At 69.9% G+C, this 57,671-nt stretch carries 48 protein-coding genes and 2 riboswitches (1 of these 50 running past the window's edge); of the genes, 28 read left to right on the forward strand and 20 right to left on the reverse strand.

Annotated features, from left to right (window positions below; all coding sequences use genetic code 11):
* Positions 1-155: 155 nt before the first annotated feature.
* The 4 genes from Ssi02_RS37275 to Ssi02_RS37290 form a co-directional block, all read right to left on the reverse strand.
* Positions 156-695, reverse strand: a complete 540-nt coding sequence (locus Ssi02_RS37275) for a hypothetical protein (RefSeq protein WP_204033151.1) — start codon at positions 693-695, stop codon at positions 156-158.
* Positions 696-698: 3 nt separating this feature from the next.
* Positions 699-1,865, reverse strand: coding sequence for a hypothetical protein (locus Ssi02_RS37280; RefSeq protein WP_204033161.1), 1,167 nt, complete (start codon positions 1,863-1,865; stop codon positions 699-701).
* Positions 1,866-1,997: 132 nt separating this feature from the next.
* A complete protein-coding gene (locus Ssi02_RS37285; protein ID WP_204033176.1) occupies positions 1,998-2,567 on the reverse strand; it encodes a FixH family protein in 570 nt (189 codons plus the stop codon).
* The gene (locus tag Ssi02_RS37290) at positions 2,564-4,243 is read right to left on the reverse strand and encodes a DUF8832 domain-containing protein (RefSeq protein WP_204033181.1); all 1,680 of its coding nucleotides are present in this window, start codon (positions 4,241-4,243) and stop codon (positions 2,564-2,566) included. The genes Ssi02_RS37285 and Ssi02_RS37290 overlap by 4 nt, the downstream gene beginning before the upstream one ends.
* Positions 4,244-4,498: 255 nt before the next feature.
* Between Ssi02_RS37290 and Ssi02_RS37295 the strand changes: the two genes are divergently transcribed.
* The 5 genes from Ssi02_RS37295 (at position 4,499) to thyX (ending at position 13,410) form a co-directional block, all read left to right on the forward strand.
* On the forward strand, positions 4,499-5,695 hold the full coding sequence (locus Ssi02_RS37295; RefSeq protein ID WP_204033187.1) for a sensor histidine kinase: 1,197 nt from the start codon (positions 4,499-4,501) through the stop codon (positions 5,693-5,695).
* 224 nt (positions 5,696-5,919) lie between these two features.
* Entirely contained in the window at positions 5,920-6,585 is a 666-nt protein-coding gene (locus Ssi02_RS37300) for a response regulator (RefSeq protein ID WP_204033192.1), read from the forward strand.
* A 285-nt stretch (positions 6,586-6,870) separates the two neighbouring features.
* Positions 6,871-9,009, forward strand: coding sequence for an anthranilate synthase component I (locus Ssi02_RS37305; RefSeq protein WP_204033198.1), 2,139 nt, complete (start codon positions 6,871-6,873; stop codon positions 9,007-9,009).
* Between the two features lie 1,566 nt (positions 9,010-10,575).
* Positions 10,576-11,664, forward strand: a complete 1,089-nt coding sequence (locus tag Ssi02_RS37310) for an amidohydrolase family protein (RefSeq protein ID WP_204033209.1) — start codon at positions 10,576-10,578, stop codon at positions 11,662-11,664.
* Between the two features lie 114 nt (positions 11,665-11,778).
* Positions 11,779-13,410 (forward strand): FAD-dependent thymidylate synthase, encoded by a 1,632-nt coding sequence (gene thyX, locus Ssi02_RS37315; RefSeq protein WP_204033218.1) that lies wholly within the window; start codon positions 11,779-11,781, stop codon positions 13,408-13,410.
* A gap of 37 nt (positions 13,411-13,447) precedes the next feature.
* Here thyX and Ssi02_RS37320 read toward each other — a convergent pair whose 3' ends face one another.
* From Ssi02_RS37320 to Ssi02_RS37330, 3 genes are all read right to left on the reverse strand, one after another.
* Complete coding sequence (locus tag Ssi02_RS37320) at positions 13,448-13,735, reverse strand: ubiquitin family protein (protein ID WP_204033224.1); 288 nt, start codon at positions 13,733-13,735, stop codon at positions 13,448-13,450.
* A gap of 27 nt (positions 13,736-13,762) precedes the next feature.
* Positions 13,763-14,896, reverse strand: a complete 1,134-nt coding sequence (locus Ssi02_RS37325) for a WD40/YVTN/BNR-like repeat-containing protein (RefSeq protein ID WP_204033229.1) — start codon at positions 14,894-14,896, stop codon at positions 13,763-13,765.
* A 233-nt stretch (positions 14,897-15,129) separates the two neighbouring features.
* Positions 15,130-16,245 carry a globin domain-containing protein gene (locus Ssi02_RS37330; RefSeq protein ID WP_204033234.1) on the reverse strand — a complete coding sequence of 372 codons (1,116 nt, stop codon included), beginning with the start codon at positions 16,243-16,245 and terminating at the stop codon, positions 15,130-15,132.
* A gap of 808 nt (positions 16,246-17,053) precedes the next feature.
* Between Ssi02_RS37330 and Ssi02_RS37335 the strand changes: the two genes are divergently transcribed.
* Complete coding sequence (locus tag Ssi02_RS37335; protein WP_204033239.1) at positions 17,054-17,743, forward strand: gamma-glutamyl-gamma-aminobutyrate hydrolase family protein; 690 nt, start codon at positions 17,054-17,056, stop codon at positions 17,741-17,743.
* A gap of 131 nt (positions 17,744-17,874) precedes the next feature.
* Here the strand turns inward: Ssi02_RS37335 and Ssi02_RS37340 are convergent, their stop codons facing one another.
* From Ssi02_RS37340 to thiC, 3 genes are all read right to left on the reverse strand, one after another.
* Complete coding sequence (locus Ssi02_RS37340; protein WP_204033245.1) at positions 17,875-18,306, reverse strand: GNAT family N-acetyltransferase; 432 nt, start codon at positions 18,304-18,306, stop codon at positions 17,875-17,877.
* 50 nt (positions 18,307-18,356) lie between these two features.
* Complete coding sequence (locus Ssi02_RS37345; protein ID WP_204033250.1) at positions 18,357-18,956, reverse strand: class I SAM-dependent methyltransferase; 600 nt, start codon at positions 18,954-18,956, stop codon at positions 18,357-18,359.
* Between the two features lie 361 nt (positions 18,957-19,317).
* Positions 19,318-21,030: a phosphomethylpyrimidine synthase ThiC gene (gene thiC / locus Ssi02_RS37350; RefSeq protein ID WP_204033256.1), complete on the reverse strand. Its 1,713-nt coding sequence runs from the start codon at positions 21,028-21,030 to the stop codon at positions 19,318-19,320.
* Positions 21,023-21,139: riboswitch (TPP riboswitch) on the reverse strand. It overlaps the preceding gene by 8 nt.
* 206 nt (positions 21,140-21,345) lie before the next feature.
* On the opposite strand from thiC, the gene clsA reads away from it, so the two are divergent.
* The 12 genes from clsA to Ssi02_RS37410 all read left to right on the forward strand — a co-directional run bounded on the left by clsA (position 21,346) and on the right by Ssi02_RS37410 (position 34,745).
* A complete protein-coding gene (gene clsA, locus Ssi02_RS37355; protein WP_373870263.1) occupies positions 21,346-22,107 on the forward strand; it encodes a cardiolipin synthase ClsA in 762 nt (253 codons plus the stop codon).
* A 4-nt stretch (positions 22,108-22,111) separates the two neighbouring features.
* Positions 22,112-24,610, forward strand: a complete 2,499-nt coding sequence (locus Ssi02_RS37360) for a mannose-1-phosphate guanyltransferase (RefSeq protein WP_204033268.1) — start codon at positions 22,112-22,114, stop codon at positions 24,608-24,610.
* A gap of 294 nt (positions 24,611-24,904) precedes the next feature.
* The gene (locus Ssi02_RS37365; RefSeq protein ID WP_204033274.1) at positions 24,905-25,414 is read left to right on the forward strand and encodes an FHA domain-containing protein; all 510 of its coding nucleotides are present in this window, start codon (positions 24,905-24,907) and stop codon (positions 25,412-25,414) included.
* The gene (gene ftsR / locus Ssi02_RS37370; protein ID WP_204033280.1) at positions 25,411-26,103 is read left to right on the forward strand and encodes a transcriptional regulator FtsR; all 693 of its coding nucleotides are present in this window, start codon (positions 25,411-25,413) and stop codon (positions 26,101-26,103) included. The genes Ssi02_RS37365 and ftsR overlap by 4 nt, the downstream gene beginning before the upstream one ends.
* 132 nt (positions 26,104-26,235) lie before the next feature.
* Positions 26,236-26,706 carry a bifunctional nuclease family protein gene (locus Ssi02_RS37375; RefSeq protein ID WP_204033292.1) on the forward strand — a complete coding sequence of 157 codons (471 nt, stop codon included), beginning with the start codon at positions 26,236-26,238 and terminating at the stop codon, positions 26,704-26,706.
* Between the two features lie 147 nt (positions 26,707-26,853).
* A complete protein-coding gene (locus Ssi02_RS37380; protein ID WP_204033297.1) occupies positions 26,854-27,474 on the forward strand; it encodes a MerR family transcriptional regulator in 621 nt (206 codons plus the stop codon).
* Between the two features lie 129 nt (positions 27,475-27,603).
* Positions 27,604-27,708: riboswitch (glycine riboswitch) on the forward strand.
* 216 nt (positions 27,709-27,924) lie between these two features.
* Entirely contained in the window at positions 27,925-30,768 is a 2,844-nt protein-coding gene (gene gcvP, locus Ssi02_RS37385) for an aminomethyl-transferring glycine dehydrogenase (RefSeq protein WP_204033303.1), read from the forward strand.
* 327 nt (positions 30,769-31,095) lie between these two features.
* On the forward strand, positions 31,096-31,974 hold the full coding sequence (locus tag Ssi02_RS37390; protein ID WP_204033308.1) for a tetratricopeptide repeat protein: 879 nt from the start codon (positions 31,096-31,098) through the stop codon (positions 31,972-31,974).
* Between the two features lie 563 nt (positions 31,975-32,537).
* Entirely contained in the window at positions 32,538-32,933 is a 396-nt protein-coding gene (locus tag Ssi02_RS37395) for an alpha-amylase inhibitor (protein ID WP_204033309.1), read from the forward strand.
* A 285-nt stretch (positions 32,934-33,218) separates the two neighbouring features.
* Positions 33,219-33,551 (forward strand): ArsR/SmtB family transcription factor, encoded by a 333-nt coding sequence (locus Ssi02_RS37400; RefSeq protein ID WP_204033312.1) that lies wholly within the window; start codon positions 33,219-33,221, stop codon positions 33,549-33,551.
* On the forward strand, positions 33,548-33,928 hold the full coding sequence (locus tag Ssi02_RS37405; RefSeq protein ID WP_204033317.1) for a VOC family protein: 381 nt from the start codon (positions 33,548-33,550) through the stop codon (positions 33,926-33,928). The genes Ssi02_RS37400 and Ssi02_RS37405 overlap by 4 nt, the downstream gene beginning before the upstream one ends.
* A gap of 181 nt (positions 33,929-34,109) precedes the next feature.
* Positions 34,110-34,745 carry an alpha/beta hydrolase family protein gene (locus tag Ssi02_RS37410; protein ID WP_204033330.1) on the forward strand — a complete coding sequence of 212 codons (636 nt, stop codon included), beginning with the start codon at positions 34,110-34,112 and terminating at the stop codon, positions 34,743-34,745.
* Here Ssi02_RS37410 and Ssi02_RS39170 read toward each other — a convergent pair.
* Together Ssi02_RS39170 and Ssi02_RS37415 are read right to left on the reverse strand one after the other, a co-directional pair.
* Positions 34,702-34,899, reverse strand: coding sequence for a DUF5999 family protein (locus tag Ssi02_RS39170; protein ID WP_239130381.1), 198 nt, complete (start codon positions 34,897-34,899; stop codon positions 34,702-34,704). The genes Ssi02_RS37410 and Ssi02_RS39170 overlap by 44 nt on opposite strands.
* Before the next feature lie 270 nt (positions 34,900-35,169).
* Positions 35,170-35,757 carry a TetR/AcrR family transcriptional regulator C-terminal domain-containing protein gene (locus tag Ssi02_RS37415; protein ID WP_204033342.1) on the reverse strand — a complete coding sequence of 196 codons (588 nt, stop codon included), beginning with the start codon at positions 35,755-35,757 and terminating at the stop codon, positions 35,170-35,172.
* Positions 35,758-36,153: 396 nt separating this feature from the next.
* On the opposite strand from Ssi02_RS37415, the gene Ssi02_RS37420 reads away from it, so the two are divergent.
* Positions 36,154-36,558 carry a hypothetical protein gene (locus Ssi02_RS37420; RefSeq protein WP_204033347.1) on the forward strand — a complete coding sequence of 135 codons (405 nt, stop codon included), beginning with the start codon at positions 36,154-36,156 and terminating at the stop codon, positions 36,556-36,558.
* Positions 36,559-36,812: 254 nt separating this feature from the next.
* Here Ssi02_RS37420 and Ssi02_RS37425 read toward each other — a convergent pair whose 3' ends face one another.
* The 3 genes from Ssi02_RS37425 to Ssi02_RS37435 form a co-directional block, all read right to left on the reverse strand.
* Positions 36,813-38,198: an RNA polymerase sigma factor gene (locus tag Ssi02_RS37425; RefSeq protein WP_204033351.1), complete on the reverse strand. Its 1,386-nt coding sequence runs from the start codon at positions 38,196-38,198 to the stop codon at positions 36,813-36,815.
* A 353-nt stretch (positions 38,199-38,551) separates the two neighbouring features.
* Complete coding sequence (locus tag Ssi02_RS37430; RefSeq protein WP_204033356.1) at positions 38,552-38,962, reverse strand: hypothetical protein; 411 nt, start codon at positions 38,960-38,962, stop codon at positions 38,552-38,554.
* Between the two features lie 136 nt (positions 38,963-39,098).
* A complete protein-coding gene (locus Ssi02_RS37435) occupies positions 39,099-40,331 on the reverse strand; it encodes an AMP-binding protein (protein ID WP_204033451.1) in 1,233 nt (410 codons plus the stop codon).
* Positions 40,332-40,672: 341 nt separating this feature from the next.
* Here Ssi02_RS37435 and menD point away from each other — a divergent pair, with 341 nt between their 5' ends.
* The 3 genes from menD (at position 40,673) to Ssi02_RS37450 (ending at position 43,882) form a co-directional block, all read left to right on the forward strand.
* The gene (gene menD, locus Ssi02_RS37440; RefSeq protein ID WP_204033361.1) at positions 40,673-42,331 is read left to right on the forward strand and encodes a 2-succinyl-5-enolpyruvyl-6-hydroxy-3-cyclohexene-1-carboxylic-acid synthase; all 1,659 of its coding nucleotides are present in this window, start codon (positions 40,673-40,675) and stop codon (positions 42,329-42,331) included.
* Between the two features lie 177 nt (positions 42,332-42,508).
* A complete protein-coding gene (locus tag Ssi02_RS37445; protein WP_204033366.1) occupies positions 42,509-43,165 on the forward strand; it encodes an IMPACT family protein in 657 nt (218 codons plus the stop codon).
* A gap of 78 nt (positions 43,166-43,243) precedes the next feature.
* On the forward strand, positions 43,244-43,882 hold the full coding sequence (locus tag Ssi02_RS37450; RefSeq protein WP_204033371.1) for a DedA family protein: 639 nt from the start codon (positions 43,244-43,246) through the stop codon (positions 43,880-43,882).
* 74 nt (positions 43,883-43,956) lie between these two features.
* Here the strand turns inward: Ssi02_RS37450 and Ssi02_RS37455 are convergent, their stop codons facing one another.
* Positions 43,957-45,228: an isochorismate synthase gene (locus Ssi02_RS37455; protein ID WP_204033376.1), complete on the reverse strand. Its 1,272-nt coding sequence runs from the start codon at positions 45,226-45,228 to the stop codon at positions 43,957-43,959.
* 228 nt (positions 45,229-45,456) lie between these two features.
* On the opposite strand from Ssi02_RS37455, the gene Ssi02_RS37460 reads away from it, so the two are divergent.
* A complete protein-coding gene (locus Ssi02_RS37460) occupies positions 45,457-46,464 on the forward strand; it encodes an SGNH/GDSL hydrolase family protein (RefSeq protein ID WP_239130371.1) in 1,008 nt (335 codons plus the stop codon).
* A 227-nt stretch (positions 46,465-46,691) separates the two neighbouring features.
* Here the strand turns inward: Ssi02_RS37460 and Ssi02_RS37465 are convergent, their stop codons facing one another.
* Positions 46,692-47,981: a glycosyltransferase family 4 protein gene (locus Ssi02_RS37465; protein WP_239130374.1), complete on the reverse strand. Its 1,290-nt coding sequence runs from the start codon at positions 47,979-47,981 to the stop codon at positions 46,692-46,694.
* A gap of 260 nt (positions 47,982-48,241) precedes the next feature.
* On the reverse strand, positions 48,242-48,979 hold the full coding sequence (locus Ssi02_RS37470; RefSeq protein WP_204033388.1) for an alpha/beta fold hydrolase: 738 nt from the start codon (positions 48,977-48,979) through the stop codon (positions 48,242-48,244).
* 144 nt (positions 48,980-49,123) lie between these two features.
* Here Ssi02_RS37470 and Ssi02_RS37475 point away from each other — a divergent pair, with 144 nt between their 5' ends.
* Entirely contained in the window at positions 49,124-50,101 is a 978-nt protein-coding gene (locus tag Ssi02_RS37475; RefSeq protein ID WP_204033394.1) for a helix-turn-helix transcriptional regulator, read from the forward strand.
* A gap of 360 nt (positions 50,102-50,461) precedes the next feature.
* Here Ssi02_RS37475 and Ssi02_RS37480 read toward each other — a convergent pair whose 3' ends face one another.
* On the reverse strand, positions 50,462-50,782 hold the full coding sequence (locus Ssi02_RS37480) for a sulfurtransferase TusA family protein (protein ID WP_239130376.1): 321 nt from the start codon (positions 50,780-50,782) through the stop codon (positions 50,462-50,464).
* A gap of 260 nt (positions 50,783-51,042) precedes the next feature.
* Between Ssi02_RS37480 and Ssi02_RS37485 the strand changes: the two genes are divergently transcribed.
* Positions 51,043-51,813, forward strand: coding sequence for a TetR/AcrR family transcriptional regulator (locus Ssi02_RS37485; protein ID WP_239130379.1), 771 nt, complete (start codon positions 51,043-51,045; stop codon positions 51,811-51,813).
* Positions 51,814-52,437: 624 nt separating this feature from the next.
* Entirely contained in the window at positions 52,438-54,066 is a 1,629-nt protein-coding gene (locus Ssi02_RS37490; protein WP_204033399.1) for a penicillin-binding transpeptidase domain-containing protein, read from the forward strand.
* Positions 54,067-54,246: 180 nt separating this feature from the next.
* On the opposite strand, the gene Ssi02_RS37495 is transcribed toward Ssi02_RS37490, so the two are convergent.
* Positions 54,247-54,531 carry a DUF3040 domain-containing protein gene (locus Ssi02_RS37495; RefSeq protein WP_204033404.1) on the reverse strand — a complete coding sequence of 95 codons (285 nt, stop codon included), beginning with the start codon at positions 54,529-54,531 and terminating at the stop codon, positions 54,247-54,249.
* Between the two features lie 287 nt (positions 54,532-54,818).
* Between Ssi02_RS37495 and Ssi02_RS37500 the strand changes: the two genes are divergently transcribed.
* Both Ssi02_RS37500 and Ssi02_RS37505 read left to right on the forward strand, forming a co-directional pair.
* Entirely contained in the window at positions 54,819-54,971 is a 153-nt protein-coding gene (locus Ssi02_RS37500; protein ID WP_204033409.1) for a hypothetical protein, read from the forward strand.
* A 181-nt stretch (positions 54,972-55,152) separates the two neighbouring features.
* Positions 55,153-57,671: the 5' portion of a S41 family peptidase gene (locus Ssi02_RS37505; RefSeq protein WP_204033423.1), read on the forward strand. Its footprint extends 751 nt past the window's final position; 2,519 of the gene's 3,270 nt are visible here — the first part of the coding sequence; the start codon lies at positions 55,153-55,155; its stop codon lies beyond the right edge, outside the window.

Here is a 57,671-nt window from a genome sequence, read left to right on the forward strand (position 1 = left end):
GGTGGAATACCCGGTGCGGGGCGTGGGCAGGCGTTCCGCCCGGGGCCGGGGCCGGGGCGGCGCTGGGCCTGGGGTCAGGTGTGGGCCGGGACTCGGGCGACTTTGGTCCTCGGCTCGGGCGTTCTACCGGGGGCCGGGCGGCTCCGGGCGTGGGGTCAGGCGGGGGCCGGGGCTCGGGCGGTGCCGGTGCGGCGCCAGGCCACGGCCAGGAGTGCGATCAGGCACCAGAGCGGGATGGTGCCGATGGCCCAGCTCAGCGCCAGCGGAGGGCCGGGCTGCTCCAGGACGGCGATGTTCTTGAGCACCCCCTCGCCCCGCCCCTGCGGGCCCTCGACGGCGAACGCGAAGCTCCACGTGCCCTGGGAGTCGAGGGACGTGGTGTCCATGCCCCACACCTCGCGCTTGCGCGGGTGCCTGGCCATGGGACGGGGCTCGTCCTCCCCTTCGGGGCCGGTCATGGCGATCGTGGCACGTTTGCCGTGGATGCCGCCGTCGGGGACGAAGGTGAAGTCCAGCGACCGCATGGCCCGGAGCGGCCAGACGCTGAAGCCGACGGTTATCGTGTACGGCCCGGCCTTGACCTTCTCGGTGTGCACGATGTCGACGGGCGGGTAGGCGTGGGCGGGCGCCGCGCTGAGCGCGGTGAGCAGCAGCGCGGCGATCAGCGCGGCGGCGGTTTGAAATGGTCGGCGCATCGGTCAGCGTCCTTCCGCGGAGGGGGCGGTCGTGGGCACCGCGTGGCGCAGGATCAGGCCGAAGCCCCTGCCGAGGTGCCCGGCGAGCGCACCGAGGACCACGCTCGAGGCGATAAGTACGATGTACGCGGCGTTGAAGAACGGCGCGCCCCACACCAGCGAACTCTGCACGATCCAGCCGACCGCGAGCAGCAGTCCGGCGAGCGCGCCCACGAGGGGCGCCGCCCGCTTGAGGGAGGCGGGGGCACGCGGCGCCCGGGAGAGGGCGGCGTGGACGACCAGGGCCACGGGGAGCAGGCTCATCGCCATCATCCCCGGCACCACCGGCCCCCCGTCACCTACGAAGTCGCGCAGCGGCAGACCGGTCACGTCGGCGTACCAGCGGGTGGCGGCGGGAGTGAACCACCACAGCACGGCCTGAACGCCCGCGTAGGCGAGACCATAGGCGAGCGTCAACCGGGCGCTCCGTACGAAGACGACGACGGTGACGGTGACCATCGCCAGCAGGAAGATCTCGCCGATGGTCGACCCGCGGATGCGGAAGGGGCCGAAGCTCAGCAGGTTGAGCCCTTGCAGCGACACCATCGTAAAGGCCGTCATGACGGGGGCGGCCACGACGACCCCGGCCTTGCCCCAGGTGTGCTTCCACGCCGTGGCGAAGACGACCACGACGCCGACCATGGTGAACGAGATCGACAGGAGCAGGCCGATGTGCGGGGGCGACTCGATGACGGCGTCGAAGCCGTAGAGGCTGTGCCACCACATGTCGGCCAGGCCGTACAGCAGGAAGCCCGCGGCGCCCGCCCCCGAGATCAGGTAGCCCACGGGGGCCTGGAAGGTCTTGCCGAACACCGCGATCGGCTGTCCGCCGGTGCTGGGGTCGACGGGCCGTCCCGCGCGGTGCGCCGCGGTCGTGCTGAGCACCACGGCCAGGCTGGCGAGCCCCGCCAGGGCGCTCCCGGCGTACAAGAACAGGTGGGGCAGCGTGAAGAACGTGTCGGGGCCGACGTCGACGTGCCACTGCACGTCCCAGCTGAGCGCGGTGAGCGAGAACACGACGCCGAGCATGACGACTGAGGCTGGAATCCAGCCTTTGGACGCGATGGCGGCGCGTGACGACGCCGAGGCGCGCCCACGCCCCGAGGCTGCTCCGGGCGCGGCGATGGTCATGAGATGTTCCCCTTTGTGGTGAGGACTCGCTGTGGAGTCGTTGTCGAGTGATCGGTTGGTGTTGTGTGGCCGGGTTCTGCTGTGGGACCGGCTTTTGCTGCGGGTTCGGCAGGGTTCATGCGGGGCTGCCTGTCATGTGACCAGCACCGGGAAGACGGCCTGGTCGGTGCCGGTGGGGCCGCGGAGCACCACGGTGATCTCCCAGGCGCCCGCCATGAAGAACCGCACGTTGTCCGCGCGGTAGAGCCCCGGCGCCCCCGCCACCGCGGTCGCGGGTGCGGCGGCGTGCCCCATGTGAGGCATGACCGGTTCGACACTGACGGTCGTCAGCGCCGCCGGCTTGCCCTGGCGGTCGGTCACGTGCACCGTGACCGGGCTGGTGCCCCTCTTCGGGCTGTGCAGGGTGAGTTTGATCTGGTAGGCGGCGGTGCCGTTGTGGAGTACGGCGGGGCCGCCGGCATCCCGGGGCCAGAAGATCCACAACGCCAGCCCGGCGAGGAGCGCGAGGGAGAGCACGGTCGAGAGGAACCTGCGCTTACCTGTGGACCGAGCCGAGGTGGTGCCGTCTGCCGGGACGCCGAGGGTTGTGGTGCTGCTGTCGGGTGCCGGGATGTTGTCTGCTGAGACGTCGTTTGCTGGGGTGCCGCTCGCCGGGGTGCGGCCGGGCGCCGAAGGGCCGTCCGCCGGGGTGGTGTCCGTCATGCTGGGGGATCCCCTCCCTCCGGTCGCCCGACGTCGAGGATCGCGGGCACCGTCACAATCGAGTAGTTCCGCTCCGCCTGCACCCAGAGCCGGTAGCGCCCCGGCTGCGGGAAGGTGTAGGTGAACCTCACCGTCGGCCCGAAGGCCGCCACGGTCTCATCGGGCTGACCGCCCACACCGTCCTTCCGTACGGCCCCCATGGCGTGCACATGCGCCCAGATCGGCGCGCTCTCGGTGGCCTTGCCCACCGGCTTCCCCTCGGGCAGCGGACCAACCACGATCATGTGCCCCTCCATGCCGAGCCACGGCTGGAGGTCGGCTGTGTCGCCGATCTTTGCGTTGATCGTCGTCGCCTGTCCTGCGACGACCTCCGTCGCGGAGGGCTCGACCGCCGCCTCCTTGGCGGCGCCGGCCTCGGCGGACACACCCTTCGCAGCGGACCCGCCGGACACTCCCTCGGTGCCGGGGGTGCCGGGGGTGCCGGGGGTGCCGTTGGAGCCGGCGATGCCGGTGGCTTCGCCGTACGCCCCGCCCGTGACGGACAGATCCACCGCCGTCCCGTCCACCTCACGCAGGCCGAGGCCCTTGGGTTCGGGGGCCGGTACGGCGTGAGCCAGGCCGGGCCCGACCTCGAAACCGGTGGCCGAGCGCAGCAGTTGCACCCCGCCGCCGCGCCGCGCGACCTCCGCTGTCACCGCGTAATGCCCGGCCTCGCCCGCCACCAGGCTCACCTGGTAGTGACCGCGTCCGATCCGCACCGGATGCAGGTGCCAGAGCCGTCCCGACGGCGACACCACGATCAGATGGATCAGCGCGCTGTCGTGCACGAGCAGGTCGTCGACCGGCCGCCCGGTGGCCCCGTCGGTCAGCAGCAGGTCGAACTCCACCCGCCGCCCCGCGCTCGCCTCCTCCGGCGGTCGCAGGTGCATGTTCACCGGTGGGCGCGAGAGGTCCTCCAAAGGGGGACGTTTGACGGAGTAGGGCGCCGTGACGTTGTCGATCGTCGGGTCCAGATCCGGGCCGGCCTGCGGCGGCAGCGGCGTGGTCGCCGACAGCAGCGCCCCGGTCACCCCCACCGCTGCGGCGGCGACCATCCCGCCCGCAGGGAACAGCGACAACCACCACCGACGTGCCCACACCACAAGCGCGAGCGCGACGAGAAGCAGTGCACCCGCGGCGGTGAAACCGACATAGGCCGCGAATTCCGGAGGCGTGACCACACGCGCCGGCACGATGAACGGGATGCGCGCCACCCGTTCCCCGTCGTCGACGGCGAGCTCCCACGGCCCCGGCCGATCCACCCGCAGGGTGACGCCGTGGTAGCCGGGGACGGCACCGAGGTCCAGCGTCCCCTCGGCGACGACCGAGCCCGCCGCGGGCAGCTCGCCCGCCGCGGTGCTCGCGCCCGTCGGGATCACCCGCAGTGCGAGCCGCCCGGCGGGAGTGCCCGCGTGGGTGATCACGTCGACCCTGAGCGGCCCGGGTACGGCGTCGGCCCGGCGGACCACCACCGTCAGCTCCCTGGCCCCCAGTGTCTGGGATATGTGCAGGTCCTGGCCCGCCGGTGCCCCGTCGGCCCACGCGGGCCGCCCTCCCGTCACCGCACCCGCGGTGAGGACCACCAGGACGATCAGGAGCACCGTGGACACCCGCAGAAGGAATCCGTAGGTCTTCATCGAGGGGCGACGCTATTCAAACGCCCCCAGGAAAGCGTCCTCAAATGGTGTGATTCCCCATCCCTCCCAGGAGGGACATTTGACCCTACGTTGGTGCAGGTAATCAGTTCTACTGATGTCTTTTGCCAGGTTGGCGGGATACCTTTCCGGGACACCCACTCCTGTTCAGCGCCCCTCCGGCGGCCGACCGTGCGGCCGCGGCCGTACCCCTAGGGGTAGGCGGGTTCGCGTGACAGGCCGACGTAGTGGAGCAGCGTGAACCAGGTGCGAGACCCCAGCCGTTCGTTAACCCGTCAGGCGATTCTGGTCGCCGCCGCGTGCGTCGTGGCGGATGTCGGCTCGTTCATCGTCGCAGGCCCGTCCCCCTCCGGCGGGCCGAGGCTGTGGGCGGCGCTCGTGATCCTCGTGGTCGCCGACGCCGCGCTGGCCGGCCCCGCGCGGCTGTCCGGTGTCGTTGCCGTCCTGCAGGGCACGGTCCACCTCTTCGCCGGCCACCTCATCGTCGACGGCGCGGGCGACCCGCGCTCCGCTACCACGGCAGGGCTGCTCGTCGCCGGCTACCGCGCCGGGGCGTGGCTGCGCTCCACCCACTCGTTCGTCGCCCTGGCCGCTCTCGTCGCGGGCGTCGTGGGCGGCACCCTGCTGACCGGACAGCACATCGGGCTGGGCGCCGTGGGATTCCTGGTCATCGGCAACGCCCTGCTGCCGTGGATGGTCGGGCGTTACACCACCGCCAGACGCGCCTTCCTCTCCAAACTGGAGCAGCAGGCCGAACAGCGGCGCATCGCCGAGGAGGCCGCGGTGCAGCGCGCCGTCGCCGAGGAACGCAGCGCCATCGCCCGCGACCTGCACGACGTGATCTCCCACCACGTGAGCGCCATCAGCGTGCACGCCGGCGCGGCCCGCCTTGGCCTCGGTACGGCGGAGCCCGGCACATCGCTCACCGGCGTGGCGCGTTCCCTCGCCGCCGTGGAGGAGGGCACCCGCGCCGCCATGGCCGACCTGCGCAAAATGCTCGACATCCTCAACGGCACCGGCACCGGCACCATGCGCCAGCCCGGCCTCCACAACATCGACGAACTCGTGGAAAAGGTCCGGACGGCGGGACTGGCGGTCGAACTGGCCATGCGCGGCATGCCGCGCCGCGTGCCCGGCTCACTCGACATCGCGCTCTACCGCATCGTCCAGGAGGCCCTCACCAACGCCCTCCGCCACGGGGACGGCGACTCCGTCAGCGTCGAACTCACCTACCAACCCGGCGATGTCGTCGTCACCGTCACCAACCCCATCCCCAAGGGCCTGCGCGTCCGGACCCCCCGCGACTCCCCGGCCCGCGGCCTGGCCGGGATCAGACAGCGCGTCGCCCTCTTCGGCGGCCGCATCACCTACGGCACCCAGGCCGACGGCCGCCACTGGCGCCTCCAGGTCGGCTTCCCCCTCGAAGCGACATGATCGCGACGGGTCCTTCGCCGGACCGCTTCATCGCGGTGGCCATGGTGGGCTTCAGCCCGGTGCCGTTCACGGTGTCCCGAGCCACGTATGGCCCTTACCACCCGGCCCGATCTTGAGCGCGTCGCCGAGGTCGCCGGCCGCCGTGCCTCCTAGAGCTTCGCGACACGGCATGATCGTTATGAGACCTTTCCTTTCCTCTGCCGCCTAGTCCCTGGGGAGACCGTGTGACACTGCGCGTGCTGCTAGCCGACGATCACGCGATGTTCCGTTCCGGCATGCGGGCCGTCCTCGACACTCAACCCGACCTCGAGTGCGTGGCCGAGGCCGCCGACGGCCGCGAGGCCGTGGCCGAGACCCGCAGGCTCCGCCCCGACGTGGCCATCCTCGACGTGCGCATGCCGAGGCTCGACGGCCTGGCCGCCACCGAGGCGATCCTGTCCGCGCCCGGCAACACCACCAGAGTTCTTGTACTGACGACCTACGACAGCGACGAATACGTCTACCGCGCCCTGCGGGCCGGCGCCAGCGGATTCCTGCTGAAGAGCCTGCCCCCCGAGGAGATGACCTCGGCCATCCGCGTCGCGGCGCGCGGCGACGCCCTGATCGACCCCTCGGTCACCAAGCGCCTGGTCGCCCGCTTCGCCACCTCGATCGAACCCGCCGCGGAACCCCCCGGTGTCGGACGGCTCACCGTCCGTGAGCGCGAGGTGCTCATGCTGCTCGCCGAAGCCCGGAGCAACGCCGAGATCGCCGGCGCCCTCCACGTCGGCGAGGAGACCGTGAAGACACACGTGTCCCGCATCCTCGCCAAACTCGGCCTCCGCGACCGCGTCCACGCCGTGGTCTACGCCCACCTCAACGGCCTCACCCGCCGTCACCACCCCCGCTGACCATGCGGGCAGGACATCACGACGGCTGTCGTGGCGCGGCGGAGCCCCGGAGGCACGCCGACCTGCGGGGGCGCGGCCGACGTGGCTTTGCCGTACTCGCGTTGCGTGATCATCGGGTTGGGGCTAGCCTTGGCGCCATGCGAACCCGTAGCAACTCAATGTGGTGGCGCCGCTTCTAGGCGGCGCGGGTTCTCGCATGTGAATCAGACGGCCGCCCTGGGAGGCGGCCTTCTCCATGCCCGCCCCCGGGGCATCATTATTTGCGAAGTGGGGCGAGATTCAAAGGTGGAGATCAGCGGATATACCACCGCCAGTGGGGTAGCGGTTGAAGTGTCGGCCGGTGATGTGCCCGAGTCGGTGCTTGAAGAGATCGTGAGCTCGCTCGGCCGGCGCCGGGGTGGGGTGTTGTCCTCGGGCATGGAATACCCCGGCCGCTACAGCCGGTGGCACCTCGCCTATGTCGACCCTTGCCTGGAGATCGTGGCCAGAGGGCGGCGCATCTCGGCCAGGGCGCTCAACGCGCGCGGGCGCATCGTGCTTCCCGCCGTCACCTCGTGCCTGCTGGCGGCGGGCAAACCCACCGAGGAGCCGTCCGGCGACCGGGTCGAGGTGCACGTCCCGGAGTCGGAGGACCTCCTTCCCGAGGAGATGCGCAGCCGCCGCCCCACGGTGTTCAGCGCCATCCGCGAGGTGATCGCGGCGTTCAAAGGCGACGACGAGCACCTCGGGCTGTATGGCGCGTTCGGTTATGACCTGGCGTTCCAGTTCGAGCCGATCCGGCAGGTGCTCACCCGCCCCGCCGACCAGCGCGACCTGGTGCTCCACCTGCCCGACCGGGTTCTCGTCGTCGACCGCAAACGCGAGACCAGCCGGGAATACCTCTATGAGTTCACCGTGGACGGCGTCACCACCGCCGGCCTGCCCCGCGACGGCGAGACCCTGCCCCTCGCGCCGCCGCCCGCCGAGATCCCGAGTGACCCCGTGCGGGGGCACTATGCCGAGGTCGTGGCCGCGGCGAAGGAGAAGTTCGTCCGCGGCGACCTGTTCGAGGTCGTGCCCGGCCAGGTGTTCCACGCGCCCTGCGCCGACCCGCCCGCCTTCTACCGGCACCTGCGCGCGAGCAACCCCGCGCCCTATGAGTTTCTCTTCAACCTGGGCGACGGCGAGCACCTCGTGGGCGCCTCCCCCGAGATGTATGTCAGGGTCGGCGGCGACCGCGTCGAGACGTGCCCCATCTCCGGCACCATCGCCCGCGGCGTCGACCCCGTCGAGGACGCCGAGAACATCCGCACCCTCCTGTCGAGCATCAAGGAGGAGTCGGAGCTCACGATGTGCACCGACGTCGACCGCAACGACAAGTCGCGCGTCTGCGTCCCCGGCAGCGTCAAGGTGATCGGCCGCCGCCAGATCGAGATGTACTCCAGGGTCATCCACACCGTCGACCACATCGAGGGCCGCCTGCGGCCCGAGTTCGACGCGCTCGACGCCTTCCTCACCCACATGTGGGCTGTCACCGTCACCGGCGCGCCCAAGACCTGGGCGATGCAGTTCATCGAGGAGCACGAGGCCACTACCCGGCGGTGGTACGGCGGAGCAGTCGGTTACATCGGCTTCGACGGCTCGATGAACACCGGCCTCACCCTGCGCACCGCCCAGATCAGGGGCGGCGTCGCCGCCGTGCGCGCCGGGGCCACGCTTCTGTTCGACTCCGACCCGCACGCCGAGGAGCGCGAGACCGAGCTCAAGGCCAGCGCCCTGCTCGGCGCCCTGGCCGCCGTCGGCCGCCCAGCCGCCGAGCCCGCCGAGCCCGCCGAGGCCGAGCAGCCCGGCGCGGGCATGTCGGTGCTCCTCGTCGACCACGAGGACTCCTTCGTCAACACCCTCGCCGACTACTTCCGGCGGCAAGGGGCGGAGGTCACGACCCTGCGCCACGGCTTCCCGCTGCGCATGCTCGACGAGCTCGCCCCCTCGCTGGTCGTGCTGTCACCCGGCCCGGGGTGGCCGTCCGACTTCGGCACCTCCGCGCTGCTGGACGCGGTCTATGAGCGGGGGCTGCCCGTCTTCGGGGTGTGCCTCGGCCTTCAGGCCATGGTCGAGCACGCGGGCGGCACTCTGAGCCTGCTGCCCTACCCCGAGCACGGCAAACGCGGCCAGGTCGGCCGTGAGGGGGAGAGTGCGCTGCTGTCCGGCCTGCCCGCCGAGTTCACCGCGGCCCGTTACCACTCGGTGCACGCCAAGCGGGAGGGTGTGATCGGGTTCGATTCCACCGCCTTCACGCCCGACGGGGCTGTGATGGCGATCGAGGACCCTGCCAACCGGCGCTTCGCCGTACAGTTCCACCCGGAGTCCATCCTCACCACCGAGGGCGGGGCGGGGGAGAAGATCATCGCCAATGTGCTGAAATTGGCCGCCCGTAACACCTGAGAGCGGACATTCGCCTTCTCGAAGGAAGGCTCAGGTAAAGGGCTTAAGTAAAGAGAGTAAAGACGCCGGACCGGTGGGGCTGAAGGGCCTAGAGTCTGCACGGCGTTGAGACACGGGGCCGGTGAGGTGATGTCCTCACCGGCCTCCGGTTGTCTTCGCGCGCCATTCACGCGGCACTCACGGCAACGGCGAGGGGGAGCGATGCGGCCACACGACGCGGGGCGCTTCGACGCGGCATCCGCCAGCGGACTGGTCGACGGGCTGATCACCGGCACCCGGCGCCCCTCCCGGGCACGCCGCGCCGTGCCTCCGATGGAGCCTCCGGGCGAGGGCCGTCTCGCCGGGGGAGACGGTGGGCCCCCTCGGCGGGTCGGCAGGGGGAAGGCCGATGACGTGCAGGTCCCGGAGGGGGCCGGCGGGGGGCCTGAGCCGGAGGGGGGCCCGCCTCGGCGGGCGGGCAAGGCGAAGAGCGGTGAGGTGCCGGAGCAGGCCGGCCCGCTTGCCCGGCGGCCGGGCAGGGCAAAGGCCGGTGAGGTGCCGGTTCAGGGCACGGGTGGCGGGTCTTTCGAGGAAGAGGATGCGTCCCCCCGGCAGGAGGCCAGGGCGAAGAGCGGTGATGAGCCGGCCCGGGGCTCAGGCGAGTGGTCCGGGGAAGACGATGCGTCGCCGCGGCGGGCGGCCGGGGGGAAGGCAGGTGGTCCTCGGCGTGGGTCCGGTCGCACGGTGGACGACGATTCCGTGTCCGACGGCGGGGTGACTTCCGATAAGGCCGTTCAGGGGAAACGTGGCGGGGTTCGTGGCTCCGGCGGCGACCGCACGGGCGAGGCGGGCCCCGGGTTGCTCCCGGGCGCGCGTCAAGACCCGGCGGGGGTGGCTCATGGAGGGGGGAGTGAGACCGGCCAAGGGGCTGAGCACGGCCCGGCTTTCGACGAGCTTCGTGGGGAGTCACGGCGGGGGAGCGACGCGGGGTGGGTGCGGAGAGGGCGGGCCGGCGCCGTTGGTTCGGGAGGGGCACAGGCGGCGGACTCGGGTTCGCCGGCACTCGTGCAGCCTGATCTGGGGCTTGAGACGGGGCACACCGTGACGGGCCACACCGCGACGGGCCACACCGCCAAGAGGCCCTCTCGGGGTGGCGTGGGCCGGGCAGAGGGCGGGCTTGCCGGTGGGAGCGGTGTGGGAGCGCACGCGGCGGACTCGGATGATCCCGGTGAGCCTTCGCGCGCGGACGGCCGGGCGTTGAGCGGGCCTGCCGCCAGGGGCACGGCCGCCGGTGGGATGGGGACGGCGAACCGCGAGTCCGGCGGCGGCCGCCGCGGGAGTGATGCCGGGCGGACGGGTTGGAGCCGCGTCGACACGGGTGGCCTGACGGGGGCGGTGAGCGACCTCGGCGGGGACACGGAGAGCGGCGGTGAGGAAGGCGGGGCGGGTTTAAGAGCCCGGGAGGGGCGGAGCGAGACGGGGCCGGGAAGGCGATCGCGGCAAGCGCGTGGAGGGTGGGACGAGGAGGACGGCGCCGGGTGGCCCGACGGGCTGCCTGATCAGGTGCGGGAGGCCCTGCTTGCCCCGATGATCGATCAACACTGCCGGGGGGTGGAGCGTGACGACCTCTCCAGGGCGCGGTTCGAGATCCTGATCGCGGAGTCCGGAGCGCCCGCCCCGCCGGGCACCACACACTTCGACAGCTCCGCCGGTGTGGCGGTGCGCCGATGGTGTGCGCCGCTGCTTGACCTTCCGGTGCATGCGGCGCCCGCCGTCTACCTGTCGCGACGCGCCGAGCTCGGGGCCGACGAGGTCAACTGGAGGCTGCTTCGAGCCGCGGGGGTGGCCGCGTTCCTGGTCGACACGGCGGACGCGGGGCCGGAGGTCCTGTCGACGGCGGAGATGGGGCGTCTCGGCGGGGCGGCGGCCGACGAGGTCGTGGGGCTGGAGGGCATCGAGCAGCGGGTCGCCGAGAGGGCCCGCACCGCGGTCGACTACATGGAGTCGCTGGCGGTGGCGCTGCACGAGCGTGCGGCCCGCGCCGTCGGCCTCACCTCGGCCATCGCGCACCGGCACGGCTTGCACTTCGACCCCGCCCGCCCGAGCCGGGGGTCGGTCATCGCTGCGGCCAACCGCCGTCTCGCCGACCCCAAGGAGATCCTCGGCGACCCGGTGCTGCTCAGGCACCTGCTGTGGGCCGCCGTCGACGTGGCCCGCGAGCGGGGGCTCCCGCTCCAGCTTCCGACGGGCCACGGGCGAGCCGGGATCGATCCTTACCGCGCCGATCCCACATTGATGGCGGGGTTCGTCAGGGTTGTGCAGCACCTCGGGGTGCCGGTCATCCTGCTGCACTGCCACCCGTTCCACCGGCAGGCCGCCCACCTGGCCGCCGTCTTCCCGCACGTCTACCTCGACCTCGGCATGGGCCTCGCCTCCTCGGCCTCCGCCACCGCCATCGGCGAAGTGCTCGACCTTGTGCCCTTCCACAAGCTGATGTTCGGCTCCGGCGGCTCGGCCCTCGCCGAGACCCTGCTGCTCGGCGCCCTCCACCATCGCCGCGGCCTCGCCCATGCCTTTGCCGCCCGCATCGGCCGGGGCGACTGGTCGCCCGCCGACGCCGCCCGCTTCGCCCACATGATCGGCTCCGGCAACGCCCGCCGCGTCTACCGGCTGTGATCGTCTGAGCGGAGACCCGGATCGCAGGTCATGGTGAGGACGCCTGAGCGGTGCGGTGACGAGGAGGTCTAGCATGTACGGCGGTCTGGGTAGCGATGACGACAGGGGGATCTCATGAGCGGTGAACCGCGTTTCCTCTCCGACGTGACCGTCGAGCTGGTGCGGCACAGCGCGAAGGACACCGACGTTCTGTGGGCGGCGAGGGTGTCCACGGCGGGGGAGCAGTCGATCGAGGAGGTCAACAAGGACGCTGAGAAGTCCAAGGGGTTGATCAACTACCTCATGCGGGACCGGCACGGCAGCCCGTTCGAGCACAACTCGATGACCTTCTTCATCAATGCGCCGATCTTCGTGTTCCGCGAATTCCACCGTCATCGAGTCGGCTGGTGTCTCGCCGGCGACTCCGAGATCACGCTGGTGAGTGAGAAAGGGCATATTCGCCGTCGAACCATCGCAGAGCTCTACCGGCTCTGGCATCACGGTGTCGAAGACGTCCTGCCCCGTGCGGGGGGAGGTGTCTCGTGGCACAAGGGTGCACAGAAGTGGACAGCGCAGGTTAGGCACAGCAAGCGCATTCACTATCTTGGGCTACATGACACAAAGGAGGCGGCAGCTCAGGCAGTAGCCGCTTTCAGGGAGGCAAACCCTTCGAAGCGAGTGCGAAAGCTCGACTCGGTCCGCCGCAACCATGTGCGATGCTTCGACGAGGTGACTCTCATGGCCTCTCGCGCCAGGATCGTGGACGTGATGGAGTCCGGGGTCAAGCAGTTGATCCGGCTTAGCACAGCGAGTGGTCGCACGCTGAGGTGTTCCGTTGATCATGCGGTCCTCACCCCGCATGGCTGGAGGAAGGCCGGAGAGCTCGTCGTCGGCGACGAACTCATGGTCGCAGGCACGGCACCACGTCCGTCCGAGGCGCTGGTTCCCCCCTCGCTTCGCCGGGGCATCGGTGTGTGGACCTCTATGCAGCGGCTCCGGCTCATCAAGCAGGTGGACACCTGCTATCTGTGCTCTGAGACATTCGATCGCGACGAGTTGACACTGGACCATGTGGTTCCTGTCGCATCGGACCTACTGAAGGCTCTCGATGAGCGCAATCTCAAGCCCGCATGTACGAAGTGTCACCGGACGAAGAGCAATTCGGAGCAGGCCCTGGCTAAGCGTGGTGGGAAGATCTCCATCGCGAAGCCCGACCCGATCGTCTCCGCCGAAGACGACGGTGAGGAGATGACCTACGACTTGTCGGTCGAGGGGCCTTGGCATAATTTCCTCGCAAATGGAATTGTCGTGCACAATTCATACAACGAGGAGAGTGGGCGTTATCGCGAGCTAAGTCCGGTTTTCTATGTGCCGGGGCATGAACGCAAGCTTGTGCAAGAGGGCAAGCCCGGGCGTTATGTGTTCGTGCCGGGGTCCGACGAGCAGCACAAGGTGGTCACCGAGGCGATGGAGTCCTCCTATCGCCAGGCATATGCCGCCTACCAGGAGATGCTGGAGGCCGGTGTCGCCCGTGAGGTGGCCCGGGCCGTGCTCCCCGTCGGATTGTTCTCGACGATGTATGCCACGTGCAACGCCCGCTCGCTGATGCACTTCCTGTCCCTGCGCACCAAGGACGAGCGGGCGCGTGTGCCGTCGTTCCCGCAGCGCGAGATCGAGATGGTGGCCGAGCGCATGGAGGCGATCTGGGCTGAGTTGATGCCGCTGACCCACGCCGCGTTCGTCGCCAACGGGCGGGTCGCGCCCTAGGAGACCGCGGGCTGAGCCGGTCCCGGGTGGGAGCGGCTCAGCCGATGGCGGGCAGCACGTAGACCTCCGCGCCCGGGGGGAGCACGCAGTCCAGGCCGCCGATGCGGCGGGCGTTCTCGCCGCAGACGAACATGCTGATGTGTCTGCGGATGCGGCCGTAGTCGTCGCGGAGACGTCCTTCGAGTTTGGGGTGGGTCCGGCGCAGAGTGTCCAGTGCGCCGCCGAGTGTGGGCTGGGTGGTGCTGTGGTCGGCCACCGCGAAGACCTTCACCTCGCTGGCGTCGCCGACCCAGTGCCGTAGCGTGCTCGGTAAGACGAAAGTCACGAGCATGACCGGTCGAGCCATCACTTCCTAAGACCCCATCCGCTGGTTGGTGCCGGACATGAACCCGGGCTCCCGCACCGAGGGGAGTATGGCGGAGCGCACGGTGAGCACGTCGGGGAGATGCCGGGCGATTCGGGTCCATGTCTCACCGTCGTCGCGCGAGCCGTACACCTCGCCGTCGCGGGTGCCGAAGAACAGCCCGGCGGGTGAGGCGGACATCGCGTCGCGCAGCACCGAGGCGTGGACGGGCGGCTCGGGCAGGCCGCGGGTGTAGGCGTGCCAGGTGTCGCCGGCGTCGTCGGTGCGGAACACCCGGTAACGGTGGTCGACCGGCACACGGTCCATATCCGACTCCAGGGGGAGCACGAAGACCGTGTCCGGCTTGGTGGGGTGCACGACGACGGGGAAGCCGAAGTCGGACGGCAGATCATCGCCGATCGAGGTCCAGGTGCCGCCGAAGTCGTCGCTCCGGTAGACCCCGAAGTGGTGCTGGAGGTAGAGCCGGTCCGGGTGGGCGGGGTGCTGGGCTACCTTGTGCACGCATTGCCCGAACTCCGGGAACTGCCCGCCTTCCGGGAGGAAGGGGGCGCGGATGCCGCGGTTGGCCGCCTCCCAGGTCTGTCCGCCGTCGTCGCTGCGATAGAAACCGGCAGCGGACACGGCGATGCCCAGTTTGGCGCTGTCCTTCGGGTGGGGGACGACGGTGTGGAGGCATAGGCCGCCTCCGCCGGGTTGCCATTGGGGGCGGTGCGGGTGATTCCACAGCCCTTGCACCAGGCTGTAGGTCTTGCCCCCGTCCTCCGAGCGGAACAGCGCTCCCGGCTCGGCGCCCGCCCAGACGACCCCCGGCTCGGTGGGGGATGGGGTGATCTGCCAAATCCGGGTCAGGGTCGCGCCGGTGTGGTCCGGGAAGGCGACGGGCGGTCTCTGTGCTTCGTTCCAGGTCTCACCGAGATCGTCGGACCACATAATGGATGGGCCGAAATGTCCGTATTCGATGGCGGCGAGGACCCGGGGGACGTGTCCCCGGGTGTCGATGGCGACCGCGTGCACGCCGACCGTGGAGAACCTGACAGGCTGCACGGCGAACGGACTCCCGTCGCTTGACCTCGCGAGGAACAGCCCCTTGCGTGTGCCGATCGCGAGGAGTGCTTCGCGCATGACAGCCTCCCTGGTGGTTGTTCGCTCCGCTGCGTGCGGATCAGGACCATCGTGTCACGCAGGGATGGGGAACAAGCTGGGTACATGCCATTTGCGCGGTGAAGGCGCCCCTTTTCTAGCTGCCTGACGGATAATCGTTCCTCCGACGGCGCTGCCATGGACCGAAAAAGGCGGGAGGGCGGGGAGTGGTCAGTCTGCCCCGCCCTCTTTCCAGGCCCCCTGGTTTCCTGGCTTCAGAGTTCCGCTGCCGTGTCCCGGTGGATTCGGCTGAGTGGCACGCCGGCTTCTTGGAGCCGGCGCACGGTCTCGTTGACCATGTCGGTGGGCCCGCAGAGGTAGACCTCATGATCGGCCCACGACGGGAATCGTGACATCACTTCCGGCAGCATTCCCCGTAATCCTTCAAAAAACGGCTGGTCGGAGACCACAGGGATCACTCGCAGCCACGGGTGTGCCGCTTCCATCCGCACGAGATCGGATAAGTCGTAAAGCTCACCTGAAGTTCGTGCACCGTAGAGCAAGTGCACATTGATCCGGCGGCCCGAGGTGATGATGTCTTCGACGATCGCCTTGAGCGGTGCGAGACCGGTGCCGCCCGCCACACACAGCACGTCGCGGACGTTGTCCCCCGGGGGAACCATCCCGCCGACGGCGGGCCCCAGCATCAGCGTGTCGCCGACGCGGGTGTGCCGCACCAGCGAGGTCGACACCCAGCCTCCGGTGAGGGCGCGTACATGAAGGCGGATCACGCCGTCCTCGCGGGGGGCGTTGGCGACCGAGTAGCTGCGCCACACCCTGGGCCACCGTGGTGTCTGCACGGTGATGTGCTGCCCTGCTGTATACGGTAAGTGCTGGTTGGGGCGCAATGTGAGGACGGCGATATCCTCGGCCCGGAGCTCGTGATCCACCACTTCGGCCAGCCACCACGCGGGTGAGAACTCGGAGTCCGCCTCCGCGGCCTTCGACATCAGGTCCGCCGCGACGGTGTAGGCCGCGACCCAGGCGGCCTCGACCTCCGCCGTCCACACCTCCGCGGCGAAACGCCGCGCCGTCGCCAGCAACGCGTTGCCGACGGCCGTGTAGTGAGCGGCCACCACGCCGTATTTCCGGTGGTCGCGTCCCAGTTGCCCGAGGTAGGACGCCAGCCCGTCCGGGCTGTCCAGGCTCCAGACAATGCGTGTCAGCGCGCCGAACAGCCTGTCGCGCTGTAGGTCCATGGCCGGCGGGAACATGCCCCTGAGGTGGGGATTCTCCGCGAATAACCGGCCGTAGAAGTAGGCTGCCGCTTTGTCCGCGACAGGCTCGATGACGGAGAAGCTCTCCTTGACGAGACGGGGATTCAACGACATTTAAACCAGAACCACCCTAAAGTGACCGGACCGATTAACCGGTCTAAAGATGCACCTCCCTGACACTCCGGGTTGTGAGCGCCCGGCGGCCCCGGCTCGACCGGTCGCTCGTTTTGAAGTGTTCCATCAGCGTGCGAAAGTCACAACCGTTTCATCGCAATGTGGTGCGAATCCATACCATCTGTAACTGAATCGCTATTCTCTGTGAGGTGTCGGGTAAATGTCTAGTGGGGAGAAGTGAGGAAAAATCACGTTTCTTTCGTGGGTGTATTTGTCAACGCTGAAATGCGTATATCTTGGGTGGTTTTCGGGGTGGCCTCGCTGTCGTCGTTCGCCAGGTGCGGGGTGAAGGCGGGGCTTTGCCGAGGTGTCCGGTGGGCTGTGGTGGCGCGGGGGATTCGATCGGGGCGCGGGTGGTCGTGCCGGGGTTGGGGGAGGGCGGGGCTTCCGGTGCGGTGTGGCGGGTCCGATCGGGCTGGTGGCCGGTGGGGCTTCGCCGTACCGTGCGGTGGGCTGTGATGGTGCGGGGGATTCGGTGGACCGCTGCTCGCGGGGGTGTGCGCCAGGAGGCTTCGCCGTACCGGCCGACGAGCTGTCATGTCGTGGGGGATTCGTCCCGGGGCGGAGAGCGCCCCAGGCCCGGGGTAGGAGACGGGCGACGGTGGAAAAAGGTGTGATTCTGATACCGCGGAAGCCCGACATAACCGAAATGGTGTAGGCCATGATGGGGCATGCCGCTGGAGATGGGGTGCTTCACTGCTCGGAACAGGGCGGTCGGGACCTCATGGATGCCCCCTGGAGATCACGTATGACCCGACCCTTGATCGGTATCACCGCCTATCTCGAAGCAGCCCGGTGGGGTTCCTGGGTCAGGGAGGCGACCTTGTCGCCGCCCGCCTACGCCAAGGCGGTGCAGAAGGCCGGTGGAGCCCCCGTGCTGCTGCCCCCGGTCGGCCCCGGCAGCATCAACACCTACGTCTCCAGCCTTTCCGGCCTGATCTTCGCGGACGGGACGGCGCTGGACCCCGAGGTGTACGGCGAAGCCGCCGAGACGAGGGTCGCCCCACCGCAGCCCCACCGCGACCGCTTCGAACTGGCCTTGGCACGTGCCGCCGTCAACGCCGACATCCCGCTGCTCGCCGTCGCCCGGGGCATGCATGTGCTCAACGTGGCGCAGGGCGGCACGCTGATCCCCTGGCTGCCCGACGTGGTGGACCACAACCGGCACGCCGAGGCCGGGCAGACCCATGTCATCCAGGTCAGCGTGTCGAGCACCCTCGGCAAGGCCATCGGTGACCACGTGGAGGTGGTCGCTCCGCATGAGCAGTCGGTACGGCGCCTCGGCAACGGGCTGCAGGCCGTGGCATGGGCGGACGACCAGATCGTCGAGGCGGTGGAGCTCCAGGGGCACCGGTTCGCCGTCGGCGTGCAGTGGCATCCGGAGCGGGGCGACGACAACCGCCTCATCGAGGCCTTGGTGGGGGCCGCTCGCCGCTGAGGCCGTGTCACGGACGGCCGGCCGTGACGCCCACCGAGGCACCGCAGGCCGTCCTTCGGCTGGCCTGCGGCGCTCATGCGCTTCGCGCCCTGGATCTTGGAGTGTGGGCCGGGCCGTGCGGGGTTCCCCTGCTAGGGGCGCCAGTTGCAGACGCCGCGGAAGAGGATCTTTGCTCCCAGCCGCTCGTAGAAGCGTTGGGCGGCGATGTTGTCCTGTTGGACTTCCCAGCGGATCACCGTGTCCGGGTTGAGGTCGGCGAGCGTGCGCATCAGGCGTTCGCCGACGCCGCGGCCTCGCATGTCCTCGGTGACGTAGAGGTCGTCCAAATGGATGTATTCACTGCCGAGCCAGAAGCTCACCGAGCGCACCCACGAAACGTATCCAATCGCGCGCCCGTCCTCCTCGGCCAGCAGGGAGCCGGCTTCGGGGCGGGCGAGGACGCCGGCCAGTTGCCCGGGGGTGACGGTCACATGGTCAAGCAGGTTCTGCTGGCCGGCGAGGCCGGTTATCAGTTTGTGCAGTGCCGGTGCGTCGTCCGGAGTGGCAAGACGAATGGTGACCACGGATTTGGGCTCCTTGTCGCATATGTCGGACGACAAGGAGCCTATTCGCGTCAGGCCGATCGGGTGCGAGCACGCCTCGCGTTGTAGACGAACGCCGGGGGCATGTTTCCCCACACCGTGCGTCCGGCCACGACCTCCTCGAAGGTGGTGGACAGCAGCCGCCGGAACCGTTTGGCGGGGGTGAGCTGCAGTGCGTGCACGTAGGCGAAGGTGGTGAACGCGCCGTCGGGGGCGAGGACAGTGGTCACGGCGGACATAAGCCGCAATTGCAGTGCCTGGGGGAACGCCGCCCACGGGAGGCCGCTGACGATCACGTCGGCCTTGGTGAGGCCGCGGTCGGCCAGCATCTTGGGGAGTTCGCAAGCGTCGCCCACGACCACGTCGACGCTGGGGAAACGCTCGGACAGCAGTTTCGCCATGGGGGCGTTGATCTCGACGGCCAGGTGGTGGCCGCGCCCGTTGAGCCTGCGCTGGATCTCGGCCGTGAACGGCCCCGTGCCCGGTCCGAGCTCGACGATCACGGGATCGCCGTTCTCCGGGAGGGGGGCGGTGACGGCCTGGGCGAGCTTGCGCGAGCTTGGCGCGATGGCGCCGACGATCGAGGGGGAGCGCAGAAACTGTCCCAGGAAGAGCGCCTTGTCGTTGGGCATGACCAGACTCTAAGGGGTTCTGGAGGGTTCCGAGGCGGTGTGCCCGCGCCCGCGGGGTCCGCTCACAGCGTGCTCACAGCATGGGGCCGATGTCCGGCGCGGGAAGGCGTACCCTGCCGTCCAGGTGGACGCCACCCTCCCGGCGCCGCGGCCCGCGAGGCGGGCACGCGGGCGCCGGGGGCACACTTCCGTCACCCGCGGACACGCCGTGCGGCCCGGCCGGGGGTGAAGTCCTTTCCCGGATGGCCTGCCGGCCCTCGGCGGGGGGCACACTTCTGTCACCGGCGGACACGGCCGGTCGTCCGGGGGCGGACCCTGCCCCCGGACGACCCGCCGATCCGCCTCCGGATCTGCGGCTGGATCAAGCCTCCGTCACCGGCAGGTAGACCCTCCCGCCCGACCGCGTGAACTCCTCGGACTTCTCCCGCATCCCCGCCTCCAACGCCTCGACGGTGTTGAGCCCGCGTTCCTCGGCGAAGCGCCTGACATCGTGGGAGATCTTCATGGAGCAGAACTTCGGCCCGCACATCGAGCAGAAATGCGCCGTCTTGGCCGGCGCCGCGGGCAGCGTTTCGTCGTGGAACGATCGGGCGGTGTCGGGGTCAAGGGAAAGCTCGAACTGGTCCTCCCACCGGAACTCGAACCTCGCCGCCGACAGCGCGTCGTCGCGGGCCTGGGCGCCGGGGTGGCCTTTGGCCAGGTCGGCGGCGTGCGCGGCGATCTTGTAGGTGATCACGCCGGTTTTGACGTCGTCGCGGTTCGGCAGGCCGAGGTGTTCCTTGGGGGTGACGTAGCACAACATGGCTGTGCCGTACCATCCGATCATGGCCGCGCCGATCGCGGAGGTGATGTGGTCGTAGCCGGGGGCGATGTCGGTCACGAGGGGGCCGAGGGTGTAGAACGGGGCGTCCGCGCAGAGTTCGCGTTGGAGGTCGACGTTCTCCTTCACCTTGTGCATCGGCACGTGGCCGGGCCCTTCGATCATGACCTGCACGTCGTGCTCCCAGGCGATCTTGGTGAGTTCGCCCATCGTGCGGAGTTCGGCGAACTGGGCCTCGTCGTTGGCGTCGGCGATGGAGCCGGGCCGCAGGCCGTCTCCCAGGGAGAAGGCCACGTCGTAGGCGGCGAGAATCTCGCAGATGTCGTCGAAGTGCTCGTAGAGGAAGCTTTCGCGGTGGTGGGCGAGGCACCAGGCGGCCATGATCGAACCGCCTCGCGAGACGATCCCGGTCGTGCGGCGCGCGGTGAGCGGCACGTAGGCGAGCCGCACGCCGGCGTGCACGGTGAAGTAGTCGACGCCCTGCTCGCACTGTTCGACGAGGGTGTCGCGGTAGACCTCCCACGACAGGTCCTCGGCCCGGCCGCCGGCCTTCTCCAGCGCCTGGTAGATCGGCACGGTGCCGATGGGCACGGGGGAGTTCCTGATGATCCACTCACGGGTGGTGTGGATGTCGCGGCCGGTGGACAGGTCCATCACGGTGTCGGCGCCCCAGCGGGTCGCCCACGTCATCTTGTCCACCTCCTCCTCGATCGAGGAGGTGACCGCGGAGTTGCCGATGTTGGCGTTGATCTTCACGAGGAAGTTGCGGCCGATGATCATCGGCTCGGACTCGGGGTGGTTGACGTTCGCCGGGATGATCGCCCGTCCGGCGGCGATCTCGGACCGGACGAACTCCGGTGTGACCCCCTCACGGAGGGCGACGAACTCCATCTCGCGAGTGATCTCGCCGCGCCTGGCGTAGGCGAGCTGGGTCACCGGGGCGGACGCCGCCCGCAGGGGGCGCCGCCTCTCGCCCTGGAAGGCGGCCTCGTCCGGGCTTTCCCGCCTGCCGTCGTCGGCGGGTGTGGGGGGCCGCCCGTCGTAGCGGGAGACGTCCCCGCGGCCGATGATCCACGGTTGGCGGAGCGCCGGAAGCCCCCGCCGGACGTCGGTCGCCACGTGGGGGTCGGTGTAGGGGCCGGAGGTGTCGTAGAGCTCCACCCGGTGGCCGTTGCTGAGCGTTATCTCACGCATGGGCACACGTAGCCCGTTCGGCCCGTCCAGGTAGATCTTGCCCGCACGCGCAGCGGTCATCGCGCAAACTCCCTTCGCCGGAATGACCCGGAGCAGGTTCTGGCGGTCGGCGGCCCTGATCTCAGCCGCCCTCTCAGCCCGGTCGTACCGGGCTCCCGCGTTGGACGATCGAAAACGCTAGCGCTTCGCTCCAGGATGCGCCAGAGGGGTAGATCTCCCGACATACGGTTCATTGGAGGGATAGTGAATCCAAAATCCCTCACATGGGGCAGGTGGTGACATGAGGGATCCCCGAGTCGCGACGCGTGGCGTCGGCATCAACACCGGCAACAGCACATGTATAGGGTCGGGATTCAGAAACACAGAGGGGGAAGAGTGGAATCCGCCGAGGATCGGATCTGGACGGTTCCCAACGCGCTGAGCTTTCTGCGCCTGCTCGGGGTGCCGGTGTTCCTGTGGCTCGTGCTCGGGCCTCAGGCCGACGGGTGGGCGATCCTGCTCCTGATGCTCGCGGGCTTCTCGGACTGGCTCGACGGCAAGCTGGCCCGCGCCTGGAATCAGACGAGCAAACTCGGCCGGCTGATCGACCCGCTGGCGGACCGGCTTTACATCCTCGCCACCCTCCTCGGGCTGGTGCTGCGCGAGGCCATCCCCTGGTGGCTCGCCTTCCTGGTGGTCGCCAGGGACATCGTGATGCTCCCGTTCCTGGCGGTTCTCCGGGAGTACGGCTACGGCCCCCCACCTGTCCATTTCCTCGGCAAGGCCGCCACGGCGAACCTGATGTACGCGTTCCCGCTGCTCTTCCTCGCCTCCCACCCGGGCTGGTATTCCGAGCCGGCTGCCGTCGCGGGCTGGGCTTTCGCGATCTGGGGCACGGGACTTTACTGGTGGGCCGGGCTGCTCTACATGTGGCAGGCCGTGTCACTGATCCGCGGCGTCAGAGCGGAGTCCCGCGGGAACCAAGGTCGGCAGCAGGTGCAGAGCCAGGACACCCAGCACCCAAGCATCCAGGGCCAAGACGTGCAGGGCCAGAGCCGCCAAGACCCCCAAGGCCACATCCCCCAGGACCCCCAAGGTCAGAACCCCCAGGACCAGCACACGCAAGATCGGCAAGGGCAGGGTTCCGAACGGAGGTGACGTCGTGAGGGCAGTCGTGATGGCCGGCGGCGAAGGCACCAGGCTGCGGCCGATGACGGCCAACCAGCCCAAGCCCCTCCTTCCCATCCTCAACCGGCCGATCATGGAGCACGTGCTCCGGCTGCTCAAACGTCACGGACTCACCGAGACCGTGGTCACCGTACAGTTCCTCGCCGCACTGATCCGCAACTATTTCGGCGACGGCGGCGAACTCGGCATGAGCCTGCACTACGCCACCGAGGAGGTGCCGCTCGGCACCGCGGGAAGCGTCAAGAACGCCGCTGCCATGCTGCGCGACGAGAGCTTCCTGGTGATCTCCGGCGACGCCCTCACCGACATCGACCTCACCGATATGGTGCGCTTCCACCGCGAGAACGACGCCCTGGTCACCATCGGCCTGAAGCGGGTGCCGAACCCGCTGGAGTTCGGCATCATCATCGTCGACGACCACGGCAAGGTGCAGCGTTTCCTGGAGAAGCCCACCTGGGGCCAGGTGTTCTCCGACACCGTCAACACCGGGATCTACGTGATGGAGCCCGAGGTGCTGGACGAGGTGGCGGTCGGGGAGCGCGTCGACTGGTCCGCCGACGTGTTCCCCCGCCTGCTGCGAAAGGGGGCGGCGCTCTTCGGATATGTCGCCGAGGGCTACTGGGAGGACGTCGGCACGCACGAAAGCTACCTGAAGGCGCAGGCAGACGCCCTGTCCGGCAGGTTGCGGCTGGACCTGTCCGGGTTCGAACTCTCACCGGGGGTCTGGGTCGCCGAGGGGGCCTCCGTCGACGCCGAGGCGGTGCTCAAGGGCCCGCTCTACATCGGCGACTACGCGAAGGTGGAGGCGGGGGCCGAGCTGCGGGAGTTCACGGTGCTCGGCAGCAACGTGGTCGTCCGCGAGGGGGCCTTCCTGCACCGCGCGATCGTGCACGACAACGTCTACGTCGGCCCGAGTGCCAACCTGCGCGGCTGCGTCGTCGGCAAGAACACCGACATCATGACGGGGGCACGCATCGAGGAGGGCGCGGTCGTCGGCGACGAGTGCGTCATCGAGTCCGAGGCGTACATCACCTCGGGCGTCAAGGTCTACCCGTTCAAGACCATCGAGGCAGGCGCCCTGGTCAACACCAGCGTGATCTGGGAGTCGCGCGGCCAGCGCGGGCTGTTCGGCCCGCGCGGGGTGTCCGGCCTGGTCAACGTGGAGATCACCCCGGAGCTGTGCGTGCGGCTCGCCAGCGCCTATGCCACCACTATGAAGAAGGGCAGCTCGGTGGTGACCTCCCGCGACTCCTCGCGGGCGGCCCGGGCGCTCAAACGCGCGGTGATCAGCGCACTCAACGCCAGCGCGATCAACGTGATCGACCTGGAGGCCGGCCCGCTGCCCGTCGCGCGTTTCCACACCTCCCGCGAGACCGCCGAGGGCGGCATCGCGCTGCGCACCACGCCGGGCGACCCGCAGAGCGTGGACATCGTCTTCATGGACGGCAGCGGCGCGGACCTCTCACCCGCCGCCCAGCGCAGACTGGAACGCGTCTACTCCCGCCAGGAGTTCCGCCGCGCCTTCCCCGGGGAGATCGCCGAGCTGCGCTTTCCCGCCAGGGCCGTGGAGGACTACGCCAGGGAGCTGCTGCGCTGCGTCGACATGACGGGGTTGCCGGAGGCCGAGCTGAAGGTCGTCGTCGACTGCGCGGGCGGCACGTCCTCGCTGGTCCTGCCGACCCTGCTCGGCCGGGTCGGGGTGGACGTGCTCACCGTCAACGCGCGCCTGTCCGACGCCCACCCGACGGAGACGCTCGCCGAGCGCCGCCGCGACCTGCAGCGACTGGCCGATCTTGTGGGATCGTCCAGGGCGGCCTTCGGCGTACGGTTCGACCCGGTGGGCGAGCGTGTGGCACTTGTCGACGAGACCGGCCGGCTGATCAGCGACGAGCGGGCCCTGCTCGTCGTGCTCGACCTGGTGGCGGCCGAGCGGGGCTCGGGCCGGGTGGCGCTGCCGGTGACGACGACGCGGGTGGCGGGCCAGGTGTGCGGCTTCCACGGGGTGCGCGTGCAGTGGACCTCCACCGCGATCGACGCGCTGACCTCGGCCGCGGCCTCGCCCGGCATGATCTTCGCCGCCGACGGGAGGGGCGGCTTCATCGTGCCGGAGTTCGGCCCGACGATGGACGGCATGGCGGTCTTCCTGCGGCTGCTCGGGCTGGTGGCGCGCACGCGCCTGTCGCTGAGCCAGATCGACGCGCGCATCCCCGAGGCAAGGCTGCTCAAGCGTACGGTTCCCACCCCGTGGGCCGCGAAGGGGGCCGTGATGCGCTCGGTGCTCGAGGCCGCGGAGGGGCTGGCGGTCGACACCACCGACGGGGTGAGAGTGGTCACCGAGGAGGGGTGGACGCTGGTGCTGCCCGATCCCGCCGAGGCCGTCACCCACCTGTGGGCCGAGGCGCAGGACGTCGACGGAGCCCAGGCGTTGCTGGAACACTGGGCCAGGGTCGTGGAGGGGGCCTCGGAGGGGTGAGCCGGGTCACCAAATGATCATCGGCGGCGCGGCGGCGTGGACCTCGATCCCGGCGGCGCGGTACCTTTGTCTACCGTCCGACCCCGTTCCACTCCGACCCCAGTCAGCACCGTGCCACCCCCCGGACCGCCCGCCTTGACCTTTGCGTCTCATCAGCGTAAGTTTCGGCATTCGCAGTCTTGAAGCGTCACCATGAGACAGTCTTGTACCACCATAAGTTGAGAAGCGAAGAGCGAGGCGCCCAGCCCCGGAGCACCAACACCGCCTCTTCGCGGTAGGAGGCCGAGCCGATCGATGCCGAGCGTCTACTGCACGCAGTGCGGTCATGCCAACCCCGAAGGCGCCCGTTTCTGTTCACGATGTGGATCTCCGTTGAATCGCGTGGAGTCGCTGGGTGACACCACCTCAACGATCTCCATCGCAGGCATCGAGGCATATGAGGCCGAGGCCGGGGGCGCGCTTGTCGCCGAGCGCCCCGTCGCCGATCAGGTGCCCCCCGGAGGGGGCATCCTGGTGGTGATGCGGGGCCCCAACGAAGGCAGCCGCTTCCAGCTGGTCCGCGACCTCACCACGGTGGGGCGCCATCCGGAGAGCGACATCTTCCTGGACGACATCACCGTCTCCCGGCGGCACGCCGAGTTCACCCGGGGGCCGGCGGGGCAGTTCACGGTGCGTGACGTCGGGAGCCTCAACGGCACCTATGTCAACCGGGAGCGCATTGAGGAGTCCGCCCTCTTCGGCGGAGACGAGGTTCAGGTCGGCAAGTTCCGGCTGGTGTTCCTCAGCGGTTCCGGCGGGCCATGAGCTCGCAGGCCGCGCGCTCGCACATGAGCATCGGGGAGGTTCTCGCCCTGCTCCAGGGCGAGTTCCCCGATGTCACGGTTTCCAAGATCCGCTTCCTTGAGGGGGAGGGGCTCATAGAGCCGGAGCGGAGCCCATCGGGTTTCCGTAGATTCACCCACGCCGACGTCGATCGGCTGCGTTACATCCTGACCGCTCAGCGTGACCAATATCTTCCCCTGCGCGTGATCAAGGACCATCTCGAAGCCCTCGGCGCCGACGGCAGGACCCGGCCGCACGGCCTGCGTGAGGCCGGCGCGTCCGGTGTGGCCCGGCCCGAGCCCGAGCGCCGCCTCAGCCGTGAGGAGTTCCTCGCCGCCGCCGATCTCCCCGAGGAGATGCTGGACGAGCTTGAGGAATACGGCTTGCTGCAGGCGGTGGCCAGGCGCTACGACGAGGAGGCGCTGGCGGTCGCGCGCAGTGTCGGGGCGCTGGCCCGGTTCGGTTTCCACCCGCGCCATCTACGCGCCGTCAGGGCGGCGGCCGAGCGTGAGGCGGGGCTCGTGGAGCAGGCCGTGGCGCCTCTCCTGCGGCGCAGGGGCCCCGGCGCGAAGGGGGAGGCCGAGGAGTCGGCACGCGAGATCGCCGGTCTTCTCCTCGATCTGCACGGCGCTCTGGTGCGCGCTGGTGTCCGCAGTGTGCTCGGACAGTGACCCGCTGGGGCATTCGAGGCGCTTCTGGTGTTACGTTGAAATGGGATGAGGGATGAGCGCACCCCCCCATTCCTACGCCACCTGTGCGCCAGCGAGTTGAGCGACCAGTGACAGAGTGAGACGGAGCAGCCCGTGTTGCAGATGGAGGTCGTGGGCGTTCGAGTGGAGATGCCCTCCAATCAGCCGATTGTCTTGCTCAAGGAGGCTAATGGGGATCGCTATCTCCCTATTTGGATAGGCATGACCGAGGCGACAGCCATCGCCATGGCCCAGTCCGAGGAGCCCCCTCCCCGGCCGCTGACCCATGATCTCTTCCGGGACGTGCTCAACGCCCTCGGTGTACGGCTGCGCAACGTCAACATCGTCGCGCTCCGGGACGGCATTTTCTTCGCAGACCTCGTCTTCTCCAACGGCGTGGAGGTAAGTGCCCGGCCTTCTGACTCCATAGCTCTCGCGCTGCGCACGGGGGCCCACATCTTCGCCAGCGAGGAGGTGGTGAGTGAGGCCGGAGTCACCGTCCCAGACGATCAGGAAGACGAGGTGGAGAAGTTCCGCGAGTTCCTCGACACGATCAGCCCCGACGACTTCGGGCGGGCGGGGTAGGTATTTCAGTGCATTTACGCTTCACGACGCGCCGAGCGGGATCGTTGACTGAGAATGGCCCCGGTCCTACGGTGCAAGTGAACCCTGTGGTTGTCATTCACGAACCCCCAGATCAGACCACAGGATGAGAGAAAGCCGGAGGTCCGCGTGGCGGTCAGCAGCGGCGAGGGTAAGACGGCCGGCCAGGACGATCAGGTGCGGCGTGAGACAGCGCTTCAGCGCGCCGGTGAACAGGGCCTGCTCTTCGACGGGCAGCCGTCGGCCCTGCCCACGGGCATCGGTTATCGCGGTCCAACGGCATGCGCCGCGGCCGGCATCACCTACCGTCAGCTCGACTACTGGGCGCGCACCGGTCTGGTGGAGCCCGGCATCCGGGCCGCGCACGGTTCGGGGTCGCAGCGGCTTTACAGTTTCCGTGACATCTTGGTGCTCAAGGTCGTCAAGCGGCTCCTGGACACAGGGGTCTCGCTTCAGCAGATTCGCACCGCGGTTCAGCACCTGCGTGACCGCGGCATAAGCGATCTGGCGCAGATCACGCTGATGAGCGACGGTGTGAGCGTCTACGAGTGCACCTCGGCCGACGAGGTGATCGACCTGCTCCAGGGCGGGCAGGGCGTGTTCGGCATAGCCCTCGGCAGAGTGTGGCGCGAGGTGGAGGGCTCCCTGGCGGAGTTGCCCGGAGAGCGGGCGGAGGCGGAGCCCGGCGACGCCGCAGAGCATCCGGGCGACGAGCTGGCCCAGCGTCGCCGCGCGCGCCGCTCGGGCTGATTCCGTGATCCGGCCGGGGGCACGGCCGAGAACGGGGTCGGAGGGATTTCTCCCTTCTGTGGAGTAATACCAACGGGGTGTCATATTCGTCAGGGATATGGCTGCTTGTAGAGTGGTGGGCGAAGCTGACGACCTTGTGCGGGAGAGTCTTCGGGGGCTGTGACAGGCCACCCGGGGCGCCGAAGGAGCAACCCTCCCCGGAATCTCTCAGGCAGCGGGTACCGCACAGGCGAGGCAACTCTGGAAAGTAGACGCGCCCGCCAGGTGTGTCTCACCGACGGTGCAAATCCTGAGGTCTGCTCATATATTGAGTCCCGTATATGAGCCGATTTGGGGATGAAGCTCTCAGGTCGCGATGCACTCGTTGCGGAGGACAGAGGGGGAGACCCGGACGCGCGACGCCCGCCGTACCTCTCCGCACCTGTCATGACGCCTCGGGAGGCATCGCCCATGACTGACCGATTCCCGCTCAACGATCTTTCCTCCCCGCCGTTCTCCGCCCGCCACATCGGTCCCGCTCCGAAGGAGCAGGCCCGCATGCTGGAGACGGTGGGGTTTGAGACAGTCGCCGACCTGGTCGCCGCCGCCGTGCCCGAGGCCATCAGAAGCAAGGACGGGCTGAGACTCGCCGACGCCGTCAGCGAGACGGAGGTCACCGCCGCCCTGCGCGCCCTGGCCGCCAAGAACCGCGTGCTGACCTCCATGATCGGGCTTGGCTACCACGACACGGTGACCCCGGCGGTGATCCGCCGCAACGTGCTGGAGAACCCCGGGTGGTATACCGCCTACACGCCCTACCAGCCCGAGATCTCCCAGGGCCGCCTCGAGGCTTTGATCAACTTCCAGACCGTGGTCGCCGACCTGGCCGGCCTCGACGTCGCGGGCGCCTCCCTGCTCGACGAGGGTACGGCTGCCGCCGAGGCCATGACCCTTGCCCGCCGGACCAGCCGGGTCAAGAACAACGTCTTCGTGGTGGACGCCGACACGCTGCCGCAGACCAAGGCCGTCCTGGCGACTCGCGCCGAACCCCTCGGCATTGAGCTGGTCGAACACGACCTGGCCGCCCCGCTCCCCGAGTGCTTCGGCGTGCTCGTGCAATATCCCGGCGCCTCCGGCCGCGTCGCCGGCTTCCGCGAGCTCGCCGAGGCCGCCAAGGCGGGCGGCGCCCTCGTGATCGCGGCGGCCGACCTGCTCGCCCTCACCCTGCTCACCTCGCCGGGCGAGCAGGGAGCAGACATCGTCGTCGGCTCCTCCCAGCGCTTCGGCGTCCCACTCGGCTTCGGCGGCCCGCACGCGGCGTTCATGGCCGTGCGCGAGGGCCTCCAGCGGCAGATGCCCGGCCGGCTCGTCGGGGTGTCGCAGGACGCCGACGGCAGGCTCGCCTACCGCCTGGCCCTCCAGACCCGTGAACAGCACATTCGCCGCGAGAAGGCCACCAGCAACATCTGCACCGCCCAGGTGCTGCTCGCCGTCGTCGCCGGGATGTACGCCGTCTACCACGGCCCTGAGGGCCTCGTCCGCATCGCCCGCCGCGTCCACCACAGGGCCGCGACGCTCGCCGCCGGGCTGCGCGCCCTCGGCGTGGAGATCGTGCACGACCGGTTCTTCGACACCGTCATGGCCCGGGTGCCCGGACGCGCCGCCGAGGTCGTCGAGGCCGCGCGCGTGCGCGGGGTCAACCTGCGTCCCGTCGACGGGGACCACGTGGGCGTCTCCTGCGACGAGACCACCACGCCCGAGACGCTGAGGCTCGTGTGGGAGGCGTTCGGCGGCACACCCGACGAGCCCGCCGAGGTCGCCGCCGCTTTGCCCGCCGAGCTCGCCCGCACCTCGGAGTTCCTCACCCACCCCGTCTTCCACAGCCACCGGTCCGAGACCGCCATGCTGCGCTACCTGCGCTCCCTGCAGGACAAGGACATCGCGCTCGACCGGTCCATGATCCCGCTCGGCTCCTGCACGATGAAGCTCAACGCCACCGTCGAGATGGAGCCGATCAGCTGGCCGGAGTTCGCCGGGCTGCACCCCTTCGCCCCCTCCGATCAGGCCGAGGGCTATCTGGAGCTGATCGGCGACCTTGAGCGCTGGCTGGCCGAGGTCACGGGCTACCAGGCCGTGTCGCTCCAGCCCAACGCCGGCTCGCAGGGCGAGTTCGCCGGGCTGCTGGCCATCCGCGCCTACCACCGGGCGCGGGGCGACCTTGAGCGCGACGTGTGCCTCATCCCGTCGTCCGCCCACGGCACCAACGCCGCGAGCGCCGCCATGGTGGGCATGCGCGTCGTCGTGGTCGCCTGCGACGACAGCGGCAACGTCGACCTCGCCGACCTCGACGCGAAGATCGACAAGCATCGCGACCGCCTCTCGGCGATCATGGTGACCTATCCGTCGACCCACGGCGTCTACGAGGAGACGATCACCGAGATCTGCGAGCGCGTCCACGAGGCGGGCGGCCAAGTCTACGTCGACGGCGCCAACCTCAACGCCCTCGTCGGCCTCGCCAAGCCCGGCGAGTTCGGGGCCGACGTCTCCCACCTGAACCTCCACAAGACCTTCTGCATCCCGCACGGCGGAGGCGGGCCCGGCGTCGGCCCCGTCGCCGTCCGCGGCCACCTGGCCCCCTATCTCCCCGGCCACCCCCTCATCGACGGCGGAGCCGTCGGCCCCGTCTCGGCCGCGCCGTACGGCTCAGCCGGCGTCCTGCCCATCTCCTGGGCATATGTCCGCCTGATGGGCGGGGACGGCCTCCGCGCCGCCACCGAACAGGCCATCCTGTCGGCCAACTACGTGGCCAAGCGGCTCGCCCCGCACTACCCGGTGCTCTACACCGGGCGCGGCGGGCTGATCGCCCACGAGTGCATCATCGACCTGCGCCGCATCACCAAGGAGACCGGGATCACCGTGGACGACGTGGCCAAGCGCCTCATCGACTACGGCTTCCACGCCCCGACCATGTCCTTCCCGGTCGCGGGCACCCTGATGATCGAGCCCACCGAGAGCGAGGACCTCGACGAACTGGACAGGTTCATCGAGGCCATGATCGCCATCCGGGGCGAGATCGACCGGGTCGCCTCCGGCGAGTCCGACCGCGAGGACAACCCCCTGCGGGGCGCCCCCCACACGGCCGCCTGCCTCATCGACGGCGACTGGTCCCACCCCTACACGCGGGCCGAGGCCGCCTACCCGGTGCCCTCGCTCCGCGACGGCAAGTACTGGCCGCCGGTGCGCCGCATCGACGGGGCTTACGGCGACCGCAACCTGGTCTGCTCCTGCCCGCCGCTGACGGACTACGAGGACTGACCTCCCCCTGTCCGGGCACAACCGGCCCGGACCCGGCTTGACCGGGTCCGGGCCTTGCTCGTTGTGCGCGGGCCTCGGCTCATGAATTCTTTGGATATGGCTTGTTTGTTTGCATCGGTGGAAACCGATGTTGTTTGGTCTCCCGGGTACCCCTATTCCGCCCCATCGCCGGTGGTAGCAGCGTGTCTCGCCCAGGTGGGAACGGAATCCCCGGTCCTGCGCCCGCGTCCGGCTCCGCCGTACCTTGATCGAGATGTGTTTGCGCATGTTGAGCGACGCGGGCCGGTCCAGTCGTTAAGCTCTGGGTGATCGTCTATGGAGGAGCCCATGACGCCCCCAGAGCTTGGCACCCTGCCCCACGGAGCCCTGGCCGAAGCGCCCGCACCGCCTGAGGACGGCGAGGCGGGCCCGCGCGAGGACGGGCCGCTCGCCACCGCGAGGGCCCTGGCCGAGAGCGGAGACCTCGCGGGGGCGGCGCACATCCTCAGCCGGTTGGTGGACGACGACACGGGTCCCGACCGCGCCCAGGCCGCCGTCGGCCTCGCCGTGGTCCTGGAGGAGAGCGGCGACCTTGGGGCCGCGCGGGCCGCCGCCCGCATCGCCCTCGCCACCGGCCACCCCGAGTTCGCCCCCCAGGCCGCCTGCCACCTCGCCCGCGGCTTCGAGCGCGACGAGCTGTTCGACCAGGCCAGGGCCGCCTGGCAGGCCGCCCTCGGCTCGGGCCACGCCTCCTACGTGCCCCTCGCCCACCTCGCCCTCGCCCGCCTCTCCGAGGACGAAGGCGACGGCGAGGCCGCCGAGCGCTCCCTGCGCGCCGCCATCTCCACCGGCGACCCCGAGATCGGCTCCCTGGCCGCCCAGCGCCTCGCCGAGCTCCTCCTTTCCGCGGGCGAGGCCGCCGAGGCCGCCGGCGTGCTGGTCCACGCCCTCTCCTCCCCGGAGACGGCCGAGTCCCCCCGGCTGCGCGTCCTCCTCGGCATAGCCCACCTCGAGCTCGCCTGCGCCGAGTTCACCACCGCCGTCGAGGAGGCCGACGAGACCGACACGGCGGCCACCGCCCTCGCCATCGAACTCCTCGCCCGCACCCTCCCCCTGCGCGGCCGCGACGAGGACGCCGAACACGTCTGGAACTACGGCCTAGGCCACGAACAGGTCGAACTCGCCCACGAGGTCGCCCTCCGCCGCGACCGGGGCGTAACGGTCTGATCCACGGCTCCTGTTGCCTGGGCCGTGGGCTGACCCTTGAGCCTTCTGCGGCGATTGCTGCGCACAGGATCTCGCTACATGGTGTGCGCGGGCGATGAGCCCACCGTGATCGGGGCTTTCGGCCTCTTGTGGTGCCGCGCGGACTTGACTCGGGTTTCGGGGCGACTGTCCGCTGTGCCGGGGCCGAGGGCCGATCTGATCGGGATTTGCCGCCCCGGGAAGGCGCGGCCGGGATCGGCGTCGTGCGGCATCCGCCCAGGTCGGGCCCGGCCGTCTCTCGTGCCATCCGCTCCGGCCCATGCCCCTTGCCGCGCCCCTGGTCGCCGAGCGGTTCCCGGAGATCACCTGGCAGGCTGAACGGCCCGCCGGTTTGGGAGTTCCACCAGGTACGGCGCCCCGCCGGGTTCGCAGGCCGGTACGGCGGCGCCTCAGGCGTGACACCTGAGGGTGACTCGGTGTGCCGGAAGGGCGGGGCGCGTGTGTCGTGTGGCTATGGTCGGGGGCCTCGTGGCGATCGGCCCGCCGGGTCGATCCGTACGGCACAGCCAGCTGAGGGGGCGTGAATGAGGAAGACTGCGGTGGTCCTCGCGACGGTGGCGGGGGTGGGGTTGTTCGGTGTCACCCCTGTGACGGCGACGGCCGGAGGGCTCGCGGAAGCCGGGACGGCGAGGGCGGCGGGGGTGTCCGGCACCGGCCCTATGACGGCGGCAGGAGCACAGAGCGCCCAGGCGGGGATAGTCGCCATGGGCCCCGCGCCGGGCTGTGTGCGTGGCTGGGTTAACCGGGGGTTGGTGACCCAGACGGGCCATGCCAGGAACGGGTGCCACCGCGACCTCCGGGTGAAGATCCTCTGGGCGTTCGGCGCGGACAGCCACTGCATGAGCATCAGGCACGACGAAACCGCCAAACACAAGATCCCGATCGAGCCGCGCCGCTTCGACGGTGTCGGCACCTGCTAGTACCGGACCCTCCGCGTGATCGAGGGCCGCCCCGGACGGCCCTCGATCACATGGAACACAGGTCACGCGGAACTCGGCGGACGGCCGCGGCGGAGGTGACCGGGGTAGGGGGCCGGCGTTCCGGCTATACGCCCAGCACGTCGCCTTGACGTTTCCCAGATGGCCGACGCCCGCCCGCTGTCTTGCCGGCGGGTTGCCCCGAGCGCGGGAGAGGCGGGACCACCCTAGATCGCCGGGCTGTGATCCGTTGACGGGCAAGTGGCTGCTTGCATAAGGTTTGGCCACGTGGGAGACGTTTTCAAGGCCCTGGCCGATCCTACGCGCCGCACGATCCTCGACGAGCTGACCGAGCGGAACGGGCAGACGCTCTTCGAGATCTGCGCTCGCCTGACGACCAATCGCGGGCTGTGCCTGTCGCGGCAGGCGATCTCGCAGCACCTTGAGGTCCTGGAGTCCGCGGGGCTCGTCGAGACCAGCCGCGAGGGCCGGTACAAGTTCCACTACATCAACACCGCGCCGCTCGAACCGATCGTCGAACGGTGGCTCAACAAGGCCGGGAAGGATTCCGGGGGCCCCGTCGGCGCCGGGGCCGATACCCGGCGAGAGGGACCGACATGAGAATCAACCTGGCCAGTGTCCTCGTCGACGACCAGGAGAAGGCGCTGCGGTTCTACACCGAGGTGCTTGGCTTCAAGGAGAAGACCAACGTTCCGGTGGGTGGATACCGGTGGATCACCGTCGTGTCCCCGCAGGACCCGGACGGCACCGAGCTCGTCCTCGAACCCGACGAGCACCCCGCGGCCAAGCCGTTCAAGGAGGCGCTGGTCGCCGACGGCATCCCGTTCACCTCGTTCGCCGTCGACGACGTTCACGCGGAATACGAGCGGCTGCGCGCGCTCGGGGTGCGCTTCACCCAGGCGCCCGCGGACATGGGGCCGGTGACCACGGCGGTGCTCGACGACACCTGCGGCAACCTGATCCAGATAGCCCACTAGGCCGGGCAGAACCTACCCCCCGAAACCCATCGAAACCACCGCACCCACCAGACACGCAGGGGGTCGGCCGGAGGTGGGGGAGGGGGGATCCGCTAACGTTTCCGTCGTGACTCCAGCCCGTGGTTCAGACGGCGGCTCGCCGCGTGAGGCTGTGCCATACGCCGATGGGGCTGTCGAGAGCGTGCGATACGAGGTTGAGACACCTCATGGGCCCGCACGGGTGGAGCTGGACGTGGTGCCCGACCCCGGGCTGCTGCTGGTGCTGACGCACGGGTCCGCCGGCAGTGTCGAGGCGGTGGATCTGCTGGCGGTGCGTTCCGCGGTGTGCCGCCGGGGGGTGGCGGTGGCGCGGGTGACCCAGCCGTTCCGGCTGGCCGGCAGGCGCGCGCCGGGGTCGGCGGTCAAACAGGACGAGGCGTGGCTCGTGGTGCTCGAGACGCTGGTCAAGCGTTTCCCGGGGGTTCCCCTGGTTCAGGGCGGGAGGAGCAATGGGGCCAGAGTCGCCTGCCGCACCGCTCGTGCGGCAGGGGCGGAAGCCGTGGTCGCTCTGGCCTTTCCCCTTCACCCGCCGGGGCGACCTGAGCGTTCTCGGGCGGGTGAGTTGCGCGATGCCGGGGCCGATGTGCTGGTCGTGAACGGCGACCGGGATCCCTTCGGCGTGCCTGACGAGGCCGATGTGAGCAGGCTGGTCGTGTTGCCGCAGGAGGGGCACGATCTTAAGCGGGCACCCGCGCTAGTGGGCGAGGTCGTGGCCGGGTGGCTGGGGGAGAGGTTTAAACTGCTCCGACCAGTGGAAGGGGCCTGTGGGGAGCGATGACCGCGCCGTCGGGCAGGATCTCACCGGTGTCCTCGAAGAGGACGACACCGTTGCAAAGCAGGCTCCAGCCCTGCTCAGGGTGAGCAGAGAGGGTGCGAGCGGCCTCACGGTCCGGCGCTGCGGCGGGAGGACAGGTCGGCTGGTGCGGGCACATCGGCGTGCCTCCGAAATCTCTAGCGGTCTGGCTCACGCATCCCGGGTGGATCCGTGAGCTTGGGTGGCATGTAGTGGGATACCGCAATTGTGACGTGTGTCGCACCGGGCGGGACATAGCCCTTTAGGACGGTTAGAGGAGGAGGTTGGGGGGGATCCCTTGGGCTGGTCCCTCTTTGGTGTGATCTATGACACAACTTGTATAACTTCATGATAAGCGCGGGTAGTCCGTTGACCGCAAGCGACTCATCACATCCTTTACCAGGCACTTTTATGGCGAGCGACGGCGCTGCAACCCATCGAGCAAGGCATCCAAACCCTCCTCAAACGCCGCATCCGCGCGTGCGTCGGACCTGGGCCACGGACCGGGCTCCACGTCCGAGTCGGGATCGGCCCACCCCGACTGCTGCACCTCCACCGCCACACTCCCGAACACATAGGCCCTGAGCGCATGGACGGCGCCGCCGGCGTCGGCGAGGCCCGCCCGGTCAAGCTGGTCGATCTGCTCCCTTATGGCCGCCGCCGTACGCCCCTTGGGCGGGGTCGTGAGCGCCAGTGCGAGCACCCCGGGATGCGCCCGGAGCGCGGCGCGGCAGGCCCGGCTCCAGTGCCGGGCGACCCCGCGCCAGTCGTCGTCCGACGGCTCCACCACCACGGCGGTCACATGCTCCGCCAAGGCGTCCATCAGCGCGTTTTTGCCTCTAGGCAGATGATGGTAGATCGCCATGGCCTCCACCTGGAGGGCGTCCCCAAGCCTGCGCATGGTGAGCCGGCGCAGACCCTGACCGTCGGCGATGTGCAGCGCGGCGTCGATGATGCGCTCCCGTGAGAGTGGCACGGGCGGGCGTTTGGCGGGCATACGAGCATCCTGCCAGCCTTGACCTTACTGCGTAAGGGATTCCCGTCCCGCGTGTCGCATCCACGTGCTGTGGTACGGCGGAAGCCGGTGGAACCTGACCTTTGTCACGCTGGCGTGACATGTCTCCCGCTAATGTCCCCGTGCACGGGTGGAACGGTGCAGTGGCCATGGCCTGGGGATTTCACCGGCATTTGTGGCACGTGAGGCGACATGTGAACTCGTGATCCGTCCGCCTTGCTCCCTGAAACCACGGGTCGGTACGGCGCGGCCCCGCGAGTTGGCCGACCTCTTGTCATACCCGGCTCTCCGACGGCGTACGCTGGCCCCGGAGTGAGGAGCGCCCGTCGGCCCGGTGGTTGACCCGGTCGAGGAGGCCAAGATGAGGAAGGGCAGAGGATGGCGTTTTTCCGTCCGCGTGTGACCAGGGAGGCGGAGGTTCGCTACCACGCCGACCAGGAGGTCGCGAAGGGCTTCCCCCAGGTGCTGGAGTCGGCGCGCGAGGCCGAGCTCGCCCTGCGCGAGGCGCAGGCCGCGGAGGCCACGCCCGAGGAGCTGCGCGCCGCCGGGCTCGCCTTCGACCGGGCCATCACCGACGCGCTGCGTGCCGCCGAGGCGGGCCAGCGGGCCACTTTCGGGGTGAAGGCCTATGACGACCGCATCCGCCGCCGCAAGGCCAAGGCGACCCCGCGTGGCGCCATGTGGACCTCCGAGGTCGACCGCCTCCGCACCCTGCGCGAGATCAACCGCATCACCGGCATCGCCCGCGTGCCCCGCCCGGTCCCCCTGGCGGCCCGTCCCTGACGCGGGAATCGTTCAGGGCCGCGAGGGCGGCCGCTGAGACACCTGAAGCCCGGTTTCCCCAAGGGAGACCGGGCTTTCGCCTGTCTGGACCGGATCCCTCCGCGGGGCCGACAGGTGTGGAGGCCAGGAAGGAAGGCTCTGCCGTACAACGCGTACAACGGCCCCAAAGCCTCCACGAAAGACCCTGAAGACCCTGAAGACATGAAAGGCCCGGTCCTCCTTGGGGGAGAAGCCGGGCCGATGCCTGTAAGGGGTCAGCTCGCCCAGTCGAGCAGGGGGCGGGCGTTGCTCGGGTGGCGGAGCTTGGAGAGGGACTCCTTCTCCAGCTGGCGGATGCGCTCCCGGGTCAGGCCGAGGTGCTTGCCGATCTCGTCGAGGGTGTGCGGCTTGCCGTCCACCAGGCCGAAGCGCAGAGCCATGATCTTGGCCTCGCGGGGGGACAGGTTGCCCAGCACGCCGCGGAGCTGCTCGCCGAGCAGCTGCCGGTCGACGACCTCCGACGCCTCGGGGGAGTCGACGTCCTCGATCAGGTCGCCGATCGTGGTCTCGCCGTCCTCGCCGATGGTGGCGTTGAGGCTGATCGGCTGGCGGCTGGTGCGCAGCAGCTCCTCGATCTGGTCCGGCGTCTTGTCCAGCTCGACGGCCAGTTCCTCGGGGGTGGGCTCCCTGCCAAGGCGCTGGTGCATGTCACGCTCGGTGCGCGACAGCTTGGAGAGCATCTCCAGCACGTGGACGGGCAGCCGGATCGTGCGGGCCGAGTCGGCGAAGCCACGCTGGATGGCCTGCCTGATCCACCACATGGCGTAGGTCGAGAACTTGTAGCCCTTGGTGTAGTCGAACTTCTCCACGGCCCGGATCAGGCCGAGGTTGCCCTCCTGCACCACGTCGAGCAGCGCCATGCCGCGATCGGTGTATTTCTTGGCCACCGACACGACCAGCCGCAGGTTGGCCTCCAGCATGTGGTCCTTGGCCCGCCTGCCGTCGGCGGCGACCCACTCCAGCTCCGAGCGCAGGTCGGCGGCGAGCGCGCCGTCGGCCTCCAGCCGGTGCTCGGCATAGAGGCCGGCTTCGATGCGCTTGGCCAGCTCGACCTCCTGGGCGGCGGTGAGCAGGGTGCGACGGCCGATCGACTTGAGGTAGGTGTGCACGGAGTCGCCCATGACCGACGACTGGTCGTCGAGGTCGAAGGGCTCGTTCTCCTCGGTCTCCGCGGTCTCCTCGCCGGTCGAGGCGAGCTGGGCCGCGTCGGGCTCCTCGTCGTCGCCGATGGGGCCCGGCTTCCCGGCCGCGGCCGGGGTCACGGCTGCGCTCGCCTTCTCCGCGACGGCGACGGCCTTCTCCTTACGCGCGGTCACACGCGCAGAAGGCTTTGCCGAAGTTTTGCCGGTCTTCGTGGCCGCAGACGTGCGGCGGGAGCCGCCCGTGGCCTTCTCCTCGCCCTCGGCCAGGCTGACGCCGGAGTCGGTCAGCTCACGCAGGATCGAACGTCCCTCCGCGGGGCTGATGCCCGCCTCGCCGAAGGCGTCGCGCAGTTCGGAGAGGGAAAGGTGACCCTGGACTCGCCCTCGGTCAAGGAGCTCGGCGAGAGTCGTCGGGGTCGTCTCACGTTCGCGTGAGGTCGCCACGGCGGTTCGGGGCATGAGGACACCTCCTCCATCACGGAGTCGTCGATCGGCTGTCGGTTGGTGGGGCGGTCACGTCCGCTCGGCGCACCAGTAGCAATAACGTCATTTGGCCGAGTTTGTTCCCGAAGGGCGGCTAGGGCGGGTATGAACGGGCGTTGATCCGCGGCCGGAAGGACCGGTCGTTCACCGGGAATCAGCTGATCGCACGGCACGGGCGGGCCGATCGGGCGACGGTCAACACGCCGGCGAGCAAGGGGCGGCACGCCGATCACTCACCGGGAAAGCCATGATCCCACCCCGCGAACGCGCGTGACACCGCGGGCCGCCCGAAGGCGGCCCCAAGGCCTCTGCCCCGCAACAGAGGCGAACTAGTCCGTCTTCAGATCCTCGGCCTCACCGGGAATCGAGTTGCTCGGCTCGCCGGTCTCCTCCTCAGGCGACTCCTGCGGCTGGCCGGCCTCCTCGGAGACGTCCGGCGCCACCGGCATCGGCATCGGCTCGACGCCGCTCATGCGCTCCTCCGTCCAGTAATCCGCAGTGTCCTCAGGGTCTTCCTGAAGATCGTGGGAGACGACGTAATCGTCGGGCTTGGAGGACTCACCGGCAGGGGTGCCGCCTTCGGCGGGAGTGCCGTGGGGGGCCGTCTCGCCGCCCGCGGGTCTGCCGTCGCTCTTGCCGCCGGGCAGGCCGGCCGCCGCGGCGGTGGAGACGGATATGCCGCCGACGAGGACCGCGCCCACCACGGCGGCGGAGATCCACATCTTGCGGGTTCGGTTCATCGATATCTCCTTGAACAGGAAAACCCCGCCGCCTCGCGGCGGAGAGGGCGCGGCTGCGGCTTGCGCCCTTCCTTGTCTCCTTCGTGACACGCGTGCCTCTCCCTCTTGAGACGCGTGCGAGGGGCCGCAGGTTCCGTCACGGTCGGGTCTCGGAAGATCGTCTAGGGTCGAGAGGCAGGTCGGGCCGCCCTTCGCGGAGCGCGGCGAGATCGGGTTTGCCGTTGGCGAGCAGCGGCAGGGCCGCGGTCACCTCCAGCTCGCGGGGCAGGGCGTGCGAGGGCAGCGCCGCCCGGCCGTGCTCCCGCAGATCCGCGAGCGTGGGCGGCGTGCCCCGGGGCACCACCACGGCGACCACCCGCTCGCCCCACTCGGGGTCGGGCCGCCCCACCACCGCCACCTCGGCGACGGAGGGGTGCTCGGCGAGCACGGCGGCCACCCGTGCGGCCACCACCTTCTCGCCCCCGGTGTTGATCAGGTCGTCGGCCCGCCCCAGCACCCGCAGCCGCCCCCCGGCCAGCTCGCCGAGATCGCCGGTGCGGAACCAGCCGCCGGTGAGGGCCTCGGCCGTCGGACCGGGAGCCAGGCGATATCCCGAGAACAACGTCGGCCCCGACAGCAGGATCCGCCCCCCGTCGCCGATCGCCACCCTCATCCCGTCGAGCGGCAGCCCGTCGTAGACACAGCCGCCCGACGTCTCGCTCATGCCGTACGTCGTGACGACGCGCGCTCCGCGCTCCCGCGCCGCGGCGAGCAGCCCGGGCGGCGCGGCGGCCCCGCCGAGCAGGATCGTGCGGAACCCCGACAGGTCGGCGCCGGCCTCGATCATGCGCCGCAACTGGGTCGGCACCAGCGAGACGTGGTCGGCGCCGGAAGCGGCGACCTCCTCCACGCGGAAACGCCCGTGCACGATCGGCTCGGTGCCGGAGCGTGCCGCCCGCACCAGCACCTGCAGGCCCGACACGTGCGACGGGGGCAGGCAGCACAACCAGCGTTCGCCCGGGCCCGCCCCGAGCCGCCGCAGCGAGGCGTCGGCGGACGCCAGCAACGCCGAGGCGGGCAGCTCGACCCCCTTGGGCACGCCGGTGGTGCCGCTCGTGGCGATCACGACCGCGACGTCGCCGCGCACTCCGCCGCCGCCCGGGCGGCGCCGCACCCCGTCCTCGGTGACGACGTGCGTCGGCCGCAGCACGTCGAGCGCCTCCCGCAGCGCCGGCCCGGGCAGCGCGGGCGACAGGGGGAGTACGGCGGGAGCCTCGCCGTCCAGTGCCGCCGTGAGCGCCTCGGTGAGTGCCGGCCCCGGCGGCAGCACCACCGCGTGCAAGGCGCGCTCAAGCGGCGCCGGAACGGCGGCGGACAGGGGAAAAGGCATGGAGGCGAAGGACGGAAGATCGAGCGGGACGGTGGGTGCTCCGCCCCCCGAAGGCCGCTCCGCGTGTTCGAATCCGGTCGCCACGGTCGTAAGGTTAGTGGGGCAGGAGGCCCGCCGCGGTGCGGGGTGGACCGGAGGTCCGGTGCGCGGCGGGTGGGATGAGATGCGACGATGGGGTGAGCGTGGACAAGGCGAGTGACGGTGCGTTCCATGTGTGCACCGCCGGCGCCGCACCGCTCCCCCCTAGAGGCGAGGAGGCACGGGAGGGCAGGGACGCCTTCCAGGGGAGGCTCTTGTCCGGCTTCTCCTGTTTCCCCCGCCGTCCCTGATCTGGAGGCTTCGTGAACCCCGCCACGGCGCTGGCGACCGTGCTAGTCGACGAACTCGTGCGCTGCGGCCTCACAGAGGTGGTGCTCGCCCCGGGGTCGCGCTCGGCGCCCCTGGCCCTCGCTTTCCACGCCGACTCCCGGGTGCGGCTGCACGTGCGCATCGACGAGCGGTCGGCCTCCTTTCTCGCGCTCGGCATAGCCCGCCGCTCCGAGCGCCCGGTCGCGCTGGTGTGCACGTCGGGCACGGCGGCGGCCAACTTCCACCCGGCCGTGGTCGAGGCCGACGAGTCGGGCGTGCCGCTGCTCGTCCTGACCGCCGACCGTCCGCCCGAGCTGCGCGGCACCGGCGCCAACCAGACGATCGACCAGATCAAGTTGTACGGCTCGGCCGTACGCTGGTTCACCGAGGTCGGGGCGCCGGAGAACCGCACCGGCCAGGTCGCCTACTGGCGGTCGCTGGCGTGCCGCGCCTACCAGCGGTCGCTCGGCCCGTCCGACCCCGGGCCCGTGCACCTCAACCTGGCCTTCCGCGAGCCGCTGATCCCCGACGGCGACACCGCTTGGTGCGAGTCGCTCGCCGGCGACGCGGGCGGCCCCTGGATCAGGGCCAGGGTCGCGCCGCCCGCCGCGGCGCTGCACATCCCGCCGACGCGGCGCGGCGTGCTCGTCGTCGGCGACGGCGCATCCAACGTGCGGCGCTACGTCGCCGCCGCGGGCATGGCCGGATGGCCGGTGTTGTCGGAGCCGATCGGCGGCGGCCGTTACGGCGACCACGCCGTGTCCACCTATCACTATCTGCTGGGGCTGCCGGAGTTCGCCGAGAAGCACCGGCCCGAGGTGGTCGTGACGCTGGGCCGGCCCGGATTGTCCAAGACGCTGCTCAACTGGCTCACCTACGCCGACGAGCACATCGTCGTCAGCCCGGGGCTCAACCGCTGGCCCGACCCGACCCGCTCGGCCACCCAGGTGGCCCAGGTCGTCGACATCCCGGTCGCCGCCGGCGACGACTCGTGGCTGCACACCTGGCGCCGGGCCGACGCGGTCGCCCGCGCGGCGATCGACGAGGTGCTTGACGCAGGCGGCCTGTCCGAGCCGCGCCTCGCCCGCGACCTCGCCGACGTCCTGCCCAACGGCTCGCTGCTGTTCTGCGGCTCCTCGATGCCGGTGCGCGACCTCGACCAGGCCATGCGGCCCCGGCGCGGCCTGCGCCTGCTCGCCAACCGCGGCGCGTCCGGCATCGACGGGCTCGTGTCCAGCGCGATGGGCGCCGCCCTCGCCCACAACGGCCCGTCCTATGCCCTCCTCGGCGACCTCGGGTTCCTCCACGACCAGAACGGCCTGGTGCTGGGGCCGCGCGAGCCGCGGCCCGACCTGTGCCTGGTCGTGGTCAACAACGACGGCGGGGGCATCTTCTCGCTCCTGCCGCAGGCGTCGCTGCGCGACTCGTTTGAGCGCATCTTCGGCACGTCGCACGGGGTCGACCTCGCCTATACGGCGGCCTCGACGGGCACGCCGTACACGCTGGTGACCGAGGTGGAGCAGCTGCCGCGGGCGATCAGGGGGGAGGGGCTGCGCGTCGTCGAGGTGCGCACCGACCGCGACGCCAACGCGGCGCTCCACCACGACCTGCGCGAAGCCGCCTTCGAGGCGCTGCGGGCGGAGCTCTTCTAGCGAGGGCCCTTCCGAACGGGATCTGCCGAGGGCCGCCCCCCGGGTCTCCGCCGCCGGCATGACTAGGGGGCCGGCTATTGCACGCCCAGGGGGCGCCCTTCGCGCAGTGGTGCTTTTGATCTACTTTGTAAAGGCGCTCGGCCGTGACCCGTCCCGCCTCCTGGGAGAATGCGATGCATGGCGACGCCGTACTCCACCCTCACCGCCCCCGTCGACTACGAGAGCGAGATCCGCAGGTCGCGCTTCCTGTGCGCGCTGGCCCCCGCTCCCACCGAGGCCGAGGCGAGGGCGTTCGTGGCGGAGGTGTCGGCGCGGCACAAGGACGCCACGCACAACTGCTCGGCCTACGTCATCGGGGGTGACCGTTCGGTGCGCCGGGCCGACGACGACGGTGAGCCGTCGGGCACGGCCGGGCCGCCCATGCTGGACGCGCTCGTCAAACAGGGGCTGAGCGACGTCGTCACTGTCGTGACACGCTATTTCGGCGGTGTGCTGCTCGGCGCGGGCGGCCTCGTGCGGGCATACGGCGGAGCCGTGTCGAGGGCCGTGGCCGAGGCGGGGGAGCGGGGGCTGCTGATCCGCATGGTGCCGGCCCGGGTGGTGGCGGTGCGCATCGGACACGCCCACGCCGGGAGGCTGGAGAACGACCTGCGGGCTTCGCCGTATCCCGTGCGGGGGGTCGCCTACGGCGCGGACGTCACGGTGGAGGCGGCGGTGCGTGAGGACGACCTGGAGTCTTTCCTGAAGTTCGTCGCCTCGCTGACGGCGGGTCGTGCGGTCGCGGAGCCGGGGCGGACGGTGTACGTTCCTGGGGGTGAGGACAACCACAACTGAAAGAATGTGGTGTACCTCACATCACTCAATGGTCATCCTCATGCCTCAGTGAAAGCGTAGATTCATACCCTGTCTCTCATGACTGAAACCGAGATCGGCGGCATCGCGGGCTGGGCCGTGGGCCTGATGGAAACGATGGGTGAACCGGGCGCGGCGCTCGCCATCGCGCTCGAAAACCTGTTTCCGCCGCTGCCCAGCGAAGTTATCCTTCCGCTCGCCGGCTTCACCGCCAGCCAGGGCAAGATGAGCCTGATCGGCGCGGTGTTGTGGACCACTCTCGGATCGGTCGTCGGTGCCCTGGCGCTCTACGGCGTCGGCGCGCTGCTCGGCAGGGAGCGCACGCTCGCGATCGCGGGGAGGATTCCCTTCGTCAAGATCTCCGACATCGAGAAGACCGAGGCGTGGTTTCAGCGCCACGGCAAGAAGACGGTCTTCTTCGGGCGCATGATCCCGATCTTCCGCAGTCTCATCTCGGTGCCCGCCGGTGTGGAGCGTATGCCCATCCCGACATTCATGCTGCTCACCGCGCTCGGCAGCCTGATCTGGAACACGATCTTCGTGGTCGCGGGCTACACCCTCGGTGAGCACTGGGGGCTGGTCGAGGAATACGCCGGGTTCCTGTCCAAGGGCGTGCTGGTCGTGGTGGTGCTGGCGGTCGTGCTCTTTGTCGTGGTCCGCATGCGGGAGCGGCGGACGGCGGGCAAACACCGCATGTAGTCACGGCACCGGGTTTGCACGTGCGGCGGGTCGTCCCGCCGCACGTTTTCTATTTCCCTGTTCGGTGCTTCGCTTCAGCCCTCCAGGGCGTAGCGCATCACCCGGAGCTTGGCCTGGGCCTCGGCGAGCTCGGCGGCCGGGTCGGAGTCGCCCATGATGCCGCAGCCGGCGAACAGGCGGGCCTTGTTGCCCTCGATGATGCCGCAGCGCAGGGCGATGCCCCACTCGCCGTCGCCGCGCGAGTCGATCCACCCCACCGGGCCCGCGTAGCCCGCGCGGTCCATGCCCTCAAGCTCGCGGATGACGTCGAGCGCGGTCGCCGTGGGTGTGCCGCCGACCGCCGCGGTCGGGTGCATGGCCGCGACCACGTCGAGCACCGACGCGCCGTCGGCCAGCTTCCCTGTGACGAAGGTCGCGAGATGCTGGACGTTGGCGAGGGCGAGCAGCTCCGGCTCGTCGGGCACATTCAGGTCGGCGCAGAGCGGTGCGAGCGCCTCGCGTACGGAGGAGACCGCGCAGTCGTGCTCGTGGCGGTCCTTGGCCGAGGCGATCAGCGCCGCGCCCCGCGCCACGTCGTCGGCGGCGCCGTCGCCCCGCGCGGTGGTGCCCGCGAGCACCAGCGACTCGATCTCGCTGCCGACGCGGCGCACAAGGAGCTCGGGGGTGGCACCCAGCAGCCCGGCCACGGAGAAGGTGTAGCAGTCGGGGTAGCGGTCGGCGAGGCGGCTGAGCAGCGGGCGGGCGTCGATGGGGTTCTCGGCCACCGCCATCAGGTCCCGTGCGAGCACCGTCTTCTCCAGACGGCCCGACCTGATGGCGTGTACGGCGCGGGCCACCGCGTGCTCCCACTCCGGAGCGGTGAGGCTGCCGTCGCCGTAGCTGATGCCGCCGGGCTCGACCGGCGGCGACTCCTCAAGCTCGGGCGGGTCACCGATCGTGGTGAGCCAGGCGCGGCCGCCGCGCCTGGCGAGCACGACCTTCGGCACGACCAGCACCGATCCCGGACGGTCGGGGTCGAAGGTGAACGACCCAAACGCCACGGGACCGACTCCCGGCGGCCAGGCATCGTCCGCCTTCCCGCCGGGCGGTCCCATGCCGGCCCGTCCTGTGTCGGCCAGGTCCGTGTCGGCCAGCACGGAGGACAGCCACTCCCGGGCCCAGGCGAAGCGGCCTGGCCCCGGGGGCACCTCGGTGCGGGCCGCCTCGCCCCATCCCACGAGGCCCTCTCCGCGCCTGATCCAGGCGGAGGGAGCGGCGGTGGGGAGGGCGGCGACAAGGTCGCCGGGATCCCCGACGGGAAGGGTGCGAACTGCCAGCGGACGGGTCAATCCAATCGCGACACTCACCCAAGACACTCTATTTGCCTCCGTGGCAACTTCGGCTGCACCCCCTGAGAAGGCCGATCCCACACCATGAAATCTTGTCCTTTTAGCAGATCACCGGTGTTTTGCACCGCCAGTCACTGCAGTTCTAGCCTGCCCCAATCGCCGCATGTCAAGCAGTGATAATCGTTCGGTTCGCGGAAGGCAGGACTTGCCAAAGAGCCATAGGCGGCCCGCCTGAGGATCTCTACCTTGGGATCGCTTCCCGAGGACCCGGAGGTCTCGATGCGCCGTCCCCTGCTATCGGTCGCGTCGGCTGCCAGGGCGGTCACCCCCAGACTGCTCGCCGCCGCGCTCGCCGCCGCCGCGCTTGTCTCCGCAGCGTCTGTCTCCACAGCGTCTATCTCCACAGCGTCTGTCTCCACAGCGTCTGTCTCCACAGCGTCCGCCGCCACCGTGCTTGCCGCCACATCGGCCGCGCCGGCGGGGGCGGCCAGAGCCGCGGAGCCGGTTCCCGCGGTCATGGCGGCGCTCGGCGACTCGATCAGCGCGGGGTTCAACGCGTGCGGGTGGTATGTCTCGTGTGAGGAGCGCTCCTGGTCGGTGGGGCGCGAGACCGAGGTGCGCAGCCACTACCGCCGCCTGCTCGCCCTCGACACCCGCCTCAAGGGCAACAACGTCAACCTCGCGGTGCCCGGTGCCACCAGCCGCGACATCACCGGCCAGGTCGCCAGGGCGGTCGACGCCAAAGCCGACTACGTGACGATTCTCATCGGGGCCAACGACGCCTGCACCCGCACCGAGGCCCAGATGACGCCCGTTGCGACTTATCGGTCGCGCATCGGCACCGCCCTCGGCGCGCTCAAGGCCGGGTTGCCCGGCGCCCGGGTGCTGCTCGTGGGCGTGCCCGACCTCAAGCGGCTGTGGCGCGTCGGCAAGGACAACGCGGTCGCCCGCACCCTCTGGCGGCTCGCCCGGGTCTGCCAGTCGATGCTGGCCGACCCGCAGTCCGAGGCCGCCGCCGACAAGGAGCGCCGCGACCGGGTGCGGGCCAGGGTGCAGGCCTACAACACCGAGCTCACCCGGCTGTGCGCTGCCTACGGCCCGGCCTGCCGCACCGACAGGGGCGCGGTCTTCGAGCACCCCTTCGCGCTGCGGCACCTCAGCAAGTGGGACTACTTCCACCCCAACGCCGACGGGCAGAAACTCCTCGCCGACCTGACCTTCAGGGCCGGGTTCGAGTGGGGGCCGCTGCCCTGACCGGCTGAGCCGCTGCCCTGACCGGCTGAGCCGCGCTTTCCGGCCGTGGGAGACGCCGCGCCCGCGTTTCTCAGGAACCGCTCGCGGGATGTGCCCGGGGCCTGAGGCCGGTGCCAGGGTGTGAGCCCACCTGGGGGGCGGGCTCACACGGGCATTCTCGGTTGTTCTTACGCGGCGGCCCGCGTTCTTACATGGTGGCCTGTGTTCCTACGTCGCGGTCTGTGGTCTTACGTAGCGGCCTGGTCGGCCGGGCGTGCGGGACGGGGTCGCCGAGGTTGGAGCAGCTCCTCGAACAGCGCGTCCCACTGTGCGCCGATCGCGTTGTTGTCATACTTCGCAGCGGTCTTCAGGCCGTTGCCGGCCAGGTGCCGGCGATACGGCTCGTCCTCGATGACGCGGATGATCGCGGCGGCCAGGTTGTCGACCGTGCGGGGTTTGACGAGCACGCCGTCGTGGTCGTGCGTGATGATCTCCTTGGGGCCGTGGGGGCTGTTGAAGCTGACCACCGCAAGGCCCTTCTTCATCGCCTCCAAGAGCGTCATGGAGAATCCCTCCTCGCGAGAGCTCATGACGAAGATCGAGGCTTTCTCCAGCTCGGCGCCCACATCCGCGGTCGGCCCCGGCAGGCTCGCGGTGTCGCCGATGCCGAGGGTCTCGATCTGCTCGCGGAGGTTCTCCTCCTGGGGGCCCGCGCCGAAGATGCGGAGCTTCCACTCGGGATGCACCTCGGTGACCTGCTTCCAGGCGTCGAGGAGGCGGTGAAACCCCTTGATCCTGGTCAGCCGGCCCACCGTGATCACGGTCTTCGTCGAGAGATCCGCGATTCCGCCGGTCATGGGCGGCACCGCGTTGGGGATGCGTGCGAGCTTGCGGGGCTTTCTGCGCAGCAGCGCGCGATAGTCGCGCAGGTCGGCCTTGGTGAGGGTGATCAGGGCGTCGAGCTGGGGATAGCGCCGCTTGATCATCGTCTGGACCGGCTCGGCGTGCCCCTGGAGGGTCACGTGTTCCTGCCCGATGGTGATGACGCCGGGCGGTGCGAGGGACGCCGCGACGAGGTTCAAACCGGGCCGGGTGCCGATCAGCACCCCCGTGTTCAATGAACGGATATATCGGGCGAGTTGTAGATCGGTGTACATATTGAACCGGTGGTAGGCGGCCTCCTCCGCGGGAATCAACCGGCTCGGGCGGCCCGCGAGGAGTCTGCGGACTCCTGCCGGGGGCTCGAGCCTGTCTTCCAAATACGATATGCGTACGCCCGGCGGGACCGGGAAGAACGGCTGTTCGGCCTCGCGCAGGACGCTGACGATCTCAACGTCACGATCTTTAGCCAGATATCCGGCCAGATTGAATACAGTCCGAATCGTCCCGCCCATGCCGTACGCATGGAGCAGCAGGAATCTGACCTGGTCGGCCGAGGGCGGAGGTGTCGTCCGCTCTCGGCGCCTATTGGCCGCCTCCAGCGTGTTCACCGCGAGCGAGGCGACGGCGTGGCGCCCCTTTCCTACCCATCTCCGCAAGTGAGATGCTCCCCTTCACATTGGCGTCGGCACACCTCCCCTCGATGGAAGGTGTGCCCGGACACGCGCCATACCGCCGCTGAGGCATGCCTCAGCGGCGGTATGGCGCATGCGGGAGCCGCCTATATTGCACCCCGTGCAAACTGGATATATACGGCTTGAGCTGCGGTTTCTCGTTCTTCGCTTATAGCCGGTTATACATCCACTGCGGTATTGAAGAGCGCTCAGTCCCCGTTGGCGTGTTTTTGTCCCGCGCCCCTTTAGACGCCGGCAAGTACCCGTGCGGTTGCCTCCGGGACGGAAAACATCGGCCAGTGACCGGTGGGCAACTCTCGGAAATCCCACTCGGGGCTTGAGAGCACGGCGAAGAACGGGTGCCCCGAGGCGATCACGGCACGCACCTGCTCAAGCGGAATCGAGCACGCGACCAGCGTCTTCGGAAGCTTCTCCCCGCCGCCGGTCAGCGTGAGCGGCTGGGTCATGGTGCCGTACGGCTGGGCCGTGGCCCGTGACCGCATCAGCGCCCTCTCCTCGTCCCCGAGCCCCACCAGACTGATGTCGCCCTGCTCCAGCACCTCGAAGCTCGGCAAGGGGAACAGTGAACCTCCGGCCGCGGCGACGCTCCTCTCGATCTCCGCCTTGAACTCAGGCCCATAGTTGTCCATCTGTGTCGTGCCCGCAGCCATCGGGCCGCTCTCGATGTACACCACACGGGCGATCCGCTCGGGCACCCGGTCGGCCGCGCCCGTCACCAGGCCGCCGGCGCCGCTGTGCCCGACGAGGATCACGTCGTGCAGGTCCTCACCGGTGATGACGTGGACGATGTCGTGGATGTGGGTGTCCAGGTCGGTCTCGGGGGTGGCGAGATGCGCCTTGTCGCCCAGCCCGGTGAGCGTCACCGCGTGGACCGTGTGCCCGTCCGCGCGGAGCACCTCGGCCACTTTGTCCCATGCCCAGCCGCCCAGCCAGAACCCGGGAACCAGAACGAAGGTGCTCATAGTCGCGTCACACTCTTTTCATGCCGAATCGTGAATCCGCAGGTCAGCGGCCTTCTTCGGATACCTGTGCGTCAGATATCCGCTCGCGGGACGAATGCTAGGGTCAAATCCGGACAGAACTGGTCCGGTTAACGAGAGTGGTCCATGTCACATCCCGTCACGCGGGTGCTCACCCTGCTGGAACTGCTGCAAGCCCGCCCCGGCCTCACCGGTGCCGAACTCGCCGCCCGGCTCGGTGTCGACGAACGCACAGTGCGGCGCTATGCCGTACGCCTCAACGACCTCGGCGTGCCCGTCGAAGCGGGCCGGGGGAGACACGGCGGCTACCGGCTCCTGCCCGGCTACAAGCTGCCGCCGCTGATGCTCACCGACGACGAGGCCACCGCTCTTGTCCTCGGCCTGCTGTCCGGCCGCCGCACCGGCCTCACCGCCGGCGAGGCGGCCACCGAGAGCGCCCTCGCCAAACTGCAACGTGTCATGCCGCCCGCGCTCCGCGCCCGCGTGCAGGCCGTCAGCGAAACCGTCGGCTTCACCGGCGCCCCCGGGCGGCGGGACGCCGCCCCCGAGACCGGCCACCTGCTCTCGCTCGCCGACGCCGTCCGCGGCCATCGGAGGGTGCGGCTCGACTACCGGTCCTACGCCGGGGACCCGAGCACCCGCGAGGTCGACCCCTTCGGCCTGGTTTTTCACGGCGGACGCTGGTATCTCACCGGCCACGACCACAGCCGCGGTGAAATGCGCACTTTCCGGGTGGACCGGGTGGTCGCGCTGGCCTGCACGGGCGAGGAGTTCACCGGCCCCGGCGACTTCGACGCGGTCGCGCACGTGGTGCGGTCGCTGTCCTCCGTGCCGTGCCGATACCGGGTGGAAGTGGTGCTCCACACGACCTACGCCGAGGCCCGCCGGCGTATCCCCGCGACGATCGCCACCCTCACCGAGACCGGCGACGGCGTCACGATGAGACTCGGCGCGGAATCGCTCCCGGGCACCGCCCAGATGCTCGCCGGCCTCGGCTGGCCCTTCACCGTCATCACCCCCGACGACCTCCGCCGTGAACTCCGCGCCCTCGCCACCCGCCTGCAGACCTACGCGGAGTACGGCAAAGCACCCCAGCCGGCCTGATCAGTGCCTTCCAGGACCTGTGATCGTCAGGCGGCCTGGTCAGGCCTGTTCCTGCGCCCGGTCGAGATCGCGGAACACATCGCCGAATCGGTGGGCGAGCGCGTCGGCGAGGCGGCCACGCAGGTGGGTCGGCCGCTCGATGCGGTTGTCGAAATCGGCCGGCCTCCGGAGGGCGACCTCGGCGGGCGGGCAGCGGCCCGGCTCGTCGTCCGCGACGATCCCGGAACCCTCACCACCCGGCGCAGGCTTCGAATCGAGAACGTCGACGAAGGACTGGACGTCGCCGAGAAAGCCGGTGTCGATCTCCAGCGGGGCTCGGGCGCGCCCGGTGGGGCTCAGTGTTCATGTGCCCGTCCGGGCTTAGTTTTCCCTGGCGTGCCAGGGCTTGTCCGGGTGGGTGGTGCGGGGGCCGGGGGCGGTTCTGATCGCGTATGTCGGGCGCTCGCCGGGGACGGGGCCGAGGTAGTGGTGGCCGGTGAGGTGGCACCAGGCGGGCAGGTCGACGGGGGCCGCGGGGTCGGCGGCGATCAGATGGACGACCTGGCCGGCGGGCAGGTCGTCGACGAGACGACGCAGCTCGATCAGGAGCTGGACACAGCGGCGGTCGCCGCCGTCCAGGATCACAGGGTCGTCTGGAGCGTCGGCGTTCATCCGGACACCGGCGGGCCGGCCGATCGTCATGGGCACTCCAGAGGGATCTCGGCTGTGCGTCGGCGTGACGTGCTCATGGGACGACGTGGCGAGGCTTACCTGCCGTCCGTGGCAGCGGCACACCGGGCAAGTGTCGCAGGGAGCGGCAGGCCGGCGGTACGGCAGGGGCCTGCGTGGCGATGCCGTACACGTCGGCGTCGCGCACAGTGGATCGAGCACAGTGGATCGAGCACAGTGGATCAAGCACGGTGGGGGCCGTGGGCGGTGCCGGAGTGCGGAAAGATGGTGCTGTGGCCAACGAACGTGGTGGAACCGGCGATCCGGCGCGCACTCTTGCTCTCCTGTGGCGGGATCCCTCGGTTGTGCCCAAGCGTGGTCCCCGGCAGGGGCTGACGGTGGACGCGGTGGTGGAGACCGCGACGCGGGTGGCCGACGCGGAGGGGTTCGACGCGGTGACCATGCGGCGGCTGGCGCAGGATCTCGGGGTCGCGCCGATGACGCTCTATACCTATGTGCCGGGCAAGGCGGAGTTGCTGGACCTCATGGTGGATGCCGCCTATTTGGCGATGCCCAGGACGGACACGGCAGGGCGGCCCTGGCGCGAGCGGGTGACCGCGGTCGCGGAGGAGAACCGGGCGTTGGCCGAGCGTCACCCGTGGGTTGTGGCGGCCTCCACGAGCCGTCCCCCACTCGGGCCAGGCCTTATGGCGAAATATGAGCATGAACTCTCTGCGTTGGACGGGCTCGGCCTCGAAGACGCGCAGATGGACGCCGCGCTCAGCTACGTCCTCACGTTCGTGCAGGCCAACGCGCGCCACGCGGTCGACGCGCGGGCGGCGCGCGGGGAGAGCGCCATGGACGACGAGGAGTGGTGGCGGCGGACCGGGCCGCTGCTGGCCAGGGTGATCGACGAGGAGACATATCCGCTGGCGGTCCGCGTGGGAGCCGCGGCCGGCGCCGCCCAGAGCAGCGCCCACGACCCCGGCTATGCCTACACCTTCGGCCTTGAGCGGGTGCTGGACGGCCTGGCCGCTCTCATCGAGAGCACCCACGGCGGCTGAGCCCGCGCCGGCGCATGGGGGTAGCCTCATCGGCACCGCCGATCATCAGGCGAGATCGAGACTGTGCCGGATCAGGGCCGCGTGGGGGCAGGTCCCGCTAGCGCCTTTGCCGCCGGTCTCGCCGTCACGCCCCGGCCCCGAGGGATCGGAGGGCTGACGAGGTGGAGGTGAGGTACGGCGGAGGCCAGGATTTTGTGGCTTCTGCCGTACATAACAGGATTTCTCGGGAGTGGTCGCGGGGCGCTGATCTGGGGTTTGAGCTGGCAATTGTCGGGTACCCAACCGATCGCTGGCAGAGGTTTGACGAATCCTGGAGGCCCAGTGGAATAAGGACCTCCGGGAGTCCGTTAGAGTCAAGTGGCCGATGTGGTCTGTGTCCCCCGGGCCGCAAATTACCGCCTTCACGGAATACCGTTCGGCTGGAGCCGTGTTGTGCCTCTCGCCGAGGAGGCGACCGCCACATCGGCCTTAGCGTTAGACCCTGTCCGGCTTCGGCCGGGCAGGGTCTTTCGCGTTCCACAGCACGGTGGCTAATGCCATAGAGATCAACAAATCATGAAAATCAGGACAGGTGGACCGCTAGGCTGTCCAGCCGTCAGGCCGACGAGTTACCGGGGGGTACCCGTGCCAAGCAGGCGCACGATCGCGATCATCTCCGTTTCGGCGGTCGTGGTGGCCGCCGGCGCGGCGGGCGGCGCATATTACGTCCTGCACACCCGGGGCACCCCACAGGAGACGGCGGCGAGGTTCGTGAAGGCGTGGGAGCGGGGAGATCTCACCGCGATGCGCGCGGAGCTCGCCAAGGCGCCCGCCGGGTTCGACAAGACCTACACCGCGATGGATCGCGACCTCGGCGTCGAGTCCAAGTCCATCCGCCTCGACCCCGTCCGCGAGCCCGAGGGCGACACGGCGCGCGCGAGTTTCACCGCGACGCTCCGGTTGAAGAACCTCGGCGAGTGGACCTACCGCGGCGATGTGCAACTCCTGGTGCACGAGAGGCACTGGAAGGTCGACTGGAGCCCGGCCGCCGCGCACCCCAAGCTCACCCAGGGCGCATCGTTCGCCCTCAAATCGACCTGGCCTGAGCGGGCCGAGATCACCGACGCGAGCGGGAGGCGGATCGACGGCGGCGACGTGGGCGGCTCCGTGCAGCAGCTCACCGGCTTCCTCGACAAGGCCACCGACAAGGACGTGAAGCGGCTGGGGTCGGCGTTCAAGGTCGGTGACGCGGTGGGGCGGGGCGGGCTCCAGGAGACCTTCCAGGAGCAGCTGGCGGGCACACCGGCGACCGAGATCCGGCTCAAGACCGGCGACGACGCCGCGACGCTGCACAAGGTGGAGGGCAAGAAGGGCGAGCCTCTCAAGACCACCCTGGACCTGCGGGTGCAGGAGGCCGCCGCCGGCGCCGTGCGCGACCTCAAGAAGACCGCCTCCCTGGTGGCGGTGCGGCCGTCCACCGGCGAGATCCTGGCCGTGGTCAACAACCAGGGCGGCTTCAACCGCGCCCTCGACGGCACCTACGCCCCCGGTTCGACCTTCAAGGCGGTCACCGCGGCTGGGCTGCTCGCCGGCGGTGTGTCGCCCGGCGAGCAGGTCACCTGCCCCAAGTTCGCCACCGTGGGCGGCCGGGAGTTCCGCAACTCCGAATACGGCGAATACGGCTCGTTGAGCTTCTCCGACTCCTTCGCCCACTCGTGCAACACCACGATCGCCCCTTTGACCGTCAAACGGCTCAGCCCGGAGAAGATGGTCGAGACCGCCGAGTGGTTCGGCTTCAACCAGGCGCTCAACATCGGCGTGCCGGCGGCCAAGGCCAGTTTCCCCAAGCCGGCCGACGACGCCGAGCGGGCGGCGGCCTCCTTCGGGCAGGGCCGGATCACCGCGAGCCCGCTGACCATGGCCTCGGCCGCCGCCGCCATGGCCGACGGCACCTGGCGGCCTCCGACGCTGGTCGCCTCGATCGAGCAGAAGCTTGAGCCGAGGGAGCTGCCGGCCAACGTGGCCGAGGACCTGCGCGGCATGATGAAGGCGGTCGTGACCAAGGGCACCGCCAAGACCGCCGGTCTGCCTTCCGGCACTCGCGGCAAGACGGGCACCACGCAATTCACCACGCCGGAGGGCAAGACGGCCACTCACGCGTGGTTCATCGGGTTCCGGGATGACGTCGCCTTCGCCGTCATCGTGGAGAACGGCGAGGGCGGGGGCAAGGTCGCCGCCCCGGTCGGCGCCGACTTCCTACGTGCGCTCGACTGATCCGCACGGCGCGGGGGGTTCACGGTCTGAAGGCCGCCGCGGTGATGCCTGCGGCACGGCGCATGAGGCCGGTCGTGCCCGGGTGGCGGTTCGCCGCCGGTGGGCCGCGTCTCATCGCGGCCGGGGGAGCGCCGCTCACCTGCCGGGGGATCCGGCGGCGGCCCGTGTGGCGGTGGGGTCTCACAGCGGCAGCGCGGCCTCGTTGCGCAAAACCATGACTAGCAGGGTGGCGACCAGGATCGCGATCAGCAGCCAGCTCACCGCGATGATCATGGTCGATCTGCGGGGCGCCCGGCGTCCGGTTCTCCTGCGCTCCTCTCTTGCCTCCCTGCGGCGTCTGCCGTTCTCCTGACGCTGGACACGCTCGTTGAAGGATTCAAGTCGAGCCGCGAGTCGCGGGTCTTCGTCGCCCAGGTGTCGCTCGATCTGGGTTAGCATCCGCTCCTCGTCTTGTGACCAGGCCATGCCGCACCTCCCAGAACGCAAGGTAGTTGCCGAGGTTCTGCCCAACCGTGAAGATCATTAGCCGTTATTAGGTCAGTGAATTACCCTCACTTTTGATTTCGCCGGAGTCGAGCACGCTTAGTCAAGACAAGCCGTTGCTGATCATTACTCTAGGTCGCCGGATAGCCACATTCCGGGATCAATGGATACGCTCCCCTGACACTACGTTGAGGCGCATAACCCTCCGTAATGGGTATTACCCGCCGTGGTGCACATACGGGTGCATCGAGCTCACATCAGGGGGAACCATGAGCGCCGAGAACCAGAAGAAACCCGCGAAGGCCACCGGCAAGAGCAAGAAGGCGGCGATGAAGGCGGCCCGCGAGAACAAGCAGGCCAAGCGCGAGGCGGAACGCGACGACATGCCCATGGGCCAGATGGGGCCGATGGAACAGCAGTGAGCATCCCTCGGTGCCGCTGAGCTCGGTGCCGCCGGGTGAGCACCCCGCCGACGGCCGACGGCGGGCTCCCCGAATGCGGTGATCCCGAGCCGACCCGCTCGCGGACCGGGCGTCCACGCCGCCGGCGCGGACGCCCGGTCAGTTCTCCCAGCCCAGAAGGCCCCCCGGTCTGTGAGGATCGATGTCCGCCTACCTGCGCTTCCCGACGATATTCAAGGATGTGGTGGTCTTCGCCGCCGAGGACGACCTCTGGATGGTGCCCGCCGACGGGGGCCGCGCGTTCCGGCTCACCGCCGGGGTGGCCGAGGCCGCATATCCGAGGTTCTCCCCGCGAGGCGAGAAACTGGCGTTCGTGGGGCGCGAGGAGGGCCCCGAGGAGGTCTACGTGATGCCCGCCGACGGCGGGACGGGACGGCGCGTCACCTTCCACGGCGCCCGCTGCACGGTCACCGGCTGGGATCCCGAGGGCCACATCGTCTACGCGGGCGACGCCGGACAGCCCTTCGAGGGGCGCCGCGTGCTCTGCCGGGTGAAACCGCGCGGGTTTCCCGAGGCTCTGCCGTACGGCCCGGCCAACTCGATCTCCTACGGACCGGGCGGCCTGATCGTGATCGGCCGCAACACCGCGGACCCCGCGCGCTGGAAACGCTACCGCGGCGGCACCGTCGGCGACCTGTGGGTGGGCGGCCCGCGAGGGGCGTTCCGGCGGCTGCTGGCCCTGCCCGGCAACCTCGCCTCCCCGTGCTTCGCCGGTCGGCGCATCTACTTCCTGTCCGACCACGAGGGCATCGGCAACGTCTATTCGTGCACATCCGGTGGCAACGACCTGCGCCGCCACACCGACCACGACGACTACTACGCCCGCAACCTGAGCGGCGACGGCCGCAGGCTCGTCTACCACGCCGGGGGAGACCTCTATGTCCTGGATCCGCCGTCCGGCGTCCCGCGCCGGATCGACGTGCGGCTGCGCAGCTCACGCACCCAGCGCAACCGGCGGTTCGTCGACGCCGAGGAGTTCCTCGACAGCGCCACCCTCAACCCCGACGGCAGCGGCCTCGCCGTCACCACCCGCGGCAAGGCGTTCTCCTTCGCCTGCTGGGAGGGCCCGGTGCGGGCGCACGGCGCGCCCGACGGCGTGCGCTACCGGCTGCTCACCTGGCTCGCCGGCCGCCGGCACCTCGTCGCCGCCGCCAGCGACGACGGCGACCGCGAGGTGCTCGTGCTGCTCCCCGGCGACCCCGACGTGCCGCCCGTCCCCATCCGCCGCAGGGGCCGCCGGCGCGGCATACGGCAGGCGCCTCCCGACCCCGTCACCGGAGAGGTACGGCTCAGCCACCTCGACACCGGCCGCGCCGTCACCCTGACCGCCTGCCCGCGGCACGACCGCGTCGCCGTCACCAACCACCGCAACGAGCTCATCCTGGTCGACCTCACCGCCTCACCCGCCACCGCGCGCCTCGTCGAGTCGAGCCGCTTCGGCCGCATCGAGGACCCCGCCTGGTCGGCCGACGGCCGCTGGCTCGCCTACTCGTGCCCGATCAGCGCGCACTCGGCCGCCATCCACCTCTTCCAGGTGGAGACGGGCATCCTCGTCACCGCCACCAGGCCGCTGCTGCGGGACTACAGCCCCTCGTTCGACCCGCGCGGACGTTACCTCTACTTTCTCGGGCAGCGGGTCTTCAACCCGGTCTACGACTCCCTGCAGTTCGACCTGGGCTTCCCGCTCGGCGCCAAGCCCTACGCCCTCGCGCTGCGCGCCGACGTCGGCTCGCCGTTCGTGCCGGAGCCGCGCCCGCTCGGCACCAAGGACGACGACGGCGGCGACGGCGAGGAGGGCTCCGAGGACGACGGCGACGAGAGCGGCGACGACGAGCCACCCGCGGTCGAGATCGACGCCGACGATCTGGAGTCGCGCGTCCTGGAGTTCCCCGTTCCTGAAGGCCGTTATGCGCGCATCGCCGGGATCAAGAACCGTGCGGTGTTCTCGTCCCTCCCCGTCGTCGGAGCCCGCGGCGAGGACGACGACGGCGACCAGTCCGCCGGCACCCTGCACCTTTACGACTTCCGCGAACTCAAACAGGAGGTCTTCGCCACCGGCGTGACCGAGTTCGCGGTGGGGCCCGACGGCACGACCCTCCTCTACCGCGCCGAACGCGGCCTGCGCGTCGTGCGCGCCACCGAGCCGCCCGGCGACGACGACTCCACGACCCGCGCGGGCGGGTGGATCGACCTCTCCCGGGTGCGGGTGTCGGTCTCACCCGCCGCCGAATGGCAGCAGATGTTCCGCGAGGCGTGGCGGCTCCAGCGGGAACACTTCTGGGCGGAGGACATGGCGGGCATCGACTGGGACGGCGTCTACGAGCGCTACCTCCCCCTCGTCACCCGGGTCACGACCCGCGGGGAGCTGTCCGACCTGCTGTGGGAACTGCTCGGCGAACTCGGCACCTCCCACGCCTATGAAAGCGGCGGGGAATACCGCCCCCGCCCCCACTACCATCAGGGCAAACTCGGCGTCGACTGGCGCTATGAGGACGGACTGCACATCGTCGACCGCATCGTGGAAGGCGACCGCTGGGACCCCGAGGCGACCTCCCCCCTCAACCGCCCCGGGGTGGACGTGCGACCTGGCGACGCCGTACTCTCCGTCGACGGCCGCCCCGTCGGCGCCGACGTGTCCCCCGACGAGCTCCTCGTCAACCT

Source organism: Sinosporangium siamense (assembly GCF_016863435.1).
GTDB classification, from domain to species: Bacteria; Actinomycetota; Actinomycetes; order Streptosporangiales; family Streptosporangiaceae; genus Sinosporangium; species Sinosporangium siamense.

Coding starts and splice junctions, on each gene's coding strand:
- Ssi02_RS37395 (WP_204033309.1), top strand. CDS start 32,538: ATGAGGAAGACTGCGGTGGTCCTCGCGACGGTGGCGGGGGTGGGGTTG.
- Ssi02_RS37415 (WP_204033342.1), bottom strand. CDS start 35,757: ATGCCCGCCAAACGCCCGCCCGTGCCACTCTCACGGGAGCGCATCATC.
- Ssi02_RS37275 (WP_204033151.1), bottom strand. CDS start 695: ATGCGCCGACCATTTCAAACCGCCGCCGCGCTGATCGCCGCGCTGCTG.
- Ssi02_RS37325 (WP_204033229.1), bottom strand. CDS start 14,896: ATGCGCGAAGCACTCCTCGCGATCGGCACACGCAAGGGGCTGTTCCTC.
- Ssi02_RS37480 (WP_239130376.1), bottom strand. CDS start 50,782: ATGACGATCGGCCGGCCCGCCGGTGTCCGGATGAACGCCGACGCTCCA.
- Ssi02_RS37475 (WP_204033394.1), top strand. CDS start 49,124: ATGTCACATCCCGTCACGCGGGTGCTCACCCTGCTGGAACTGCTGCAA.
- Ssi02_RS37390 (WP_204033308.1), top strand. CDS start 31,096: ATGACGCCCCCAGAGCTTGGCACCCTGCCCCACGGAGCCCTGGCCGAA.
- Ssi02_RS39170 (WP_239130381.1), bottom strand. CDS start 34,899: ATGTGCCCGCACCAGCCGACCTGTCCTCCCGCCGCAGCGCCGGACCGT.
- Ssi02_RS37430 (WP_204033356.1), bottom strand. CDS start 38,962: ATGAACCGAACCCGCAAGATGTGGATCTCCGCCGCCGTGGTGGGCGCG.
- Ssi02_RS37500 (WP_204033409.1), top strand. CDS start 54,819: ATGAGCGCCGAGAACCAGAAGAAACCCGCGAAGGCCACCGGCAAGAGC.
- Ssi02_RS37470 (WP_204033388.1), bottom strand. CDS start 48,979: ATGAGCACCTTCGTTCTGGTTCCCGGGTTCTGGCTGGGCGGCTGGGCA.
- Ssi02_RS37445 (WP_204033366.1), top strand. CDS start 42,509: ATGGCGACGCCGTACTCCACCCTCACCGCCCCCGTCGACTACGAGAGC.
- Ssi02_RS37495 (WP_204033404.1), bottom strand. CDS start 54,531: ATGGCCTGGTCACAAGACGAGGAGCGGATGCTAACCCAGATCGAGCGA.
- Ssi02_RS37280 (WP_204033161.1), bottom strand. CDS start 1,865: ATGACCATCGCCGCGCCCGGAGCAGCCTCGGGGCGTGGGCGCGCCTCG.
- Ssi02_RS37420 (WP_204033347.1), top strand. CDS start 36,154: ATGGCGTTTTTCCGTCCGCGTGTGACCAGGGAGGCGGAGGTTCGCTAC.
- thiC (WP_204033256.1), bottom strand. CDS start 21,030: ATGACCGCTGCGCGTGCGGGCAAGATCTACCTGGACGGGCCGAACGGG.
- Ssi02_RS37425 (WP_204033351.1), bottom strand. CDS start 38,198: ATGCCCCGAACCGCCGTGGCGACCTCACGCGAACGTGAGACGACCCCG.
- gcvP (WP_204033303.1), top strand. CDS start 27,925: ATGACTGACCGATTCCCGCTCAACGATCTTTCCTCCCCGCCGTTCTCC.
- Ssi02_RS37285 (WP_204033176.1), bottom strand. CDS start 2,567: ATGACGGACACCACCCCGGCGGACGGCCCTTCGGCGCCCGGCCGCACC.
- Ssi02_RS37345 (WP_204033250.1), bottom strand. CDS start 18,956: ATGCCCAACGACAAGGCGCTCTTCCTGGGACAGTTTCTGCGCTCCCCC.
- Ssi02_RS37365 (WP_204033274.1), top strand. CDS start 24,905: ATGCCGAGCGTCTACTGCACGCAGTGCGGTCATGCCAACCCCGAAGGC.
- Ssi02_RS37450 (WP_204033371.1), top strand. CDS start 43,244: ATGACTGAAACCGAGATCGGCGGCATCGCGGGCTGGGCCGTGGGCCTG.
- thyX (WP_204033218.1), top strand. CDS start 11,779: ATGAGCGGTGAACCGCGTTTCCTCTCCGACGTGACCGTCGAGCTGGTG.
- Ssi02_RS37435 (WP_204033451.1), bottom strand. CDS start 40,331: ATGCCTTTTCCCCTGTCCGCCGCCGTTCCGGCGCCGCTTGAGCGCGCC.
- Ssi02_RS37405 (WP_204033317.1), top strand. CDS start 33,548: ATGAGAATCAACCTGGCCAGTGTCCTCGTCGACGACCAGGAGAAGGCG.
- Ssi02_RS37290 (WP_204033181.1), bottom strand. CDS start 4,243: ATGAAGACCTACGGATTCCTTCTGCGGGTGTCCACGGTGCTCCTGATC.
- Ssi02_RS37330 (WP_204033234.1), bottom strand. CDS start 16,245: ATGTCGTTGAATCCCCGTCTCGTCAAGGAGAGCTTCTCCGTCATCGAG.
- Ssi02_RS37335 (WP_204033239.1), top strand. CDS start 17,054: ATGACCCGACCCTTGATCGGTATCACCGCCTATCTCGAAGCAGCCCGG.
- ftsR (WP_204033280.1), top strand. CDS start 25,411: ATGAGCTCGCAGGCCGCGCGCTCGCACATGAGCATCGGGGAGGTTCTC.
- Ssi02_RS37310 (WP_204033209.1), top strand. CDS start 10,576: ATGATCGATCAACACTGCCGGGGGGTGGAGCGTGACGACCTCTCCAGG.